We start from the raw sequence: 56,335 nt of genomic DNA on the forward strand, positions 1-56,335 counted from the left end.
CACACTACCAGCGGCATGGCGGGGGCGCCCTGGGCCTGAACCAGGGCCGGGGTCATGGGCAGAACCAGGGCGACGAGCAGAAACAGCGATTTGATCTTCATGGTTATCTCCTTGGTGATAGAAAATAGCGTGATCCTGATCACTTTCTGAGTTAAGGCGAACCGGGGAGCGGCGCAAGGTGGCGCAATAAATTCAACTAATGAAAAAACTTTAAAACCGGGATGCAATGGGCCTGGTGAGAAAAGCATCGCCAGGATGCGCTCAGAATGCATATCCATATAAAGGAGATGCGATGAGCACCCTGATACGGAGGGCTGTCCGTGCGGGTTGGCGCCTATGCCATGATCTGGGACAAGAGATGGATTATTCAGGCGAAGAGGTGAAGATGACTATTTATGTGGTGAGTGGAGGGAGTATTTATGAGGATAAATGCATGGATGAGCATATAAAATTCAAACAAAAAACAAAAGCCACTTATACTAATGATTTTATTGGTTATTTTTAATTTGTTATATCCATTTGTAGATATCTTTCATGAATGAAAACGGTATCTTGGTGAAATAAACACTGCCTTTATTGCGTCGTTATGCGGCAGGTGTTAATGAGTAAATGTCATTTATGTAAACTCCATCATAAATTAACTCCTGATTTTATTCAGTCTCGAGTGAATGTGATCAATGTCTAAGTTTGCGGTGATTGCTAGTCCTAACCTCTGTCACGAAAGGCAAGGGCAGGATAGAACACAAGCCGAGTACCCTACATAAAGAATATCCCGCCTTAGCCACGAGCCAGAATAGAAGGAATCTATTCAATCACTCGCAGGGACCACTGCTAGACGGAATATAATCATGAGCAAATTTTATGTAGGTTCTGAAGTTGGCCAATTGCGCCGTGTCATGCTGCACCGCCCCAACCTCAGTCTGAAGCGTCTGACCCCCTCTAACTGCCAGGACCTGCTGTTCGACGATGTCCTGTCCGTTGAGCGTGCCGGTCAGGAGCACGACAAATTCGCTCAGGTACTGCGCGATCAGAATGTCGAAGTCTTCCTGCTGACCAACCTGCTGGCCGAGACCCTGGATGTGCCGGAAGCCAAAACCTGGCTGCTGCAGCACCAGGTCTCCGATTATCGCCTCGGATCTTCTCTTGCCAATGACGTGCGTTGCTTCCTGGCTGACATGCCGCACCGCGAACTGGCCCGCATCCTCTCCGGCGGCCTGACCTACTCAGAGATGCCCTACAGCGGCGTCAACATGGTGGTCGGCATGCACGCGCCGACCGATTTCATCATTGAACCTCTGCCCAACCACCTCTTCACCCGTGACACCTCCTGCTGGGTCTATGGTGGCGTCTCCATCAACCCCATGGCCAAGGCCGCCCGTCGCCGTGAAACCAACCATGTGAAGGCCATCTACCGCTGGCACCCGCAGTTTGCCGGTCAGGACTTCATCAAGTACTTCGGTGACGAGGATCGTGACTACGACAACTCCACCATCGAAGGGGGCGACGTCCTGGTCATCGGCCGTGGCGCCGTGCTCATCGGCATGTCCGAGCGCACCACGCCGCAAGGGGTGGAACACCTGGCCCGCGGCCTGTTCAAGCACGGTCAGGCCAAGCAGGTCATCGCCATGCAACTGCCGAAACACCGCAGCTGCATGCACCTGGACACCGTCATGACCCACATGGACATAGACACCTTCTCCGTCTATCCGGAGGTCATCCGCAAGGATGTGAACTGCTGGAGCCTGACTCCGGGCGGCGCCACCGGCATGAACATCAAGGAAGAGGGCTACTTCGTCACCGCCATCGAGAAGGCGCTGGGGGTGGATCAGCTCAAGCTCATCACCACAGGTGGTGACAGCTTCGAGGCCGAGCGCGAGCAGTGGAATGACGCCAACAACGTGCTGACAGTGCGTCCCGGCGTGGTGGTGGGTTACGAGCGCAACACCTACACCAACGAGAAATATGACAAGGCTGGCATCACAGTGCTGCCCATCCCGGGTGAAGAGCTGGGACGTGGCCGCGGCGGCGCCCGCTGCATGAGCTGCCCGATGGAACGTGACGGCATCTGACAAGACGGCGTGGCGCCGGCAGAGGCTGGCGCCACACACACCAAGACTCGAGATCAACACTCATGAAAAAACCAACTGTCGTCGTCGCCCTGGGTGGCAATGCCCTGCTCCGTCGTGGCGAGCCGCTTGAAGCTGACATTCAGCGCAAGAACATCGCCACCGCCGCCAAGACCATCGCCCTGATAGCTCAGGAGTACAACGTGGTGCTGGTGCACGGCAACGGCCCGCAAGTCGGCCTGCTGGCCCTGCAGAACAGCGCCTACACCAAGGTCTCTCCCTATCCCCTGGATGTGCTGGGCGCCGAGTCCCAGGGCATGATCGGCTACATGCTGATCCAGGAGCTGAAAAACCTGATGCCGAGTCGCAACGTCACAGCGCTGCTGACCCAGGTGCAGGTTGACCCCAAGGATCCGGCATTTGCCAATCCGACCAAGTTTATCGGCCCCGTCTATGAGGAAGCCGAAGCCCGCGCCCTGGCCGAAGAGAAGCGCTGGGTCGTCAAGGCTGACGGCAAGTTCTTCCGCCGCGTTGTGCCGTCACCGCTGCCCCAGCGCATCGTCGAAGGCGATGCCATCGAAACCCTGATTGCCCAGGGACACCTCATCATCTGTACCGGTGGTGGCGGCATTCCGGTGACCTGGGATGGCCAGAGTCTGACCGGTATCGAAGCCGTCATCGATAAAGACATGTCTGCCGCCTATCTGGCCAAGCAGATCAAGGCCGACGCCCTGCTGATCCTGACCGATGCCGATGCCGTCTATCTGGATTGGGGCAAGCCGACCCAGCACCCGCTGCGGGTCACCAGTCCGGCCGAGCTGGCTGGCGTCAAGTTCGATGCCGGCTCCATGGGGCCCAAGGTCGAAGCCTCCTGCGAATTCGTCAAGGCAACCGGCGGCATGGTCGGGATCGGTTCCCTGGAAGATGGCCTCGCCATCCTCAAGGGGGAAGCCGGCACCAATATAGTCGCTACCCACAGCGTGAATGCTTGAGTCGTTGAATCACTGCGTAGTTAACAACACTGCCCGAATTGGTCTGACACAAATATAGAGAGAACTCATCATGGCTTTTAATCTGCGTAACCGTAACTTCCTGAAACTGCTGGACTTCACCCCGCGCGAAATCCAATACATGATCGATCTGGCCATCGACCTGAAAAAAGCCAAATACGGTGGCTATGAGCGCAAGCATCTGACCGGCAAGAACATTGCCCTCATCTTCGAGAAGACCTCCACCCGCACCCGCTGTGCGTTTGAAGTGGCGGCCTTCGACCAGGGCGCCCAGGTCTCCTACCTCGGCCCAAGCGGTTCCCAGATCGGCCACAAGGAGTCCATGAAGGACACCGCCCGGGTGCTGGGCCGCATGTATGACGGCATCGAATACCGCGGCTACGGCCAGGAGATCGTCGAAGAGCTGGGCGCCCATGCCGGTGTCCCGGTCTGGAACGGCCTGACCAACGAATTCCACCCGACCCAGATCCTGGCCGACTTCATGACCATGCTGGAGCACGGCAAGGGCAAACGCCTGGATCAGATCAAGTTCGCCTACCTGGGTGACGCCCGCAACAACATGGGCAACTCCCTGATGGTCGGCGCCGCCAAGATGGGCATGGACATCCGCCTGGTTGCGCCGAAAGCCTTCTGGCCGGAAGAGGAGCTGGTTGCCAAGTGCCGCCAGATCGCCGAAGAGACAGGTGCGCGCATCCACCTGACCGAGGACGTGAAAGAGGGCGTGCTGGGGGCTGACTTCCTCTATACCGACGTCTGGGTCTCCATGGGCGAAGCGAAAGAAGCCTGGGATCAGCGCGTCAAGCTGATGACCCCCTATCAGGTCAACATGGACGTCATCAACGCCACCAAGAACCCGGATGTGAAGTTCATGCACTGCCTGCCGGCGTTCCACAACGACGAGACCACCATGGGCAAGGAAGTGGCTGACAAATACGGCATGAAGGGTCTGGAAGTGACCGAGGACGTGTTCGAATCCGAGCACAGTATCGTCTTCGACGAGGCCGAAAACCGGATGCACACCATCAAGGCAGTGATGGTTGCTACGCTGGGCGACTAAGGTCGCAGTAGTGGTGCCGGGGGGTGACCCCCGGCTTTTCGACCATGTGACAGCGGCATAATACCTCCAACCCTACGACCCGCAGCTTGCATGGATACCACACCACAGAAGGAAGCTGGACCATGACCAAATTCAAGTTCCCGTCAGCCTACACCATATTGTTTGTGCTGATCGCCCTGGTGGCCGCCCTGAGCTGGATAGTGCCGGCCGGCAAATACGAGATGACCATGAACGAGGCCCTCGGCAAGGAAGTGCCGGTGGCCGGTACCTACAAGCTGGTGGAGGCCAATCCCCAGGGAATCGTCGACGTGCTGCTGGCACCCATCGACGGCCTCTACAACCACGACACCTATGAGGCTGGCGCCATCGACGTCTCCCTCTTCATCCTGATCATCGGCGGCTTCCTTGGCATAGTGACCAAGACAGGGGCCATCGATGCCGGTATCGAGCGCGTCACCGACCGCCTGCGCGGCCGCGAGGAGTGGATGATCCCGATCCTGATGGCGCTGTTCGCCGCAGGGGGCACCATCTACGGCATGGCCGAAGAGTCGCTGCCCTTCTACACCCTGCTGGTGCCCGTGATGATGGCCGCCCGTTTCGACCCTGTGGTCGCCGCCGCGACCGTATTGCTCGGTGCCGGTATCGGTACTCTGGGCTCCACCATCAACCCGTTCGCCACCGTCATCGCCGCCAACGCCGCCGGCATCTCCTTCACCGACGGCATCTGGCTGCGTGTCGCCATGCTGGTGGCCGGCTGGCTGCTCTGTGTCGCCTACGTCATGCGTTACGCCAAGATGGTGCGAAGCGACCCCAGCAAGTCTCTGGTGGCCGACAAGTGGGAAGAGAACCGTGCCCACTTCCTCGGCAACAAGAGTGACCAGATGCTGGAGTTCACTCTTACTCGCAAGATAGTACTGGGTATCTTCGTCGCCGCCTTCGCCGTGATGATCTACGGGGTGGCCGTGCTCGGCTGGTGGATGGCGCAGATCTCCGGTGTGTTCCTGGCCGCCGCCATCATAGTCGGTGTCATCTCCCGCATGAGCGAGGAGGAGCTGACCTCCAACTTCATCGACGGTGCCCGCGACCTGCTGGGTGTGGCGCTGATCATCGGTATCGCTCGCGGCATCGTAGTGGTGATGGACAACGGCATGATCACTCACACCATCTTGCACAGCGCAGAAGGCATAGTGACCGGTCTCTCCACAGTGGTGTTCATCAACGTCATGTTTGCGCTGGAGCTGGTGCTCTCCTTCCTGGTGCCGTCCTCCTCCGGTCTGGCCGTGCTGACCATGCCGATCATGGCGCCGCTTGCCGACTTCGCCAACGTGGGTCGCGATCTGGTGGTGACCGCTTACCAGTCTGCCTCCGGTCTGGTGAACCTGGTGACCCCGACCTCCGCCGTGGTCATGGGTGGTCTGGCCATCGCCAAGGTGCCCTATGTGCGCTGGCTGAAGTGGGTGGCTCCGCTGCTCGGCATCCTGACCGTGCTGATCGTGGCCTGCCTGAGCCTGGGGGCCCTGCTCTCATAAAGATGACAAGCAAGCAGCAACGGGAGCCTGAAGGCTCCCGTTTTTTATGGGCGCAAGTGATGGGCGCAAAATGACAGGCAATAAAAAGGCGACCAGCGGGTCGCCTCTATCTATTCGGGGGAGGGGGCTTAGCGGGCCTGCGCCAGGGTGCGCACCACGGCAGCATGGGCCTGGCGGGTGCGGCTGATGTGGCGCGGGGCTATCAGCACAACATCGTTGCCGGCGACGGCCCCCAGGATCTCGGGATCGGCGTGGCGATCCAGCAGGCGGGCCACCACGGTCGCGGCCCCCGGGGTGGTGTGGATCAGCACCATCTGCTGGTTGTGCACCACGGCGCGCACCATGTCGTGCACGGAGCGGGTGCTGCCGGCAGGTTCCAGCTGCTCGTCAACCAGCGTGTAGACCTTCTTGCCGTTGGCATTCTGGGCCTTGGCGACGCCGAGGCGGCGCAGCAGACGGGAGATGGTGGACTGGCTGATGTCGGCAAAGCCGCGCATCGACAGCTCGCGGCGGATCTCTTCCTGGGTGCTGTAGCAGTGCTGGCCGATGATCTGGCGGCAGGCATCGAGCTGGGCCAGGTCGGACTCCTGTTCCAGGGGGCGACTGAGGGTCTTGACCATGGCGACTTCCTTTGACGATGACCGATGGCTATCGTGCTCAGTCTGTCACGCCTGCTTTTCATAGTGAAAAACACTGATGACAAGCATTTCGGTAGGTGATGAGCGATGTATAGCCGTTGCGAGATGGCAAATTATAACCAAAGGGGGAATAAGTGATGTGACAGGGGTCAAAAATGGGCCCCGTAGGGCCCGACAGAGTATCAATAGCGTTCGCTGACGATGTCCTGGGTGAAGGATTTCTCGCAGTATTTGCACTTCATCCGCACCGCGCCCTTCACTTCGCGCACCCGGAAGTAGCTGTCCACCGGCTCGTTGTGGGAGATGCAGTTGGAGTTGGGGCAGTGGAACACCCCGGTGATGAACTCCGGCAGCTTCAGCTGGTGCTTCTTCACAACGGCGAAGTCTTCGATGATGTTGACGGTCGCGGTCGGGGCAAACAGCGCCAGCTGGTTGGCCTGCTGTTCGGTCAGGCGGGTGTTCTCGATCTTGATGAGATCCTTCTTGCCCAGGGCGCCTGACTTGAGGTTGAAGCCGACGGTGATCCGCTCCTGGGTCTCGATCAGCTGGAACAGCTTGAGGATCTTGATGCCCTGGCCGGCGGGGACGTGGTCGATGACGGAGCCGTGACGGATGGCTTCGACTTGCAGTTGGTTCTTCTCGGACATGATGTTCCCCTTTTCCCTTAGACGGTTTCGTTCAGTACCAGTGCCAGCAGCGCCTGGCGTGCATAGACCCCGTTTTCCGCCTGCTGGAAGTAGTAGGCGTGGGGGGTCTTGTCGACGGCGACCTCGATCTCGTCGACCCGGGGCAGGGGATGCAGGATCTTCATGGTGGGCTTGGCCCCTTCCAGGGTCGCCAGCTCCAGCACGAACTTGGCGGCCATGTGCTTGTACTCTGTCTCGTCGAAGCGCTCCTTCTGGACCCGGGTCATGTAGAGGATGTCCAGCTCCGGCATCACCTCTTCCATGGTCTCGTGGACGCTGAAGCGGATGCCCTTCTCCTCCAGCTCTTCGCAGAGGTAGTCCGGCATCGCCAGGGCTTCCGGGGAGATGAAGAAGAAGCGGCAGTTGAACAGGCTCAGGGCCTGGGCCAGGGAGTGGACGGTACGGCCGTATTTGAGGTCACCGACGAAGGCCACGTTGAGGCCGTCCAGCTTGCCTTGCGTCTCGTGGATGGAGAAGAGATCGAGCAGGGTCTGGGTCGGATGCTGGTTGGAGCCGTCACCGCCGTTGATGACAGGCACCCGGGAGAACTCGGAGGCCAGACGGGCGGCGCCCTCCTTCGGGTGGCGCATCACCACGGCATCGGCATAGGAGCCGATGATCTTGATGGAGTCGGCCAGGGTCTCGCCCTTCTTGGCGCTGGTGTTGCCGCCGTCGGCGAAGCCGATGATGTTGCCGCCGAGGCGCTGTACCGCGGTCTCGAACGAGAGACGGGTGCGGGTGGAGGCCTCGAAGAAGCAGCTGGCGACCAGCTTGTCTTTCAGCAGGCGGGTGTCGGGTTCGGCCTTCAACCGCTGCGCGGTGGCGACCACCAGTTCCATGTCGGACCGGGTCAGGTCCGAGATGGAGATGACGTGTTTGTTATAGAGTGGATTGGTCATCGTCTGCATTCCCTTTGACATCAATGAAGGTTTTTCTGGCACAAAAAAAAGCCCCTGAAACAGGGGCTCTTTTTAAAAACAACTGGGGATCTGTGGGTCGGAAACCGGAAACAACGGGGCCGCTCTGGTGCGCTCCACCCGTCTGCAAGGCTGCTTTCTTCATCAAAAACGGCATCGTCCTGTCCCGACCTTTTTCAAAACCGGACAGATTATAGGGCTGGTTTTTGAATTGTCAAAAATTTATTTCAGAGGCAGGATTTGCCGGTAAAAACGTTTGAGTGTCGCGAACGGGTCGACAAATCCAGACCTGGTGCTCAGGCTGCAGCGGCAGTCCGTCCGTGGCCATGCTGCGCAGATAGCCGAGCCTGTGGTGCCCTTCCAGCAGACAATATGGCTGCGGCAGGGGTTGGCCATCGGGGTAGCAGGCACCGGGCTCGGGGGCGAGCACTATGATGGGTTCGGACCAGGTGCCCCGGCTCAGCATGTCCTCGCCGAGCCAGGAGCGGCGCACATAGCGGTTGCTGCGCAGCATCTCCCCCCAGCGCTCGATCACCTCCATATGGCGGGAGCCTATCTGGCTTACTACCTTGGCCGTATCCCAGGCCTCGCACTCGAAGTGGTGGCGGGCGAGGTCGATAAAGCTCCAGTTGGACTCAAAACCGCGCCAATGGCGGTAAATCCACTGCATCAGCACATTTTGGGGGATGAAGGGCACCAGGGGAGAGACCCGCTCGAGATAGTCTGGCAGGGACTCGGTTTTGCGCTCATCCCGGAAGTTGAGGGGCGCAAGTTGTTGAAGTAGGCGGTAATTGAGCATGAGCGACCTCCCTGTTGCTGGTTTCACCCTACCCCCATTTATGCCCCATTCCTACCCCGACGGGACTGCAAATACAGCAAGTTACCCCGGCTGGTTGCGGGAATTGCCGCGATTTGCTCGTGAATTGTTCGATCGCATCGAAAGTGAGAAAAAAAGCCTTTACCTTTGATCCCGGCTTTGTATAATTCGCCTCGTTTGTTGCAGGGGCGTAGTTCCAATTGGTAGAACAGCGGTCTCCAAAACCGATGGTTGCGGGTTCGAGTCCTGCCGCCCCTGCCATTTTCAGAAAGGCCAGCTCATTGAGCTGGCCTTTCGCATTTCTGGCTTTCCCTTTTGCCGCTGCCATGCGGCCCCTGTTTTCCGTCGGACTCTTCCTGTCTCCCTCCCGCCATCCGGCCTTGCAAGGGCCTGGTCAGGCCCCCCTTCGCCGGTCGCTGCCGCACCATACTGCCCCGCCGTTTCTGGCAATAGTGCGCCGTATCTCCGTGCTACACCGCCTGAGCTGTGCCACGCGGTGCCGGTGGGGCTGGCCTGTGACTTCCATGGCCGGACCCCGAGCCTGAAGGCCGTCTGGTCAGGGTGAAACGAGGGATCGCCGAGCACAACAAGGTCGCATCTGAGCGGCCTTGTTATTGAGCGGTCAGGTTCGCTGCTGGATCAGCAGGTCCAGATAGGCGCCTTCGATCAGCTGGGAGGGCTCCACATCGAGACGTGCCATGATGTCATGGGCCTCCTGCATCCCCGCCTCGAGCGGTTCGCCATCCTCCAGCACCACCTCCAGCTCGAGAAAGTCGCCGAGCCCCTCGACCCTGTCGAGATGGATACGGGTTCTGCCGACCAGCAACAGGGTGCGCGTCTTCTGCACCCTGCCTATCTGGCCACAGGCCAGACTGAGGGTCTCCCGCAGGCGGTCCGGCTCGCTCGTCGGGGTCAGGTGATAGAAGCTCTCCTTGGGGCCTTGCCGATCGGCGCGGCGGTAGAAGATGAGTTCACCGGCCGAGGGGGAGAGGGTGCGCAGCTTGAGTCGACCTGACTCGCAGCGGAAGAAGGTATCATCCTGCGCTATCTCGACGGGCCCTCGGTCGGCGAGGGCGGCCGCCTTGGGGAGGAGGGCGTCGATCCGCGGGATCCTGGCCTTGATCTCGATATTTCGGGGCATGGTATGAGGGTCTCCTTGGGAACTAGGGTGCCCAACCTATCACAGATATGGCTTGCCAGCGGCGACGGGCATACCACCAGTTTCGTGAACCGCAGCACAGTCTGTCGCCGACAAGTTAGAAATCGAACAGATTCACTAAAGTCAAACCCTGATGGTGCCGATAGTGTCTACCAATATGGGGGTATTCCTGGCCTCCTGTCACCACAAGGATTTGTAGTCATGACACTCTCGTTGCGCGGCAAGCTGCTCGCGACCAGCCTGGGGGTAGTGCTGCTGATGGCTGCCCTGCTCGGTATCGTCGCCTTCCACACCCTCAAAACACGGACCCTTGACGCCATCCAGAGCGAGGCGGTGAACTATGGTCACGCCCACTCTGTGGCCATCGGCAACTGGATGGCGGATCGCAAGCACGCGGTCGATGCCCTGGCCGCCGTCATTGCCGACAATCCCCAGGCGACCCTGGTGCCGCACCTGCTGCAGACCCGCACCTCCGGCGGTTTCGGTCTCACCTATTTTGGCTCGGCGCAAGGGGCCATGACCCGTCACGATCCCTCACTCAACACCGCCAACTATGATCCCAGGGCGCGCCCCTGGTATCAGAACGCCAGCAAGGCGGGCAAGCTGATCGTCACCCCGCCCTACGTCAGCGTGACCATGCAGCAGATGGTGGTGACCCTGGCGGAGCCGGTGAGTCATCAGGGTCAGGTGATCGGGGTGGCCGGGGCGGATCTCTCCCTGGATGCCCTGATCGACGAGGTGCTGGCCATGAAGGTGCAGGGGGAGGGCTACGCCATGCTGCTGGACCGCTCCGGCCTCATCGTCGGCCACCCGCAGAAGGAGCTGGCCCTCAAGCAGGTGGCCGAGCTGGCCCCCGGCCTCACGGGGGCGACCCTGGATGGCTGGAGCCGGGACGGCGAGCTGCACGTCGCCACCATAGCGGGGCGTGAGGTGCTGCTGTCGGTGCAGGGGGTGCCAGGCACCGACTGGCTGCTCGCCATGGTGATGTACAAGGATGTGCTGGAGGCGCCCTTCGCCAGCCTGCTGTGGCAGCTGGTGGGGCTGACCCTGGTGCTGCTGCTGGTGTTCAGCGCCCTGCTCATCGCCATGTTCAACTACCTCTTTGCCGATCTCGGCCGGGTCTCCAAGGCGCTGGCCGACATCGCCCACGGCGAGGGGGATCTCACCGTGCAGATCGCGGCCCAAAGCAAGGACGAGGTGGGGCTGCTGGCCCAGAACTTCAACCTGTTCGTGGCCCGGCTGCACGGCATCGTCAGCCGATTGCGGGATGTCACCGTCGAACTGGCGGCCCAGTCGCGGACCCAGGCGGCGGGGGCAGAGGCCCGCAGCCAGCGGGTGCGCGAGCAGCAGGACGAGATCGTCATGGTGGCGACCGCGGTGACCGAGATGGCGTCCGCCACCCAGGAGATCGCCGGCAACGCCGAGTTTGCCGCCACCACCTCCGGCGAGGCGGTCAGACTGGCCGTGGCCGGTCAGTCCCAGGTCGGCCAGAGCCAGCGCAGCATCAGCGGCCTGGCGGGAGAGGTGGCCGACGCCAGCCAGACCATTCATGAGCTGGATGGCCATGCCCAGAAGATCAGCGGCATCCTGGCCACCATCAGCGGCATCGCCGAGCAGACCAACCTGCTGGCACTGAACGCCGCCATCGAGGCGGCCCGGGCCGGGGAGCAGGGCCGCGGCTTCGCCGTGGTGGCGGACGAGGTGAGGGTGCTGTCGCGCCGCACCCACGACTCCACCGCCGAGATCCAGCAGATGATCGAGGCCCTGCAGCAGACCACGCGCCGCGCCGTGGGGGGCATGGAGACCAGCCGCCAGCTGGCGGGCACCAGCGTCGAGGATGCGGAGGCGGCGAACCAGAGCCTGGCGCGGATCAACGAGGCCATAGGCGCCATCAGCGACATGGCGACCCAGATAGCGGCGGCCGCCGAGGAGCAGACCTCGGTGACTGGCGAGATCAGCCGCAACACCGAGAACATACGCCACGTCTCCCAGACGCTGGCGGAGCAGGCGAAGGAGGAGGCCGCCCAGGCCGCCGAGCTCAAGTCCCTGACCGAGCGGCTGGAGCAGGAGATAGGCCGCTTCAGGCTTTAGGGGCAGACCCCGATGTGACAAAGGCGACCCCGGGGTCGCCTTTATTCATGCGGTGTATGGATCATTTGTCACCATGCACCTGCTGAATAATGCCGTGCCCAGGTTTTGAAACCGGCCCGATCAGGGGCTCAGAGCGGCTTGATGTCGCTGTAGAACTCGATGACCCGCTGGTAGCCGTGCCCTTCGTAGAGCGCCTGGGCACCCTGATTGTCGGTGGCGGTGCTCAGGCGGCTTCGGGCTCGGCAGGAAGCCGGTAGAACGCCCGGTATTGCGCGAACAGGGGGGTGATCCTGGGAATGTCCGGGGGAGTGGCCTGGAAGATCTTCAAGGCGTCTTCCCGGCCGGCTCCTGGCTGACCCAGATCAGCTGGTCGGTGGCAAAGCCCAGCCCCCTGGCCTTGGCGATCAGCGCATCCACCTTCTCCTTCGGCGGCTTGGGGGAGCGGGAGAGGATCCACAGGTAGTCGTGGTTGTAGCTGGTCACCAGGGAGAGCTGGTAGTCGGGGTCGAGATCGATGACGTTGTAGCCGCCGTAGAAGGGGCCGAAGAAGCTCACCTTGAGCCGCGCCTCGTCCGGCTTGTCAACGAAATAGGCCTTGCCCTCGGCCTCGCGCCAGCTGCCATCGCTCTGCAGGCCGCGGTTGAGCACCTTGACGCCGCCATCGTCACGCAGGCTGTAGGTGGCGCTCACCCGCTCCAGCCCCCGCTCGAAGCTGTGGTCGAGGCGGGCGATTTCGTACCAGGTGCCGAGGTAGCGATCGAGCTGGAAGCCGGTGACGGGGCGGATGCCGTCGGCGAGGCCGGTGCAGGCCGTCAGTAGCCAAGCGGTGAGCAGACAAAACAGTGAACGCATGGGGGATCCCTCTCTTTTAGCCTTCGATGATGCGCAGCTGGCCGTCCCGGAAGCGGGAGGCCTGATCCGTCGGCGTGCTGCCGAAGAAGCGCTTGTACTCCCGGCTGAACTGGGAGTTGCTCTCGTAACCGACCCTGGCCGCCGCCGCCCCCGCCTTGATGCCGTCGTGCAGCATCATCATGCGCGCCTTGTGCAGGCGAAACGACTTGATGTACTGCAGCGGCGAGGTGGCGGTGACCGCCTTGAAGTGGTGGTGGAAGGCGGAGACGCTCATGTTCACCTCCCGGGCCAGCTCCTCCATGGTGAGGGGGTCGGCGTAGCGGGCCTCTATCATACGCAGCACCCGGGCTATCTGGCCCACATGGTTGTGGCGATTGGCCAGCGCCTGCAGCGCCGGGCCGCCCCCCTCGTGCAGGGCGTAGAACAGCATCTCCCGCACCGTTTGCGGCCCTAGCACCCGGGCGTGGTGGGGCTTGTCCATCAGATCGATCAGTCGCTCGGCGGCGCAGAACATTTCTTCTGACAGGGGGACAGAGTGGACACCGCTCTTTTGTGGTGCCGGGGCCGGCAGGGCGTCCCCCAGCTCCAGCAGCAGTTCCTGCAGGGTGGCGACGTTGATTTCGAGGGAGAAACCGATGAGGGGCTGCTCGGGGGAGGCGAAGCACTCGCACTCGCAGGGCAGCGGCAGTGTCATCAGCAGGTAGTGGCTGGGGTCATAGCGAAACACCTGATCCGCCAGATAGCCCACCTTGTGTCCCTGCAGTATGACGATCATCCGGGGCTGATAGAGCACGGGCGTGCGGCCGTGGTACTCGGTGGTGTAGATAAGGTTCACCTGCTCAACCGGAGACGCTGTGATGCCCGGGGTGGTGACGTGGCGGGCCAGCCTGGCGGCGAGATCGGCGTAACGGTTGGACATGGTCGCTCCGGATGAATTCTGATGATTTATAGAAATAGGCAAGCAATGTGCAGAATGTTGCCTTGATGGTAGGTGTTGCCTGTAGAAAAATGCAACCAACATTTTGCGGCGCCGCCGCCCCCTCATCCATGAAGGTACTATCGATGCACAATTTCACCCTGCATACCCCGACCAAGGTGCTGTTCGGCAAGGGCCAGGTAGCCCAGCTGCGTGGCCAGATCCCCGGCGACGCCCGCATCCTCATCACCTACGGTGGCGGCAGCGTGGTGCGCAGCGGCCTGCTGGCGCAGATCCGCAGCGAGCTGGCGGGCCTGACCCTGTTCGAGTTCGGCGGCATAGAGCCCAACCCGGCGTACGAGACCCTGATAGGCGCCGTCGAGCTGGCCCGCGCCGAGAAGATCGACTTCCTGCTCGCCGTCGGCGGCGGCTCCGTGCTGGACGGCACCAAGTTCATTGCCGCGGCCGCCCACTACGATCTGGCCAGGGAGCCCTGGCACATCCTCGAGACCGTGGGCGGTGAGGTGGCTTCCGCCATTCCCCTCGGCGCCGTGCTGACCCTGCCGGCCACCGGCTCCGAGATGAACATGGGGGCCGTCATCACCCGCAGAAGCACAGGGGACAAGCAGCACTTCTTCTCCCCCTTCGTGATGCCGCGCTTCGCCGTGCTGGATCCCGTGCTCACCTACACACTGCCGGCCCGCCAGGTGGCGAACGGCGTGGTGGATGCCTTCATCCACACCCTGGAGCAGTACCTCACCTACCCGGTCAACGCCAAGGTGCAGGATCGCTTCGCCGAAGGGCTGCTGCTGACCCTGATCGAGGAGGGCCCCAAGGCGCTGGTGGAGCCGGAAAACTACGACGTGCGCGCCAACATCATGTGGAGCGCCACCATGGCGTTGAACGGTCTGATCGGTGCCGGTGTGCCCCAGGACTGGGCCACCCACATGCTGGGTCACGAGCTGACCGCCCTGCACGGCCTCGATCACGCCCAGACCCTGGCGGTGGTGCTGCCCGCCCTGCTCGATGCCAAGCGTGAGCAGAAGCACGCCAAGCTGCTGCAATACGCCGAGAGGGTGTGGGATCTGCGCAGCGGCAGCGAAGAAGAACGCATCGACGGCGTGATCAAAGCCACCCGCGACTTCTTCGAGCGGATGGGGGTCAAGACCCGGCTGCGGGATTACGTGGCCGATGCCAAGGTGGATAACCTGCTGGCCAAGCTCGAAGAGCACGGCATGACGGCGCTCGGGGAGCACGGCGACATCGATCTCGCCCAGAGCCGGCATATTTATGAAGCCGCCTGGTAACAGGCGAGCGACCAGCTCCGGCCTTGTCCAGGGTTGAATCAGGGGGCCCGCTCCCGCCTTGTGGCGGCGGCGCGGCCCCCGAGTCGTTGCAAAACGGTTACTTTTTCCCCTTTCATCTCATCTGATGAGCCAACGGCATATTTCATAAGAACAAAAAACGCTAAGGTAGAGGCCCGGCAAAACATTTTTTTGACTGGTTGGATCACTTTTTTCAGCGCATTTTGCTGGTATAAGCCCCTAATTTGGTTTGTTTTTTTTAATCATGGTCCGAGATGGGCTGAATTATGTACCCGCCCGCCCGGGGCCGTGGTTGTAATAAAACTCCAAAATTTGATACTAATCACCTTCGCGCCTGAAAAGCGGGGGCCTGACCATGACAGGAGGTTGAGGTAAAGCCTGCTGATTTTCATAACAAAGGGCCCGTGACCTGCACTTTGATCATGCCTTGTCCCCTCAGACATGAGAGACTGGGCAATGATTGTTTATTAACCATCAGGGAATAGTCATGCAGATTGGAATACCGAGAGAGAGTCTCGCCGGTGAGACCCGGGTCGCAGCGACCCCGGCCACCGTCGAGCAGCTGAAAAAGCTCGGCTTCGAGGTCGCCATCGAGGCCGGTGCCGGCCAGCTGGCCAGCTTCGATGATGCCGCCTTCGAGGCTGCCGGTGCCAGCGTGGTGCCGAGCGTCTGGCAAGCCGACCTTATCTTCAAGGTCAACGCGCCGACCGAGGCCGAGATCGCACAAATTAAAGATGGTGCCACCCTGGTGAGCTTCATCTGGCCTGCCCAGAACCCCGAGCTGGTCAAGAAGCTTTCCGAGCGCAACATCAATGTGATGGCGATGGACATGGTGCCGCGGATCTCCCGTGCCCAGTCCCTCGACGCCCTCTCCTCCATGGCCAACATAGGTGGCTATCGCGCCGTGGTCGAAGCCGCCCACCAGTTCGGTCGCTTCTTCACCGGTCAGATCACCGCCGCCGGTAAAGTACCGCCCGCCAAGGTATTGGTGATCGGTGCCGGTGTGGCCGGTCTGGCTGCCATCGGGACCGCCGGTTCCCTCGGTGCCATAGTGCGTGCCTTCGACACCCGTCTGGAAGTGGCCGAGCAGATCGAATCCATGGGTGGGGAATTCCTCAAACTGGACTTCGGTGGCGAAGACGGTGCCTCCAGCGACGGTTATGCCAAGGTCATGTCCGATGAGTTCATCAAGGCCGAGATGGAGCTGTTTGCCCAGCAGGCCAAGGAAGTGGACATCATCATCACCACCGCCCTGATCCCCGGTCGTCCGGCACCCAAGCTGATCACCAAGGAGATGGTCGACAGCATGAAACCGGGTTCCGTCATCGTGGATCTGGCTGCCGCCACCGGTGGCAACTGTGAATACACTGTGCCGACCGAGCTGTTCGTCACTCCGAACGGCGTCAAGGTAATCGGTTACACCGATCTGCCGGGTCGTCTGCCCGCCCAATCCTCCCAGCTCTACGGTACCAACCTGGTCAATCTGATGAAGCTGATGTGCAAGGAGAAGGACGGCCAGGTCGCCATCGACTTCGAAGACGTGGTTCAGCGCAACATGACGGTGATCCAGGCCGGTGAAGTGACCTTCCCGCCCCCCGCCATCGCCGTCTCCGCCGCACCGCAGAAGCCAGCAGCCGCCAAACCGGCAGCCAAGAAGGAAGAGGCCAAACCCTCCAACAAGAAGTTCGTGTTCGGTGCCCTCGGCATCGCCGCCTTCGGTTGGGTGGCTGCGGTGGCACCTGCCGCCTTCCTCTCCCACTTCACCGTCTTCATCCTGGCCTGCGTGGTCGGTTACTACGTGGTGTGGAACGTCTCTCACGCCCTGCACACGCCGCTGATGTCGGTCACCAATGCCATCTCCGGCATTATCGTGGTCGGTGCCCTGCTGCAGATTGGTCAGGGTTCTACACTCGTCACCGCGCTCTCGTTTATCGCCGTGCTGATTGCCAGTATCAACATCTTCGGTGGCTTCACCGTCACTCAGCGCATGCTGAAGATGTTCCGTAAGGATTAAGGGGGTTTAACGTGTCTCAAGGACTGGTAACAGCATCCTATATCGTTGCCGCCGTGCTCTTCATCCTCAGTCTCGCGGGACTGTCGAAGCAAGAAACGGCCAAGCATGGCAACCTGTTCGGTATCGCGGGGATGGCCATCGCCCTGCTCGCGACCGTCTTCAACCCGGAAACCAGTGGCGTGCACTGGATAGTCCTGGCCATGGTCATCGGTGGCGCCATCGGCGTGCGGCTGGCGCTCAAGGTCGAGATGACCGAGATGCCCGAGCTGGTGGCCGTGCTGCACAGCTTCGTGGGCATGGCGGCGGTGCTGGTGGGCTTCAACAGCTTCATCGACTTGCACCCCTCAGCACCGGCTGAAGTCGTCGTCTCCGTCGGCTCCAACCTGGATGCGACCCTGGCTGCGGCCCGGGCGGCGTTCGAGCAGGCGGCCAGTGTCGCCCAGGTCGAGCACCTGTCCGGCGCCATGCTGAACATCCACCTGGTGGAAGTCTTCCTCGGCGTCTTCATCGGTGCCGTGACCTTCACCGGTTCAGTGGTGGCATTCGGCAAGCTGCGTGGCCTGATCTCCTCCAAGCCGCTGATGCTGCCGCACCGCCACAAGCTGAACCTGCTGGCCGTGCTGGCCTCTCTGGCGCTGATGGTTTACTTCGTCAACGCCGGTGGCTCCACCTTCGCCCTGCTGGTGATGACCCTGATCGCCTTCGCCTTCGGCTGGCACCTGGTGGCCTCCATCGGTGGCGCCGACATGCCGGTGGTGGTCTCCATGCTGAACTCCTACTCCGGTTGGGCGGCTGCGGCGGCGGGCTTCATGCTCTCCAACGACCTGCTGATCGTGGTGGGTGCCCTGGTGGGTTCCTCCGGTGCCATCCTCTCTTACATCATGTGCAAGGCGATGAACCGCTCCTTCATCTCCGTCATCGCCGGTGGCTTCGGCTCCGACGGTGTGGCCTCCACGGCTGATCAGGAGATGGGCGAATACCGCGAGACCAACGCCGAAGACGTGGCCGACATGCTGAAGAACGCCAGCTCCGTCATCATCACCCCGGGCTACGGCATGGCGGTGGCGCAGGCCCAGTACCCGGTTGCCGAGATCACCCACAAGCTGCGCGAGCGCGGCGTCAAGGTGCGCTTCGGTATCCACCCGGTTGCCGGTCGTCTGCCTGGTCACATGAACGTGCTGCTGGCGGAAGCCAAGGTCCCCTACGACATCGTGCTGGAAATGGACGAGATCAACGAGGACTTCAGTGATACCGACGTGGTGCTGGTGATCGGTGCGAACGACACCGTCAACCCGGCCGCCATGGAAGATCCGGGCAGCCCCATCGCCGGCATGCCGGTGCTGGAAGTGTGGAAGGCGCAGAACGTCATCGGCTTCAAGCGCTCCATGAACACTGGCTACGCCGGCGTCCAGAACCCGCTGTTCTTCAAGGAGAACACCCAGATGCTGTTTGGCGATGCCAAGGCCAGCGTCGAGGCCATCCTGAAGGCGCTCTAAGGCCGATGGGATGAGACAAGAGGAGGCTTCGGCCTCCTTTTTTATTGCCCGTTTTTCACGGGGCGTGCCAAAACATTGATGGCAAAGGGCCTTGGCCGGGAGAGGGGATCCGCTGCCGGTGGCAGGGCAGCAATCCGGTGACCTTGCTCCCGTGGGAAGGCATAATGGCGGCAAAAGGCGAGGGGCTTCAATTTTATTTGATACTCGCGCACTAGAATCAAATAAAGTGACATGGAAGGGATTGCCCGGCGGGCGGCCCTCCAGATAGCACCCATACCCTCATACGATGCCTGCGGCACAGTGAACCAGAGAAACCACAGATGAAAGCACAATGGACCGATTTTATTACTCTGCTCAAGCGTGAAGTGGTGCCGGCCCTGGGCTGCACCGAGCCCATGTCGGTGGCGCTGGCCGCCGCCAACTGCCGCAAGCTGCTGGGGCAGGTGCCGACCCGCATCAGCGTCTGGGTCAGCGGCAACCTGTTCAAGAACGGCATGGGGGTCGGGGTCCCCGGCACCGGCATGATAGGCCTGCCGGTCGCCGCCGCCGTCGGCATCACGGGGGGCAACCCGGATGCGGGTCTGGAGGTGCTCAAGACCCTCACCCCTGAGCAGGTGGACGCCGCCAAGGCGCTGCTGCCCATCATCAAGGTGGATGTGAAGGATGTGCCTGACGTGCTCTACGCCGAGGTGCTGGCCGAGGCCGACGGTCACAGCGCCCGGGTGGTGATCTGCACGGATCACACCCGCATAGTGCTGCTGGAGAAGGATGGCGAGGTGCTGATGGAGCAGGACAGTGCCCCCGGGGTGCAGATCCAGCCCGCGAAATCCGACAAGCCCGCCATGACACTGCGGGAGATAGTGGCGTTCGCCCTGGCGGTGCCGCTGGCCGAGATCGCGTTCATCCGCGAGGCCGCCACCATGAACCAGGCACTGGCGGATGAGGGGTTGCAGGGCTATGGCCTGCGCATCGGCAAGATCCTCACCGAGCAGGTGGAGCGCAAGCTGCTCTCTGACGATCTGATGACACTGGCCATGCGCCTCTCTTCTGCCGCGTCGGACGCGCGCATGGACGGCGCCATGCTGCCCGCCATGTCCAACTCGGGTTCGGGCAACCAGGGCATAGCCGCCACCATGCCGGTGGTCGCCGCCGCCCGCTTCCTCAAGGCCGATGACGAACAGCTGACCCGGGCCCTGGTGATGAGCCACCTGGTGGCCATCTACATCAAGGCCTACCAGAACAAGCTGTCGGCCCTGTGCGCCGCCAGCACAGCAGCCATGGGCTCGGGCGCCGCCATCACCTGGCTGCTGGGAGGGCAGTTCGAGCAGATCAGCCACTGCATCAACAACATGATTGGCGACGTCTCCGGCATCATCTGCGACGGCGCCGGCAGCGCCTGCTCCATGAAGGTCTCCACCTCCACCTCGGCGGCGGTCAAGTCGTCGCTGATGGCCATCAACAACCTGCACGTGCCCCAGAGCGAGGGCATAGTCTCCGACGACGTGGACCAGACCATAGCGAACCTGGGCCGCCTCTCGAAACAGGGGATGCTGGACACCGACATAGAGATCATCAACATCATGCGGGCCAAGCAACAAGGCAAGGCTGGCTGATGAGGGGGGCGGCACTGGCCGCCCCCGGTTTTTACAGAGATTGACGTCACCCCGAACGGGGGGCGTGCCGCCACGATGCGGCCAGTTTCGGGGCGAGGCGCAGGGTGCGCCCGTCCATCCATCTCGGGCCTCGCCCGTTTATTTTTGGGGAATATCATGACTCTTAGCGTTATCGGTAATCTGGCCATCCTGGTCATGTTGCTGCTGTTTCTCTACCGCTTGCAGCAGACCCACGTCAGCTTCACCCGCCGGGTCTTCTCGGGGCTGGGGCTCGGGGTCCTGTTCGGCTGGGCCTTGCAACTGCTGTACGGCGTCGGCTCCGAGGTGCTGGTCCAGACCGGCGACTACCTGGATCTGGTCGGCAGCGGCTATGTGAAGCTGCTGCAGATGATCATCATCCCGCTGATCATGGTCTCCATCATAGGCGCCATCCTCAAGCTGAGCGGCGGCACGGCGCTCGGCAAGATCAGCGCCCTGACCATAGGGGGGCTGATCTTCACCACCATGATCGCCGCCGGGGCGGGGATACTGATGTCCAACCTGTTCGGCCTGAGTGCCGAGGGGCTGGTTGCCGGCGCCGCCGAGACGGCCCGTGGCGCGGCCCTGCAGACCAGCCTCGGCAGCGTCGAGAGCATGTCCCTCCCCAAGATGGTGCTGGAGTTCATCCCGGCCAACCCCTTCCTCGACATGACGGGGGCACGCAAGACCTCCACCATAGCCGTGGTGATCTTCTCCATCTTCATCGGCCTGTCCGCCACCGGCATCGCCCGCAAGCAGCCCGAGATCTTCGCCAGCTTCGAGCGCTTCATGCAGGTCGCCCACGCCATCGTCATGCGGATGGTGACCCTGGTGCTGCGCCTCACCCCCTATGGCGTGCTGGCGCTGATGGCCAAGGTGGTGTCCGGCTCCAACTACGCGGACATCATCAACCTGCTGAACTTCGTGCTGGCCTCTTACGGCGCCATCGCCATCATGTTCCTGGTGCACCTGCTGCTGGTGAGCCTGGTGGGCATCAACCCGCTGCGCTTCCTCAAGAAGATCATGCCGGTGCTTGCCTTCGCCTTCACCTCGCGCACCAGTGCGGGATCCATCCCGATGAACGTGCAGACCCAGACCCGGGCCCTCGGCATCCCGGCGGGCATAGCCAACTTCGCCGCCTCCTTCGGCGCCACCATAGGCCAGAACGGCTGCGCCGGCATCTACCCGGCCATGCTGGCGGTGATGATAGCGCCGACCGTGGGGGTCAATCCCCTGGATCCCGGCTTCATCATGACACTCATCGCCATCATCACAGTCAGCTCCTTCGGGGTGGCCGGTGTGGGGGGCGGCGCCACCTTCGCGGCGCTGATCGTGCTCTCCGCCCTGGACTTCCCGGTGGCCCTGGCGGGGCTGCTCATCTCCATTGAGCCCCTCATCGACATGGGCCGCACCGCCCTCAACGTCTCAGGATCCATCACGGCCGGCACCCTCACCAGCCGGCTGATGGGGCAGACCGACATGGCGGTCTTCAACGGCGATGCCGAGGTAAGCCTGGACGGGGAAGAGTCCGCGGTCTGACCGGATCTTATCTTCCGATTTGTTTATGAAAAGGGGAGGCGAGGCCTCCCCTGTCGTGACTGGAGTCAAGCTATGCGTATTGTGATCATAGGTGGCGAAGCCGCCGGCATGAGTGCGGCGGCCAAGGCGCGCCGTCTGGCCAGGGATGCCGAGATTGTGGTCTATGAAGCCTCAGAGGTGATCTCCTTCGGCGCCTGCGGTCTGCCCTACTTCGTGGGGGACGATTTCCAGGAGCCTGGCTACATGGCCGAATTTACCCCGGAACAGTTCGCCGCCAAGGGCATAGAGGTCAAGATTGGCCATCGGGTGCTGGGCGTCGACGCGACTGCCCAGACCCTGCGGGTGGAGCACCAGGGCGACAGCTTCAGCGACAGCTACGATCGGCTGATGATCGCCACAGGTGCCCGCGAACAGATGCCCCCCATCCCCGGCTTGCAGCAAGAAGGTGTGTTCGGCCTGCGCCGCATGGGCGATGGGCTGGCGCTCAAGGGGGCTGTGCAGGATCCGCGCAACAAGAAGGCGGTGGTGATCGGCTCCGGCTTTATCGGGCTGGAGGTGGTCGAGGCCCTGGTCCATCAGGGCAAGGAGGTGCGCCTCATCGAGCTGGCGGACAGGGTCATCCCCGATGCCTTCGACAGCGAGATCACCCAACACATCGAGACCGAGCTGCGGGAGCAGGGGGTCTGCCTGCACCTCGGCGAGCGGGTCGAGGCCTTGCTCGGTGAAGGTCGGGTAACCGGCGTGCGCACCGACCAGGGTGAGTACGAGGCCGATATAGTGGTGGTCTGCACCGGGGTCAGACCCAACACCGAGTTCCTGGCCGACAGCGGCATAGTGCGGCTCGGCAACGGCGCCATCAAGGTCGACCGTCAGGGGCGCAGCTCGCTGCCCAATGTCTGGTCGGCGGGGGATTGCGCCAGCGTCTGGCACAGCGTCAAGCAGCAGCAGGTCTATGTGCCGCTCGCCACCATCGCCAACAAGCTGGGGCGCATGGTGGGGGAGAACCTGGCGGGGGCCGAGCAGGAATTTCCGGGCACGCTCGGCTCGGCGGCGCTCAAGGTGCTGGGGCTGGAGGCGGGTCGCACCGGGCTTTCTGAGAAAGAGGCCCAACAATTGGGCATCGACTACAGCACAGTGGTGATCAAGGACAAGTGCCACACCAACTACTGCCCGGGCCAGTCAGACATCCATGTCAAGCTGGTCTATGAGGCGGGCAGCAAGCGGCTGCTGGGTGGGCAGATCCTGGGGCGCAAGGGGGCGGTACACCGCATCGACGCCCTGGCGGTGGCCATCACCATGGGGGTCACCACGGATCAGCTCGGCATGCTGGACTTCGCCTACGCACCGCCCTTCTCCCGCACCTGGGATGTGCTTAACGTGGCGGGCAACGTCGCCAAGTAGTCCGATGGTCATGGCGGCACCTGCCCATGCGCTCTTTTCCCTGACGTGGGATGTGCTTAACGTAGCGGGCAACGTGGCCAAGGAGCTGGATGAAGATGACGGCGCATGCAGGGCGCCGTCATGGGAGGCGCACTCTGCGCGGAGATTGCAGCCATAAAAAAACCGATGCCTTGGCATCGGTTTTTTGTCCCCGTCATGCTCAGCCGCGGCCGAGGCGATTGTCCGGGTAGTTCTTGGCCAGCACCTCGCGGGCGTGGCGGGCCAGGGTCGGCATCTTCAGGGTATCGTAGGCGTTGACCATGATCTCCAGTGCCTTCTCTGTCTCGACGGTGTCGGGATAGGTCTCGACCACCAGCTTGGCGCGGTTGGCGGCGGCGATCAGGGCATCACGCTTCACGTAATACTCGGCCACCCCCAGATCGTAGCGGGCGAGGCGGGTCTTCAGACCGACCATGCGGGCACGGGCATCGGCCGCATACTGGCTGTTGGGGTAGTTCTGCAGCAGGGTCTTGAAGTCCTGGAAGGCCTGACGGGCGTAGGAGGGGTCCTTGTCGTCCCGATCGATGCCCAGGAAGTCCTGGAAGAAGTTGTAATCTGCCGCCATGTTGGTCAGACCGCGCATGTAGAACACGTAATCGATGTTCTTGTGCGCCGGGTTGAGGCGGATGAAGCGGTCGATATTGGCGATCGCCTGGGCGGTATCATCCTGCTTGTAGTAGGCGTAGATGAGATCGAGCTGCACCTGGTTGGAGTAGGCGCCGAACGGATAACGAGAGTCCAGGGCTTCCAGCAACTCGATGGCATTCAGGTAGTTGCCTGTGTCCAGTTTGAGACGGGCTTTCTGGTACAGAACTTCCGGCGGTTCGTCGGGAACCTTGGGTTTGGTGCTGGAACAGCCAGTGATCAGCGTAGCGACCAAGGCGAGCGACATCAGCAGGCGAGACTTCTTTCCCATCAACAACATCCGGTCCATTTCCACGAAATTGGCAAAGTATCCGTTATGCTTGGCTAAAAGAAAAGCTAGAATACCCGGATTATTTCGAATTGATACCCCCGCTCAAGAGACCATACATGAGCCAGCATATTGAACTGACAGGCGAATTTCAGGATCACCAATTCGGGCAGCGACTCGACCAGGCCCTGGCCGAATTGTTTCCAGACTACTCCCGCACCCGCATCAAGGAGTGGATTTTACAGGACAGAGTGACCCTGGACGGTCAGGTTGCCAATACCCCGCGCGAGAAAGTGGTGGCCGGGCAGCAGGTACATGTAGATGTCGAGTTGGAAGATGACACCCGCTGGGATGCCCAGAACATCGACCTCAACATCGTCTATGAAGATGAACACATTCTGGTGATCGACAAGCCGGCCGGTCTGGTGGTTCACCCGGGCGCCGGCACGCCGGACGGCACCATACTCAACGCCCTGCTGCACCGTTACCCCGGCATCGCCGAGGTCCCCCGTGCCGGCATAGTGCACCGTCTGGATAAAGACACCACTGGCCTGATGGTGGTTGCCAAGACGATCCCGGCCCAGACCCATCTGGTGGAAGCGCTGCAGGCGCGTCAGATCACCCGTGAGTATGAGGCCGTCGCCATAGGTCACATGACCGCAGGTGGTACCGTCGATGCTCCTATCGGTCGTCACCCGACCCAGCGTACCCACATGGCCGTGGTGCCCAATGGCCGTCCTTCCGTGACCCACTACCGGGTGCACGAGAAGTTCCGTGGCCACACCCGCCTGCGTCTGCGCCTGGAAACCGGTCGTACCCACCAGATCCGTGTCCACATGGCTCACATCAAGCATCCGCTGGTGGGGGATCCCGCTTACGGTGGCCGTCTGCGCCTGCTGCGCAATGCGACCCCTGAGCTGACCCTGGCCCTGCGCAACTTCAACCGCCAGGCGCTGCACGCCACCATGCTGAAGCTGGCTCACCCCATCACCGGCGAAGTCATGGAGTGGCACTCTGCCACGCCGCAAGACATGCTGGATCTGATGGAAGTGCTGCGTGCTGATACGCTCGCCAACCCGGACGACTTAGTCTGGAGTTGATGCCAGGTCGGTACCGATGAGAGTGCTGCGTACAGTTATCACCCTGGCCAACCCGGACGATTTAGTCTGGAGCTGATGCGATAGGGCCTGCGTCGGTTTCTGCCGTCGTCCGGCCCGAAGAGATACCAAACGGGGTTCCCTTTCAGGAGCCCCGTTTTTATATCCGTGAATGGAAGGAGTCACAGATGAACTGGATTGAACCCGACTGGCCCGCTCCTGGCAATGTCAGGGCCCTGTCGACCACCCGGGATGGTGGCCTGAGCGAGGGGGTCTTCGCCGGTCTCAACCTGGGGGCCCATGTGGGGGATGAGCCGGCACGGGTCGAGGCGAACCGTGCCCGCCTGCAGCAGGCGGCACAGATCCCCGGGCCCCTCAACTGGCTCAACCAGGTGCACGGCATCGCAGTCCATAGGGTCGGCAGCGACTATGAAAAGGCGCCGGATGCCGATGCGGCCTGCGCCCACGAGGCCGGGCAGGCCTGCATAGTGATGACAGCCGACTGCCTGCCGGTGCTGTTTTGCGACCGGGCCGGCACTGTGGTCGCTGCCGCTCATGCCGGCTGGCGTGGGCTGAAGGAGGGGGTGCTGGAAGCCAGCATCGCCGCCATGGGCTGCGAGCCGGGGGAGATCCTGGCCTGGCTCGGCCCGGCAATCGGCCCCACTGCGTTTGAAGTGGGTGGCGAGGTGCGTGAGGCCTTTATGGCGGAGCAGGCCGAGGCTGTCGCCGCTTTCGTACCTTCAGCCAACGACGGCAAATGGCTGGCGGATATCTACCAGCTGGCCCGATTGCGATTGGTAAGAGCGGGCGTCACCGCCATTTATGGCGGCGAGTTCTGCACCTTCAGCGACGGCGAGCGGTTCTACTCCTATCGCCGCGACGGTCAGACCGGCCGCATGGCCTCCCTGATCTGGTTGGCCCGCTAAGTAATCACCCGCCCCTCTCAAGACCAAATCCGCGCGAGAGGGGCGGGGATCCTGCCAGCGTCCCTCGCTGAAGAAAAAATAACCAGCCCCAACCCTTGAAATAACCCGTACGGGCCTCATCTACCTTGTCAGAAGATCATGTTGTTTGCCGCGCAAGCGGCGTGTCTGTTTCAAAGGGGGAGTGCAATGCGCCTCGATCGCCTGACCAGCAAATTCCAAGTCGCTATTTCCGATGCCCAGTCTCTCGCACTGGGTCGTGACCACCAATTCATCGAACCCGTCCACCTGATGACAGCCCTGCTCAATCAGGATGGCGGCTCCATCCGCCCGCTGCTGACCCTGACCGGGATGGATATCAACGCCCTGCGCTCCCGTCTCGGCGAGGAGCTCGACCGCCTGCCCAAGGTGAGCGGCGTCGAAGGGGACGTGCAACTTTCCAACGGCCTCGGCCGTCTGCTCAACGTCTGCGACAAGCTGGCCCAGCAGCGCAAGGATCAGTTCATCTCGTCCGAGCTGTTCGTGCTGGCCGCCCTCGACGAGAAGGGCAACCTGGGGGAGCTGCTGCGCGCCCAGGGCCTGACCAAGGAAAAACTCGAGCAGGCCATCGACAAGGTGCGTGGCGGCAAGAAGATCGATGATGCCAACGCAGAGGAGAACCGCCAGGCGCTGGAGAAGTACACCATAGACCTCACCGAGCGGGCCGAACTCGGCAAGCTCGACCCCGTCATCGGGCGGGATGAAGAGATCCGCCGCACCATTCAGGTGCTGCAACGCCGCACCAAGAACAACCCCGTGCTGATAGGGGCGCCGGGCGTCGGCAAGACCGCCATCGTCGAGGGGCTGGCCCAGCGCATCATCAACGGTGAGGTGCCGGAAGGGCTCAAGAACAAGCGGGTGTTGTCGCTGGACATGGGGGCCCTGGTGGCCGGTGCCAAGTATCGCGGCGAGTTCGAGGAGCGGCTCAAGGCGGTGCTGAGCGATCTCGCCAAGGAGGAGGGCAACGTCATCCTCTTCGTGGACGAGCTGCACACCATGGTCGGCGCCGGCAAGGGCGAGGGGGCCATGGACGCGGGCAACATGCTCAAACCCGCCCTGGCGCGCGGTGAGCTGCACTGCGTCGGTGCCACCACCCTCGATGAATATCGGCAGTACGTGGAAAAAGATGCCGCTCTCGAGCGCCGCTTCCAGAAGGTGCTGGTGGAGGAGCCCTCGGTGGAGGACACCATCGCCATACTGCGCGGCCTGAAGGAGCGCTATGAGCTGCACCACCATGTGCAGATCACAGACCCCGCCATAGTCGCGGCGGCCCAGCTGTCCCACCGCTACATCGCGGATCGCCAGCTGCCGGACAAGGCCATCGATCTCATCGACGAGGCGGCGGCCAGCATCCGGTTGCAGATCGACTCCAAGCCGGAATCCCTGGACCGGCTGGAGCGGCGCATCATCCAGCTGAAACTCGAGCAGCAGGCGCTGCTCAAAGAGGACGATGACGCCAGCCGCAAGCGCCTAGATCTGCTCAACCAGGAGCTGACCGAGAAGGAGCGGGAATACAACGAGCTGGAAGAGGTGTGGAAGGCCGAGAAGGCCGCCCTTGCCGGTACCCAGCACATCAAGGCCGCGCTGGAGCAGGCCCGTCAGGATCTCGAGGTGGCCCGCCGGGCCGGGGATCTCGGTCGCATGTCCGAGCTGCAATATGGCCGTATCCCCGAGCTGGAGAAACAGCTGGATCTCGCCACTCAGGCGGAGATGCAGGAGACCAGCCTGCTGCGCAACCGGGTCACCGATGTGGAGATCGCAGACGTCTTGGCGCGCTGGACCGGTATTCCGGTGGCGCGCATGCTGGAAGGGGAGCGCGACAAGCTGCTGCGGATGGAGGATCAGCTGCACAGCCGGGTGATCGGCCAGGAAGAGGCGGTGGACGCCGTCTCCAACGCCATCCGCCGCTCCCGGGCCGGGCTCTCCGATCCGAACCGCCCCATCGGCTCCTTCCTGTTCCTGGGGCCCACCGGGGTGGGCAAGACAGAGCTGTGCAAGGCGCTGGCCGAGTTCCTGTTCGATACCCAGGACGCCATGGTGCGCATCGACATGTCCGAGTTCATGGAGAAGCACAGCGTGGCGCGGCTGGTGGGGGCGCCTCCGGGATACGTGGGTTACGAGGAGGGGGGTTATCTCACCGAGGCGGTACGCCGTCGCCCCTACTCGGTGATCCTGCTCGACGAAGTGGAGAAGGCGCACCCGGATGTGTTCAACATACTGTTGCAGGTGCTGGACGATGGTCGCCTGACTGATGGCCAGGGCCGTACTGTGGACTTCCGCAATACGGTGGTGATCATGACCTCCAACCTCGGCTCGGATCTCATCCAGGAGCACTATGCCGAGAAGGACTATGAGGAGATGAAGGCCCTGCTGATGGAGCTGCTGACCCGCAGCTTCCGCCCGGAGTTTATCAACCGGATCGACGAGACAGTGGTGTTCCACCCGCTCGGCGAGGATCACATCAAGTCCATCGCCCGGATCCAGCTCAAGAGCCTGATGGGTCGTCTGGAGTCCCAGGGCTTCGAGGTGGAGGTGAGCGAGGAGCTGCTGACCAAGCTGGTCCACGCCGGTTTCGATCCCGTCTACGGGGCGCGTCCCCTCAAGCGGGCCATTCAGCAGAAGGTGGAAAACCCGCTGGCTCAGGCCCTGCTCAGCGGTCGGGTCATCCCCGGCAAGCGGCTGCTGCTGGGTGCCGACAGCAACGGGCTCACCATGACCCAGTGATGGGTTGTCGACTCAAAACGCAGGCCTTGTGCCTGCGTTTTGTTTTCAGGGGGATTGAGATGCTGAAGTTTTCCGTCTTGGTGGATGATGAGGTTCATCTGCCTGGTTGTCTGCCCGAGCGAGGGTTGGCGCTGCTGCTGGAGTGTGACGGCCTCAGGGTGTTGTTCGACAGCGGCCGAGGCCGGGCGCTGCGGCACAATGCCGAGGTGATGGGGATCGATCTCGCTTCGCTGACTCATGTGGTGCTGTCCCACGGCCATTATGACCATGTGGGCGGCATCGGCTCCCTGCCCGTCTATCCCGATCCCATCCCATTGATTGCCTGTCCGGATGTGTTTTGTGAACGGGGCTATTTTCTGCCGCTCCCCTTCTTGCGTCGCAACCTCTATCGCCTCTCGGGGGATCTGGAGCAGGAGTCGCTGGTGGCCAGGGGCTTGCTTCCCCACTGTTCGGCCGAGCCGATGTGGCTCTCGGAGCGTCTGGTATTTCTCGGGAGCATCGCGCGGCGCGACAAGGCAGCCCCTTCCCTGCTTGGCTACATATTGCGAGGCGGGCGAGTGGAGAAAGACCTTATCAGCGATGACTCGGCGCTGGCCTACAAGAGCGCACAGGGCCTGATTGTCTTTATCGGCTGCGGCCACTCCGGGGTCGAAAACATCGTCCAGTGGGCCAAGGAGGTGTGCGGCGATGAGCGAGTACATGCCGTCATCGGTGGTCTGCACCTGAAGTTCTCCGGCCCGCAACGGGCGGTGGCGCTCGGCACTTATCTGCAGGAGGAAGCGGTGGAGAAGCTGTTTGCCTGCCATTGCACCGGCAAGCGCAAGGCGGGGCTGCCGCGGCAGCGCCAGATCGGGGCTGGTTTCGAGTACCGATTTCCTGCATAAAAAAAACGGCAATCCGAAGATTGCCGGGAGGAATGTATTCAATGCGACCTTGCGTGGGTTGAGCGGGTCGCAGGGGCAAGCCCCGGTTTCGCAGCGGGTCATCCAGGATGACCCTCTCCTTACAGCCTGTCCGGACTGCGCTCTTTCAGCCCGCACCGCCACACACCTGTCGGCATCCGGCATGGGTTGCCGGATGCCAATAATCTGCTTACAGCATGCCCGGGATGGCAGCTTTCATTTCGGATGGCCAGACGCCGACATGTGTCTGTTGCCCGATGTGCCTCTTTGTGAGAAGGCTCACTGCGTTGACCGGTTTACAACATGCCCGGGATGGCGGTTTTCATCTCCGCTGGCCAGACGCCGACCTGTACCTGACCGATGTGCTCTTTTTGCAGCAACAGCATGGCCAGACGGGATTGGCCTATGCCGCCGCCTATGGTTTGCGGCATCCGCTCGGCCAGCAGATCCTGGTGCCAGTCGTATTGCAGGCGATCCTCGTCCCCTGTGATGGCGAGCTGGCGGCGCAGGGCTTCGGCGTCCACCCGGATCCCCATGGAGGAGATCTCGAAGCTGTCTTCCAGCACAGGGTTCCACACCAGGATGTCACCGTTCAGACCCGCCAGACCCAGTTCGCTCTCGCTGCTCCAGTCGTCATAGTCCGGGGCACGCACGTCGTGGCGCTCGCCGTGGGAGAGGGCGCCGCCGATGCCGATGAGGAAGACGGCTCCCAGCTCCTTGGCGATGGCGCGTTCGCGCCCCTTGGCGTCGAGGTCCGGGTAGCGGGTCAGCAGCTCTTCGCTGTGCAGGAACTGGATCTCGGCCGGCAGGAAGGGGGTCAGCTCATGCTCGGCGCATACGGCGCGCTCTGTGGCCTTGATGGCGGCCCAGATGCCGCGCACCGTCTCCTGCAGATAGGCGAGATCCCGGCGCTCGCTTGGCATTACCTTCTCCCAGTCCCACTGATCCACATAGACGGAGTGGATGGGGGTGAGTCTGTCTTCGTCCGGGCGCAGCGCCTTCATGTGGGTGTAAATGCCTTCACCCGGGCCGAAGCCGAAGCGACCCAGGGTATGGCGCTTCCACTTGGCCAGGGAGTGCACCACCTCGTAGCTGTGCTCAGGCAGCGTCTTCACCTTCACTTGCACCGCATTCTCGTGGCCGGAGAGGTTGTCCTGAGTGCCATCACCGACCCGGCTCAGAATGGGGGCTTGCACCTCCATCAGACCCAGTTGCTGGGCGAGCTGGCGGGAGAACATCTCTTTGACGAAGCTGATCTGTTGTTGGCTGCGAATGTAGTGCTGTTTCATGGGAAATACCTGTTTCAAACCCGTTGGATGTGGCGATTCTTCAACAGATTGCGCACTAAATTCAATATTCGATAATAGAAATAGGCTTTACGTATTTTTTTGTTCAAAATATCCGGGTGTTTGCTGAGATATCGTCAACAGGAGTGCAAAAAAGTGTCGGAAAATTATCGGATCGATAATCTCGATCAGGCCATCCTCACTGCCCTGATGGAGAATGCGCGTATCCCTTACGCCGAGCTGGCAAAACAACTACTGGTCAGCCCGGGCACCATTCATGTGCGGGTGGAGAAGATGAAGCAGGCGGGGATCATCGAGGGCACCAGGGTACAGGTGAACGCGAAGAAGCTGGGTTACGACGTCTGCTGCTTTATCGGGATCAATCTGAAGAGTGCCAAGGATTACCCCTCGGCCCTGGCCAAGTTGCAGGCGCTGGACGAGGTGGTGGAGGCCTACTACACCACGGGCCACTACAGCATCTTCATGAAGGTGATGACCCGCTCCATCGACGAGCTGCAGACCGTGCTGATCCACAAGATCCAGACCATAGACGAGATCCAGTCCACAGAAACCCTGATCTCGTTGCAGAATCCGATATTGAGAGACGTGAAACCTTGACGAGCCGCCTTGACCATCGGGGTCAGGGTTCGATATAGGGGATGCCGTACTTGTCGTAGAGCGCCTTGAGGCGGCCGTCATGCTTCATGTGCAGCAGTTCGGCATCGTAGGCCGCCATCAGGGCCGGGGTGTCGGCATCGGCCCGGGAGCGGGTCCAGACATTGAAGTAGGGACTGGTCTTGAGGGGTTTTGGCAGGTAGCCGAGCTTGCCCTCCAGCCCCTCTTCTTTTATCTGGGTGAAGGCGGTGACCAGGGACATGGGAACCAGATCGATGCGCCCGGCGATCAGCTTGCGCAGCTGCAGCTGGTTGATGGGGATCGCCTGGCAGCGATAGGCCGGATCGGCCATGGCCGCCGTGAGCTCGGGGGTGTAGGAGAAGTCCTTGGTGACACCGATGCGCCAGGGCTTGAGATCGACCAGGCTATCGTAGTGGATCTTCTCCATGTCGGCCTTGCGCACGAAGAAGTGCCAGCTATGGAGCATATGGGCCTGCTTGGGATAGAGCAGATAGGTCTCTCGCTCCGGCTTGTAGGAGTGGCTCAGCAGCAGGTCATAGACGCCGCCCTCGGCGTTGCGGGTGAGTCTGGCACCGGAATCGAGCAGCTCTATCCTGATGGGGACCTGGAGGACGCCAAAGATGGTGGTGACCAGATCCACATCCAGCCCCCGTGGCTGGTCTTTCTCATCCAGCCACTTCAGGGGCGGCTCAAGGAGGCCGCCAATGACCAGCTCCCGGGCCGACAGCCAGCAGGGCAGCAGCAAGCAGAACACGAGCAAGATTCGCAAATCACATCTCCTGAACACTCGGGGCTGGTTTATGCGCAACGGGGTATAGTGACCGGCAGATACCTCAATAGAGACGACCCCGGATGGCAAACCCTGAAGTAGAAAGCGAACTGGATGGCATCGACAGGCTCTCTGTCTGTCTCTATCGTCTCGGTCTGAGTCTGACAGCTTTGCTGCTGTTGTGTCGAGGGGTTGGCTTGCTGGGGGGACCGGCGCCCCTGTCACCCTCGGTCTGGCTGACCATGCTGGTGGTGGCCAGCGGCCTGTGCGGATTTTGCCTGCACATTTATGACAAGCGGGTCCGGTTTATCCTGCAGGGGCTGGCCTGGGGCGGACTGATGCTGGCCACCTGCGGCGCCCCCGCCGTCCTGGTGCTGGGGGCGGCCCTGGCCACCCTCTCTGGCTTGGCGTTCAAGGAGCAGTTCTGCTTCGCCATCCCGGGCATCAGGCTCCTGCCTCTGCTATTGCCCCTGCTGTGGCTGCTGGAGTGGACCCGCTTCGCCTGGGCCACGGCCCTGGTTGCCCTGGTGAGCGGCTTGCTGCTTGGTCTGCTCAGCCTGGCCAAGTGGCGCATGCCCCTGCATTTCGATATCGGCGATCGGGGACGCTATCAGCTCTAGGTGGCCTGGCACTGCTTCATCTGCGCATTGAGGGCCTGCATTACCTGCCTGCGGTTGATGATGCCGATCACCTTGCCCCCTTCCAGCACCGGATAGACCTTGGGTCTGGCCCCCGTCATCTGGCGGGCGAGATCCAGGATGCTGTCGTCCGGGCTGACGAACAGCGGGGTGCGGCTCATCAGATCCTCCACCCGGGTGCGGCTGTCGCAGTGATAGCTGCCGGTGAGCAGGCTGGGGATGCAGTCCTGCTCGGAGAGGAATCCGATCAGCCGTTTCTGGTCATCCAGCACCGGCAGGCCGCTGGCGTCAGCCTGATGGAGTCTGTCGAGGGCCTCGGCCAGGGCGAGTTGCGGGCTGAGGAGGTGGGTCGGGCGGCTCATGTGATCGCGGATCTGCAGCATCTGGGTGGCTCCAAAAGGGTTAAAGTGGTGTCACTATGTCCGCTGGACGGCGGACGGGGCCAATGGCTTGTGCCGTGGAGATTGATAGGCAGGGCCCCGGGTCGGCAAGCACTGACAAAAGGAGAGGTTATGCGTGCATTGGTAACGGGCTGTGGCCGTCGGCTGGGATTCTATCTGTGCGAACAGTTGGTGGCCGCGGGTTGGCGGGTGACGGGCAGCTATCGCAGTGAGCGGCCCGAGCTTGCCCGCTTGCGAGCACTGGGGGTAGAGCTGGTGCAGGCGGATTTCGCCCTGGAAGAGGATGTGGCCCGCCTGGTCACGGCATTGGGTGCCCATGACGATCTGGCGCTGATCATCCACAACGCCTCGGCCTTCGAACCCGAGGCGGCCGATCCTGCGGCGCAGCTGGCCCAGTTCGATCAGTTCTACCGGGTGCATATGGCGGCGCCATTTCAGCTGAACCGCGCGCTGGCACCCAAGCTGGCAGGCAATCCCAACGCCAGCATCATCCACATCACCGACATCTACATTCACGCCCCGGCGCCCCAGTTCGCCGCCTATGTGGCCACCAAGGCCGGGGCGCATTCGCTGGCCATGAGCTTTGCCCGGGAGCTGGCGCCCGCGGTGCGGGTCAACACCATAGAGCCCGGCCCCATCCTGTTCCTCGACGAGCATGGGGATGCCTGGCGCCAGCAGGTGCTGGCCCGGACGCCGCTGGCGAGGGAGGGGGGGCTGGAACCCATCTGGCAGGCAGTCAGGCTCTTGATGGCAAACGACTATATGACGGGGGCCAGCATCCGGGTGGATGGTGGCCGGGCCCTCGCCGTCATCTAGATGCCATCAGGGGGATATCGAATGGGAGGTGGCGGCAGCCTGATCGGGCGCCTAGTTGGGCCGAATGCTTGCCTGATGGGCAGCCAGGTCCGGGGGCATGGACATCTCCTGGCGCTGTTCGGCAGCTTGGCGCAGGGCCACGGGCTGCTGGCCGAAGCTCTGCTGCGCAAACACCTTGCTGGTCCGCAGACCCAGCGCCACCTTGTGGGCGCCGACCCGTCCTCCCTCATACATCTCGGCCAGCAGATCCCTGAGATAGGCATCCACCCCGACCCCGGCGAACTCATCCCGCGTGCTGCTGGCCAGGATGTCGATGTCGAGGGGCCTGTCCGTCACCTTGCACAGGGGATTGCCGCGATCCCGCCCATGGGCCAGCTCCATGGTGACGAATTCGGCTTTCAGCTGGGCGGCGGAGAGCTCGCTCTGGACGACGAACAGGCAGTTGAGAAAGTCATGGCGCGACTGCATCCCCACCGGTTTGGTCTGGATCACCGAGCTCAGACGCAGCTGGCCGAAGCGGGCCAGCAGCTCTTCCACGGCCTGGCTGACGTGCTGGGTGGGGTTGAGATTGGATCCAATGCTGCAGAGGTAAAACATGGTTGCCATTCCTTGGGTTGGGCTCGTCTGAAATATATACGCAGCTCACGGTTATCGGATTTACTATGAATTAACATGCCGTTATCTGTTGTGATCCAACTCTGATTGGCAGAAAGGAGGTTCATATGAGTGTTGAGATGAAGTGGGCGCTGTTGACCGCCTCAGGTGCCCTGGCAGTGATCCTGATAATCTGCCTGGCGTCCGTCGGTCTGGCGTGAATCCGGACCCCGAGTGCAATCAAACCGGCCCCCTGGCCGGTTTTGCTTTTTCATGGAGTGCGGATATGCTGGCCCACCCATGACGAATCGAGACAGCAGAAGATGACCAAGGTTCGGCCCCGTTCCCTGCTCCAGGTGGTATTGATGGGCTTCGTGCTGGTGCTGATGCCCCTGGGGGGCATGATCTGGCACGACAGCCAGGCGCTCTCCCATCTGGGTCAGCTGACCAGCGACGAGATGGAGCGGGCGGTGCGGGATACCCGCCGGGCGACCCTGCTCACCACCCAGGCCATCGATCTGGAGCGCACCTTGCGCCGCTATGCGGTGCTGGGGGACGCACGCATCCTCGGCAGCTATCAGCAGCAGCTGGCCCGCTATCGCGAGCTGCTCGCCACCCATCGGCAATCCATCCCGGATGCTGCTGTCTACTCCGATCTCGAGTCCATCCTGGTCTGGTTGGATGGCTTGCAGGATCTGCGCAAGGCCAAGATGGAGGCGACCAGCCCCAACTTCGCCCAGTTCAATGAGCTCAACCAGCAACTGGAAGTGGTCACCCGCGGCCGGGTCGATGAGCATGTGGCGGGAATGCGGGCGGCCATCGCCGAGCTGAGGGAGGAGATCTGGTGGGTCAGCGGCTTAGTGGCGGGGCTCAGCTTGTTGCTGGTGCTGCTGTTTACCTACCTCATCATCCACCCCGTGCGTCAGATTGAGTCGCGGATCCTGAGCCTGGGAGCCGGTGTCGAGCCGGACAAGCGCCCGGTGGATGGCCCCGCCGAACTGGTGCTGCTGGGAGAGCGGATCGGCTGGCTGCACGACAAGCTCAAGGAGCTGGAACAGCAGAAATACCAGTTCCTGCGCCACGTCTCCCACGAGCTGAAGACGCCCCTCGCCGTGCTGCGGGAGGGGGCGGATCTGCTCTCCGAACAGCTGGTGGGGCCGCTCAATGGGGATCAGCAGGAGATCTGCCAGATGCTGGAGGAGAACAGCCGCCGGCTGCAGACCCTGATCGAGCGGCTGCTCGACTTCAACCGCCTCAGTCAGCAGGAGGCGTTCAGCCTGACGGCAGTGCCGCTGGCTCCCTTGTTGTCAGAATTGTCTGCAGAGTACCGGCTGGCGCTGGAATCCAAACAAATCAGTGTACACTTGCCGCCCGAGCCCATCAGCCTGCAGGCCGAGCCTTATCGCCTGCGGCTCATCCTCGACAATCTGTTTTCCAACGCGGTCAGTTATGGCGCCAAGGGTGGCCAGATCTGGATCCGTGCCGGCCAGGATGCCAACGGCAGCTGGCTGGAGGTGGCCAACGAAGGGCCCGTCATCCCGCCAAACGAGCGGGAGCGGATCTTCGAGCCGTTCGAGCAGGGCAGCATAGTGCGCCAGGGGTTGTTGAAAGGATCCGGGATGGGCCTCTCCATTGCCCGCGAGTCGGCGATGAGTCTGGGGGGCGAGCTTAAATTAATTGAGGATAAACAGGCTGATGTCTGTTTCCGGTTGGATCTTAAGTGACATTCAAGATGAAACGATTCGTTGTACCCGTATTGATGATAGGCCTGCTCGCAGGCTGCTCCCTGCTGCCATCGCGCAGCCTGACAGAGCCCTCCGAGCAGGTCCTCGCCAAGCGGATGGAGTTCGCCAACAAAGAGATGCAGGTACGCCTGCAATACTCGGACTGGCTGCTGGCCAGTCATGCCCAGCAGCGGGCGCAGGAGCGCGAGCGGCTGGCCGGTGCCACCGACCTCGAGAGCCGGGTCAGCCTGGCCATGGTCAACACCCATCCGTCCGAGTCGGTGGCGAGCCGCCGGGCCGGACTGGACAAGCTCAAGGCCCTGCTGCCCGAGCTCGGCCTGGATGCCCAGGCCTTCCTGCGCAGCTGGATAGCCCTCGGCGAGGAGCTGCTGGCCCGTGACAGTCGCCGTGACGATCAGAGCCAGGAGGTGCAGCGTCTGCGCCGCCAGATAGAGCAGCTCTCCGCCATCGACGAACAGCTCAACCAGCGCAAGCTCAATGGGGGCGCCCAGCCATGACGTGCCGAGGGCGTGCAAGGCAGGGAACAACAACAGGTCTTCAGGGTAAAGGGGTGAGAGCATGAGTCGCATTCTGCTGGTGGACGACGATGCCAGCCTGCTCAAGCTGATGAGCATGCGCCTGCGCAGTCAGGGTTACGAGGTGGATACCGCCGACAGCGCCGAGGGGGCGCTGGACAGGTTGCGCCAGCAGCGGGCCGATCTGGTGCTGAGCGACCTGCGGATGGGGGGCATGGACGGACTGGCGCTGTTCGAGCGGATCCAGTCCCAGTGGCTCGGCATGCCGGTCATCATCATGACCGCCCATGGCACCATCCCCGACGCCATCCAGGCGACCCGTTCCGGGGTGTTCAGCTTTCTCACCAAGCCCATCGACAAGGACGAGCTGCTGGTCACCATAGAGCACGCCCTGAGTCTGACCCGCCCGAAACAGCAGCATGAGTGGCAGTCCCTCATCCAGACCCGCAACCCCCAGATGGAGCAGTTGCTGATCCAGGCGAGCAGCATCGCCGCCATGGAGGTGCCCGTGCTGATCCTGGGGCCTTCGGGCTCCGGCAAGGGGGTGATGACCCAGGCGCTGCACCAGGCAAGCCGTCGTCGTGACCAGCCGCTGCACACCATCAATTGTGCCGCGCTGCCCTGGCCGATGCTGGACTTGCAGCTGTTTGGCGAGGATGGACAGTCCGGCCTGTTCGAGCAGGCCAAGGGGGCGACCCTCTTCCTCGACGAGATAGGAAACCTGTCGGAGTCGTTGCAGGCCAAGTTGCTGCAGGTGCTGGCGGAATATGGTCAGGGCACCCCCGAGGTGCGGGTCATCAGCTCCAGCCATCAGGATCTGGTCACCGCCATGGAGGAGGGGCGTTTTCGCGAGGATCTCTTCTATCGCCTCAACGTGGCCAACATCACGCTGCCGCCCCTCAGCGCCCGCAGCGAGGATATTCCCCTGCTGGCGCGCCAGGCGCTGGACGACTATCGCAGTCGCCACGACAACTGCGCCGCCCTCGGCTTCTCGCCGGAGGCGCTGGCCCTGCTGGCGGCGGCGGCCTGGCCCGGCAACGTCCGTCAGCTCTGCGGGGTGGTGGAGCAGCTCGCCAGCCTATGCTGCAGCCCGGTGATAGGCGCCGCCATGGTGGAGTCGGCCCTGAGCGGTGGCGTCGGCGGCATTCCCTCGTTCAACGAGGCCCGCGCCGAGTTCGAGAAGGAGTATCTGATCCGCCTGCTGCGCACCACGGAGGGGAATGTGACCCTGGCGGCCAATATGGCGGGAAGAAATCGTACCGACTTCTACAAGTTATTGAATCGGCACGGTATCGAGGCGGCAAACTTCAAATCGAAGGGATGAGCGAGGCGGGAGCGGCTAGTCGGCGACTTGCCGCTACCCTTGTTCAGGCCGGATCGGTCACGCCGGTGCTTGCCTGGGCCTTCCGGGTTTTGCGGGAGAGCTAGAGGCCGCTCGCCTTCAGCAGGTAGCCAAAGAGCGCGCCTATGACCAGGCGCCGGGTCAGGATCAGGCCGGATCAACCGCGCGAGTCGCGGCCTGGGCCTTCCGGGTTTTGTCGGAGAGCCAGAGGCCGCTCGCCTTCATCAGGTAGCCAAAGAGCGCGCCTATCACCAGAGATGGCAGGATAAGCCGCCACTCCCCCGCCGCCCCGAAGGTGGCGCAGCAACCGGCGAAGGTGCCGGGAATGTACCCCAGCCACTGCTGCTTTGCCTGCACGCACATCAGGGTCGCCACCACACCCGTCATCAGATAGCCCGCCATGCCGGCCCCCCACCAGCCTTCGCCGTGGATCAGCAGCAGTGCCCACAGCATGCCGGTGGCGTTGCACAGCAGGGTCTGCAGCAGCGCCTTGTAACCGCCGCTCGAGGCGAAATAGCTGGTACAACCGAGGAAGCCGACCCAGGAGATGAGGCCGAGGGCGGCGGCCAGTCCGCCCCAGACGGCGGAGAGGATCCCGGTCGTGATGGCGATGGCGATCAATGGGCTCATGGCATGACTCTCAGTGGTTGAATTCGGAAAAGGAGGCAGCCTACCCTTCGGCAAGGGGGCGGCAAGCAGGGGCCGGATTGTGTGTGATCTCCGTCACTCTTTTCAACTCGGGAATACGCTTGCGCTCGCGAAAAAAATTCATTGGAGGCGTCCTTGGCCTTCGACCATAGTTAGAGGCCCTGTCCTGCTCATGGAGTGAGTCTGATGGCGCCAAACGTGATAGTCCCGCTGCTGGTATTCATTCTGCTGTTCCTGGTCGGCACCATGGCCAAGGCGCTGCCGCTTTACCAGCCCATGTAAATTTGTGTGAAATAAAACTCGGCCGGGGCGGGTCTTATGGTTGTCAGCCTCATCGCCCCGGGAGTTTTCCATGTTGATCAAGCGCCGTTCCTCTCATCACCTCGCCGAACAGGATGTCACGCCGGAAGCCGTCTATCAGGATCGCCGACTCATTCTGAAAGGGCTGGGACTGAGTGCCGCCACCCTGGCGTTTCCCACCCAGGCCAGCCTGCTGGATCTCTTCTCCACCGAGGAGTCGACCCCGGCGCCTGCCACCAAACCACTCAATTACAAGGCTGCGACCCGGCAGGACGGATTGACCCTGACGCCGCTGGAGAAGGCGACCAGCCACAACAACTTCTACGAGCTCGGCACCGACAAGGGGGATCCGGCCCGCAACGCCCACTACCTCAAACCCGAGCCCTGGACGCTCAAGGTGGAGGGGGAGGTGGCCAACCCCTTTACCCTGGATGTGTGGGATCTCATCAACAAGAGCACCCTGGAGGAGCGGATCTACCGGCTGCGCTGCGTGGAGGCCTGGTCCATGGTGCTGCCCTGGAGCGGCATCCCGCTGGCGGATCTGATCCGCCGTGCCGAGCCCAACAGTCGTGCCAAGTTCGTGGCGTTCGAGACCCTCTATGATCCCGAGCAGTTGCCGGGACAGGCCTCCCGCTCCCTCGGCGGTGGCATCGATTACCCCTATGTGGAGGGTTTGCGCCTCGACGAGGCGATGCACCCGCTCGCCTTCCTGGCGATGGGGCTCTACGGCAAGACGCTGCCCGCCCAGAACGGGGCACCCATCCGGCTGGTGGTGCCCTGGAAGTACGGCTTCAAGAGCATCAAGAGCATAGTCTCCATCCGTCTGGTGGAGGAGATGCCTCCCACCACCTGGAACCTGCTGGCACCGAACGAGTATGGTTTCTATGCCAACGTCAATCCCGACGTGGATCATCCGCGCTGGAGCCAGGCGAGCGAGCGCTTCATCGGCGAGGGGGGCATCTTCGGCGCCAAGCGCCAGCCGACCCTGATGTTCAACGGCTATGGCGACGAGGTGGCCTCCCTCTATCAGGGGATGGATCTGCGCAAATGGTATTGAAACTGACGCTCTGCCCGAACGGTGTCTTGCCCCCTTCTCCCCTTGCGGGAGAAGGGTTGGGGATGAGGGGTGGGAAAAACATAACGGGAACTGCGATATGACGCCGAGACTGAAAACAGCCCATATCAACGGCTTGCGCCTGCTGGTACACCTGGCCTCGCTCGGCTTTTTGCTCTGGCTGGGCTATGCCGTGCCGGCCGGGTTGCTGGGGGGGGATCCGGTACAGGGGCTGACCCACTACCTTGGCAAGGGGGCCCTGCACCTGCTGCTGCTCACCCTGCTGGTGTCGCCGCTGGCCAAGCGCTGGCGCCAGGGTCAGCTTATCAAGCTGCGTCGCCCCCTCGGGCTCTGGTGCGCGGCCTGGGCGTTGTTGCACTTTATGGTGTGGCTGGGGCTGGATCTGCAGTTCGACTGGGGACTGATCGGCGGCGAGCTGGTGAAGCGCAGCTACATAGTGGTGGGCATGGTGGCGCTGTTGTTGCTGCTGGCGCTCAGCATCACCTCGATCCCGGCCCTGCTGCGGGCCATGGGGCCAAGCTGGCAGAAGCTGCACAACTGGATCTATGGGGTTGCCCTGCTGGTGCCGGTGCACTACTGGTGGTCGGTCAAGAGTGGCTGGCTGGAGCCCCTCATCTACCTGTTGCTGGCGGGGGGGCTGTTGTGGCCGCGGCGAGAGAAGCTGCTGCGTCCCTGGCGCCGACGTCCGCAACCGGTCGGGAGGGCGGCGCAACAGCCGTCACGCCCATAACAGAAGAGGCCTAATCGGCCTCTTTTTTGGTGATCTCTCCGCTGTAGGCATCGACCCGCAGCTGCACCCGCCTATCGTCGGCATCCAGGGTTTCCACCTCGAATTTGTCCCCTTCCAGCTCGACTTCCCGAATGTCGTGGTACCCTTGGGCCAGCAACAGCTTGACCAGGGCCGGCATGTCGAGACGCGTCTGAGCCGCCCAGCCAAGGGTGGAAAAAAGGCAGAGGATCAGCAGGATACCGCGTGGGATCATATTCATTCCGGATTCATGGCTGGCACACTATAAACGGCATTATGTTAGGTTTTGAGAGATGAATCACCCATGAATAGCGCGCTGCCCCTGCTTGGATTGCTGCTGCCGATGCTGGTCCAGGCGGCCCAGCCGAACGAGGCCTTGCTGCAACAGGCGGTCAGCGAGGGGCGGATCCGGCCTTTTCATGAGCTGATGGAGGTGGCTTCCCGCCTGCCGGTGCGCGTACTGCGCGTCGATCTGGGGGAGGAGGACGGGGTCTGGCTCTATGAACTTCGGCTCATCGACGACGAGAACAGCGTCATCAAGGTGGGCTATCGCGCCGACAACCTGGAGATGGTGTGGCTCAAGGGCCATCATCTGGAGCGCCTGTTCGAGCCTCGCCCGCCCCCGGAAGAGGAGTGATCCGCCGCATGCTCCCCGCCCTGATGGCTCGTTCCCCAATCGCCGCCGCGACAGGCGCAACTCTGCTTTGGATACCCATTTATGCGAATTCTGATAGTTGAAGATGAAAAGATCCTGGCCGGCCAGCTGGCGGAACAGCTGCGCCTGTCCGGGTTTGTGACCGACCTCTGCCACGATGGCAACGAGGCGGGTTTTCTCGGCGAGACCGAACCCTACGACGCCATCATCCTGGATCTCGGCCTGCCGGGTCGCGATGGACTGAGCGTGCTCAAGGAGTGGCGCAGCAAGGGGATAGACACACCCGTGCTGGTGCTGACCGCCCGTGGCCAGCTGCACGAGAAGATAGAAGGGCTCAACGCCGGGGCCGATGACTACCTCACCAAGCCGTTCCAGGTCGCCGAGCTGGTGGCCCGGGTGCAGGCCCTGGTGCGCCGGGCGGCGGGCAATGCCAGCTCCATCCTGGAGATTGGCGGGGTTCGGCTCGACATGGCGGCGTCTCAGGTATGGTACGAAGGCACCCCCATCAAGCTCACCGCCCACGAGTTCCGGGTGCTGGGTTACCTGATGCAGCACAGGGGTAAGGTGGTGTCGCGCAGCGAGCTGATCGACCACATCTATGCCCAGGATTTCGATCGCGACTCCAACACGGTCGAGGTGTTCATCGGCCGGATTCGCAAGAAGACCCACGCCGATCTGATCGAGACGGTGCGCGGTCTCGGCTACCGGATCAACGAGTGAGACGGATGCTGATGCCAGCACGGCAGGGGGTCGGTGAATGAGGCTGGTGCGTACCCTGCGGGGACGGTTGGTGGCCATAGCCCTGGTCTGGTGCGGGCTCTTCCTGTTCGCCACCGGCTTCAGCCTGCAGACCATGATGCGCAACTACTGGCAGGAGGCGGAAGCCGACGGCCTGAGGTTGCAGCTCTACGATCTGCTCTCCCGCCTCGAGATCCAGCCCGACGGCCTGCCCGTGGTCACCGAGCCCATGGCGGACCCCCGTTTTCGCCAGCCCTATTCTGGCTATTACTGGCAGCTTGAGCTGGGGGATGCCGTGGTCAGCCGCTCCCGCTCCCTGTGGGATGTGCACCTGAGCGCCCACGGCCTGAAGTCGGCCTTCGGGGATCCGGATCTCTTCGTCGGCAAGGGGCCCAACAAGGAGCCCTTGCTGATCATGACCCGCACAGTGCTGCTGCCGGGCTCTGACAAGGTGTTTACCCTGGTGATGGCCAAGGACAGCAGCGCCCTGACCCAGACCCTGAAGAAGACCAGGATCAGCCTCTTCCTCGGTCTCGGCTTCGCCGCCGCCGGTCTGGTGCTGGGCTTCATGTTCCAGATCGTCTACGGCCTGCGTCCGCTCCATCTGCTGCGCCGCGAGCTGGGCCGGGTCCACCAGGGCCATCAGGAGGGGTTCCGGCTGCGCTATCCGCTGGAGATCCAGCCGCTGGTGGAAGACATCAACCGCCTGCTGCACCACTACAGCGAGCTGCTGCAGCGGGCCCGCTCCCACACCGGCAACCTGGCTCATGCCCTCAAGACGCCGCTCAGCATAATGCGCAATCAGGTGGCCCAGCTGCCCCCCGAGGATCAGGCCGCCATCGGCGAGCAGCTCGACCAGATCCAGCGCCACATCGACTATCACCTCGGCAAGGCGCGGGTCACCGGCGCCGCCAAGATCCTCGGGGTCTCGACCCCGGTGCGGGCACGGGTGGAGTACATCTGCCGCGCCTTCTCCCGTCTCTACCCGGGCAAGACGGTGGACCTGCAGGTGCCGGCCAACCTGGCGGTCGGGGTGGAGGAGCAGGACTTCGACGAGATGGTGGGCAATTTGCTGGAGAACGCCTTCAAGTGGTCCGCCAGCCAGCTGCGCATCTCCAGCGCCGAGCTGGGGGGCTGGATCACCCTGCGCATCGAGGATGACGGCCCCGGCATGAGCGAGGATCAGATAGCCAAGGCGGTGCTGCGCGGGGTGCGGCTCGACGAGAAGGTGCCTGGATCCGGGCTCGGCCTCAACATAGTGTCAGACCTGGCCGAAGCCTATCGCGGCAGCCTCATCATGGGGCGGGCCGAGCTGGGCGGGCTTGCCGCCTCGCTCTCGTTGCCCAAGGTGGCCAGGGTCGACGGTTAGCGTACCTATGAGTGAGGCGGCCCTGCATGGGCCGCTCGGGCCTGTGTCGTCCTCCGAGGTAGCATGGGGGGCGCACCAGGCATAAGATAGGGTCCTTATTTCAAGCGGTAGGAAGGGTAGCAATGACTGACGATCCATGGGCGCTGTGCCATCTCGATGATTCGTTCGATGCCTCCGTGCTGGGTACCAAGGGGGCCCAGATCCAGTGGTTTGAGGACAGGGAGTCCCTGATCCAGTTCCTGCTGGAGGACTTTGTCGATCTGCTGGCCGATGTGGGCGAGCTGGATGAGGATCAGACCGAGAGCGCCCGCGAGCGCTTCACCCTGCTGGTGGAGCAGAGTCAGGACGATCGCACCCTGATGGATGCCATCAACGATCTCGCCTCCGGCCTGCGCCGCATCGCCTGGCTGGGGCCGCTCTCGGAGCTTGCCGAGATCAGCGATGACTTCGCGAGCGGCCTGCGCGCCTTCTTCTGGACCCAGTATGATGGGGACGAGGATGACCCCGAAGCCTGGGTGCCGGAAGAGCTCTGGCCCCAGCTCGTCGAGTGTGCGGAAGAGTACATGGTTGAGGGAGACTTCTGATCCACCTTGGCTGCGCTCTGGCGGCAAGGCGGGTGGAGTGTACGGAAGAGTACATGGTTGAAGGAGACTTCTGATCCACCTTGGCTGCGCTCTGGCGGCAAATCGGGTGGAGTGTACGGAAGAGTACATGATTGAGGGAGACTTCTGAGTCACATCGGAAACCACGATAAAAAACGGCGCCTTATGGCGCCGTTTTTGTTTTCACCCGGGATCAGGCGTTGGCCGGTACCTCATGGGCTGTGTTGACGAGTTCTGGCCCGCTGTATTTCTCGATCTGCAACTGGGCCATGTGACCGCAGTTGCCTTGCGCCAGGCTGGAAGAGCCCTCGTCGAAGGTGAGGCAGTTGACGTTGCCGTTCTTGCAGATGGCGCCCACCTCGCCCGGTTTGGCCGGATCGAACCAGGCTCCTTCGCAGATCCGCACCACGCCGGGGCGAATGTCTTTCGAGAGCAGCGCCCCCACCAGGATCTGGCCGCGCTCGTTGAAGGCGCGCACCAGGTCCCCGTCCTGGATGCCGCGCGTCTTGGCGTCGTCCGGGTGGATCAGTATGGCCTCCCGATCGGCGATGGCGAACTTGTCCCGCAGGGGGGTGTTGTCCAGCTGGGAGTGCAGCCGCTGGGTCGGGTGCGAAGTGTTGAGCGACAGCGGATAGCGCGCCGCCACCTCGCTCTTCACCCACTCCTTGGGCTCATACCACCTGGGGTGACCGGCGCAGTCGGCATAGTTCATGCCCGCAATGGTATTGGAGAAGATCTCTATCTTGCCGGACGGGGTGCCGAGCGGGTTGAGCAGCGGGTTCTCGCGAAAATCGGCGTGACGGATCCACTGGCGGTTCGCCTCCGGGATCGGGAAGCGGATGTAGTTGTTGGATTCCCAGAACATGCTGAACGGCGGCAGCGCGACCCGGGCACCCCGGGCCTGGGCGGCCATGCCGTCGTACATCTGCTTGAGCCACAGCATCTCGTCCTTGCCCTCGGTATAGGCCTCCTGCAGGCCCAGCTTGGCGGCGATGGCGCTGAAGATGTCGAAGTCGTTGCGGGCCTCATGCTGGGGCGGCACGCATTGGTGCATGGGGAACACATAGCGCTGGGAGTAGTCGCCCCCCATCTCCAGATCGTTGCGTTCGTAGCTGGTGGTGACCGGCAGCACTATGTCGGCGTGCTTGGCGGTGGCGGTCCAGTAGGGCTCGTGGACTATCACTGTCTGCGGCTTGCGCCACGCCTGCAGCAGGTTGTTGGTGTCCTGGTGGTGGTGGAAGGGGTTGCCCCCCGCCACGTAGACCAGCTTGATGTCCGGATAGGTCACCTTGCGGCCGTTGAAGTCGATGGTCTTGCCGGGATTGGCGAGACAGTCGGCGATGCGCGCCACCGGAATGGGGGCCGGGCTGTTCTTGGGGGCGTTGCCGGCGGAGATGCCCGCCAGAATGCCGCCCTTGGCGGTGGGGCTGCCACCGGAGGAGTAGTGATAGCTGAAGCCGTAGCCGCCCCCCGGCAGGCCGATCTGGCCCAGCATGGCCGCCAGGGTGACCAGCATCCAGTTGGGCTGCTCCCCGTGGTGCTGCCGCTGCATGCCCCAGCCGGCCATGATCATGGTGCGCTTGGCCGCCATGTCCAGAGCCAGCTGGCGAATCACCTTGGCCTCGACACCGCAGACGGTGCTCGCCCACTCGGCGCTCTTCGGCTGGCCGTCGTCCTGGCCGAGCAGGTAGGCGAGGAACTTGTCAAAGCCGACGGCGTAGCGATCGAGGAAGGCCTGATCGTGCTTCTTCTCGCTATAGAGGGTGTGGGCCACCCCCAGCATCATGGCCACGTCTGTGTAGGCGTTGGGGGCTATCCACTCGGCGTTGGCCAGCTTGGCGGTCTCGTTGTAGACGGGGTCGATGCTGATGACCCGGGTGCCTTTCTCTTTCAGCGCCTTGAAGCCTGCCTGACCCTCGTGATCCGGCATGTTCCAGCTGTTCTTCAGGGTGACCTGGGCATTGACCCCCCAGAGCACCACCAGTTCGGCGTGCTCCACCACGTTCGGCCAGGCGGTCTGCTGCTCGTACACCTCGATGGAGCCCATCACGTGGGACATGATCACCTGGGCCGCGCCTGTGGAGTAGTCCCCGGCATAGCCGGTGAAGCCCCCGGCGAGGTTCATCAGGCGGTGCAGCAGGGTGCGGCTGTTGTGGAACATGCCCACACTCTTCCAGCCGTAGGAACCGGCGTGGATCGCCTGGGGGCCTGCGTCGCGCTGGACCCGCTGGATCTCGCCGGCCACCAGTTCGATGGCCTGCTCCCAGCTCACCCGCACCCACTCGTCGGCGCCGCGCAGCTCGGGTTTGGCGCCCGGGCCGTGCTCCAGCCAGCTCTTGCGTACCATGGGGTACTTGATGCGGTTCTTGGCATGGACCTGGAACGGCGCCATATCGATGAGGTCGTTCGGCGCCGGATCATCGGCCACCGGCTGGACCCGCACCATGCGGCCATCGGCGACTATGGCCTCGAAGGCTCCCCAGTGGGCGCCGGTCAGTATGCCCTTCTGGGCGGGGACCAGGGTGGGGAACTGCTCAAGCGCGGTGCTGATGGCCTGGGCCAGGGCGTGCTTCGGGAACAGGGCGCCGAGCAGGGGCAGGGCGGCACAGGCCCCCATGCCCTTGAGCAGGCTGCGGCGGGACAGATTGGTCTGTTGATCATTGAAAAAAGTCATATCGAATTCCTCTGTTCCAGCTTTAGTATGCCGCGCTCATGTCACTGGCGTGTTTCTGCACGTATTGGGTCAGCATGCGAGCCTGCTCCGGGGTGAGGGAGGTGCGGGATTCCATGCCCTTGATGACGCCTATCCACTGGTTGGCATTGAAGTGATCCAGCGCGGTCAGACCGTGGCAGCCGGTACAGTTGTTGGACATCAGGGTGGAGGCGTATTGCCACAGCTTGCCCTGATCGCCGATGAGCTGGGCCTGATCCACCCAGGCGGTCAGCTTGACCTGATGCCAGGTGAGGTTGGTGGTGCTGTCGGTCTCGCTCTGGCCGGTGACCAGCGCCTGCTTGGCGGCATCGCCGACCAGCACGCTCAGGATGCGTTTGCCGGGGGCGGCGTAGAACACCTCGCTCACCCCGTCCTGTTGCCAGCCCTCGATCTGCACCTGAGCGCGGCCGTTGTCGTTGGCCAGGATCTCGACCCGGGTCGACGGCATCAGGGTGCCCTCGTCCGTGGTGGCCTTGGCATCGAGGAACAGGGGCGTGGTGGCGATGGCGTAACGGGTAGTGACGCTGGCGGGGGTCTGGGCAGCGGCGGTAGCCAGTTCACTTGCGCCGGCGGCGGCCAGGCCGCTCATGTCAGGCATGATGTGGGCGACGCCGCGGTGACAGTCGATGCAGGTTTGCCCTTCCTTGATGGCGACCGGGTGCTCGGCGCGGGCGTTGGGGCGCTGGGCCAGAATGTCCATGGCGGCGTAGCTGTGGCAGCTGCGGCAGGTGGCGGAGTCGTTGGCTTTGAGCTGATCCCAGACCGTCTGGGCCATGCGCAGCTTGTGGGCTTCGTATTTCTCAGGAGTATCGAGGGTGCCGATCGCCTCGTGATAGATATCCTTCACGGCGCGGATCTTGGTCCACAGGTAGGAGGCGGGCTCATTGGGAATGTGGCAGTCGGCGCACTCGGCACGGATCCCCTTCACGTTCTGGAAGTGGACGCTGCCCTGATACTCGGCGAGCGGTGTCTGCATCGAGTGGCAGGAGACGCAGAATTCGGTGGAGCTGGTCTTGTGCAGCACTGTGACTGTCACTCCCAGTGCCGCGACGCCCAGCAGGGCTCCGAGCAGCAGGAGCCAGAACCAGGTCTTTCTCAACATTTTTCCAAGCATGGCGGCGTTTTCCTACGATCAAATATTACCAATATGGTAGTAGCTAGAGAGAGATAGGGGATTGACCTCTATCATAATTTTTATTTTGTATTGTCATATTAAATGCATTTATTATTTTGTAATTTGTCATTTAACTGAATTTAATTTAACTCTCTCCCTTTCCTTACCTGGTTCGTGTTCGTTCGAGTCAGGTTTCATCATCTGGCCCTCATGAGCATCCTGAAGGGTAGCTGCATCCTTGCCCCCGGGTCATGGCGCTGACCGATCGCGTGGTCGCGATCACCAAACCCGCTGGTGGCCAGGCTTGGGCTTTGCAAAAGGCTCGGTATATACTGTTCGCATATACAGTATTCAGGTGTGTTAACCATGCGACTCTTTATCGCCGAGAAGCCCAGTCTGGGCCGCGCCATTGCCGATGTGTTGCCCAAGCCCCACAAGAAGGGGGAGGGCTTCATCGAGACGGCGCAGGGGGACGTGGTGACCTGGTGTATCGGCCACCTGCTGGAGCAGGCCGAGCCCGATGCCTACGACGCCGCCTTCAAGCAGTGGCGCATGGAGCAGCTGCCCATCATCCCCGCCCAGTGGCAGCTGGTGGCCAAGCCCAAGACCAAATCCCAGTTGGCCGTGATCAAGCGGCTCATCAAGCAGGCCGACTGCGTGGTCAATGCCGGTGACCCGGACAGGGAAGGGCAACTGCTGGTGGACGAGGTGATCGACTTCCTCGGCTACCCCAAACTCAAGCCGGTGCAGCGCTGCCTCATCAGCGATCTCAACCCCCCTGCGGTGCGCCGCGCCCTCGACAAGCTGCGAGACAACAAGGAGTTCGTGCCGCTGGCGGTCTCGGCGCTGGCGCGCAGTCGCGCGGACTGGCTCTATGGCATCAATATGACCCGCGCCTATACCCTACTCGGGCGCAAGGCCGGCTGCAGCGAGCTGCTCTCGGTCGGCCGGGTGCAGACGCCGCTGCTGGGGCTGGTGGTGCGACGGGATCTCGAGATAGACGCCTTCGTGCCCAAGCCCTTCTACGAGGTACTGGCCCATGTGGTGACGGACAGCAACGAAGAGTTCAGCGCCAAGTGGCTGCCCTCCGAGGCCTGTGCGCCCTGGCAGGACGAGGAGGGGCGGGTGCTCAACCGGGCGCTGGCCGCCAAGGTGGTGGAGCGCATTGAGGGCCAGCCTGCCCGGGTGGAGGAGGTGGAAGAGCAGGCCCGGAAACAGGCGGCGCCACTGCCTTACAACCTCTCCAGCCTGCAGATCGATGCCGCCAAGCGGTTCGGCATGGATGCCAAGCGGGTGCTGGATGTCTGTCAGAGCCTCTACGAGCGCCACAAGCTCATCACCTACCCCAGATCCGACAGCCGTTATCTGCCGAGCGATCACTTCAATCGGGCGCCCCAGGTGAGGGAGGCCATCGCCGCCACCGCGCCAGCGCTGGCCAGGGCTGTGGCTGAGGCAGACGGCAAGATCCGCAGCAAGGCGTGGAATGACGGCAAGGTGGATGCCCATCACGCCATCATCCCCACCGAGAAGCATGGCAACCTGGCTAGCCTCTCCGCCGATGAGGGCAAGCTCTATGGCCTGATCGCCCGTCAGTACCTGCTGCAGTTCTACCCCCCGTTCGAGTACAACGACAGCCGGGTGTTGCTGCGCATCGCCGGTGGCCTGTTCCAGGCCAAGGCGCGGCGCATCCTCAAGGCGGGCTGGAAGGCGCTGCTCGGGGTTGAAGAGGACGATGAGGAGGAGGCCGGCACCCTGCCTGCGCTGCGAGAAGGGGAGCAACTGCAGTGCGAGCGGGGCGAGCTGCTGGAGAAGATGACCCAGGCGCCCAAGGCATTCACCGACGCCACCCTGCTGGCCGCCATGACAGGCATAGCCCGCCATGTGCAGGATCCCGAGATCCGCAAGATCCTGCGTGAAACGGACGGTCTGGGCACCGAGGCGACCCGGGCCGGTATCATAGATCTGCTGTTCAAGCGGCGCTTCCTGGTGCGACTGGGCAAGAGCATCAAGGCGACCCCGACCGGACGGGCCCTGATCCAGGCCTTGCCTGCCACCGCCACCACGCCGGATATGACAGCCTTGTGGGAGCAGAGCCTGGGCCAGATTGCCGAGCGGCACGCTAGTTACCAGCAATTTATGGGGCCGCTGACGGATCAGTTGAATGCCTTGATCGAGGGGGCCAGGCAGGATTCGGGGGCCAGCTTCAGCGCCCTGCCCAAGGAGGCGGCGGGGGCCAGCAAGCGGCGTTTCACCCGTCGCAAGAGCTCGGCAGCCAGTGGTGCCGGTGCACAGCCCCGCAAGGGGGCGGGCAGGCGTCCGGCCAGAAGCAAGGCGGCGTGATCGGCCCGGGGTCATGACGGCGACTTGAGGCGTAAAAGAGAGAGGGGCCCTGGGCCCCTCTCTCTTTATCTGGCGGCCGATCAGCCGGTATAGACGCCCTCTTCCGGGTAGCGGATCCGCGTCTCGCTCGGTCTGGCCAGCATCAGCGCCAGGGTCAGCGGCCCGAGACGGCCGCAGATCATCACCAGCACCAGGATGAGCTTGCCCGGCTCGCTCAGGGAGGCGGTGATGCCGGTCGAGAGGCCGACGGTGGCAAAGGCCGAGACGGTCTCGAACATGATCTTGTCGAAGGGCTGTGACTCCGTGAGCATCAACAGGAACATGGCCAGCATCAACACCATGGTACTGACGATGATGATGGCGAGCGATCGGGTCACTATCTGGGGTGACAGGGTACGGCCGAACGCGGTGACATGGGGTCGCTTGGTCAGAAAAGCCCGGGTGGCCAGCAACACCACGGCGAAGGTGGTGACCTTGATGCCGCCCCCCGTCGAGGTGGTGCCGGCACCGATGAACATCAACATCATCATGAACAGCAGGGAGGCGGGCACCATCAGGCCTATGTCCACAGTGTTGAAGCCGGCCGTGCGCGCCGTGGCCGACTGGAAAAAGGCCGCCAGCAGCTGGCCGCCAGGCCCGGCGTTGCCGAGCGTGGCGGGATTGTTGTGCTCCAGCAGCCAGAACATCAGGGTGCCCAGCAGCAGCAGCCCCGGAGTCATCAGCAGCATCAGCTTGCTGTGCAGCTTGAGCTTGCGCCAGCGACGGTTGCGCACCAGATCGACGATGACGGTAAACCCTATCCCGCCGAGGATGAGCAGGGCCGGTATGGTCAGGCTGATGATGGGGTCATCCCTGTAGTCGATGAGGTTGTTGGCAAAGAGCGAGAAGCCGGCGTTGTTGAAGGCGGAGACCGCATGGAAGAAGCTGACGTAGAGACCATGGCCCCAGCCCATCTCCGGCACCCAGCGAATGGCCATGATGGCGGTGCCGATCAGCTGGGCTATCAGGGCGAACAGCACTATGCGCTTCACCAGCTGGATGATGTTGACCGATCCCTCCTGGCCCAGCGCCTCCTTCGCCAGTATCTGCTGGCGCAGGCCGACCCGCTTGCTGAACATGGTGATCAGCAGCAGTGTCATGGTCATCTGACCGAGACCCCCTATCTCCATCAGCATCAGCAGGATGAGCTGTCCTTGCAGGGTAAAGGCGGTGCCTGTATCCACCACCCCGAGCCCGGTCACGCTGATGGCCGAGGTCGCGGTGAACAGGGCGTTGACGAAGGTGACCTCACCATTGTGGCTCGAGGGTTGTACCAGAAAGATGGTGCCGATCAGCAGGATGACCAGAAAGCTGCCGAGGATCAGCCTGGCTTCGCTCCAGCGGGACTCGTTATCCCGATAGAGGGCGAAGGCGTAGTTGCTGCGCCAGTTGATCATAGGGTGTCGAGCCAGTGATCGATGGCATGCTTGTTGCCGGCCAGGATCAGAATGTCACCGAGCTGCAACTCCATCTTGCCGGTCAGCACGTTGTGCAGCACTTCGCCGCGCTTGATGGCCAGCAACTGGAAGTCGTTCTGTTGCAGCAGATTCAGGTCGGCCAGGGTACGGCCGTTCTGTTGCAGACCGATCACGAATTCGGTCAGCACCATCTCGTGCCCCAGCTCCAGGTAGTCGAACAGGCGGTTGTCCAGCATGCTCTGGGCGACCCGGCGGCCCATGTCCCACTCCGGGTTGATCACCTTGTCGGCGCCCACCTTCTGCAGGATCTTGGCGTGGAACTTGTCGCGGGCCTTGACCCACACCTTCTTCACTCCCGCCTCTTTCAGCACCAGCGTGGTGAGAATGCTGGTCTCCAGGTTGTCGCCGATGGCCACGAAGACGATGTCGAAGTTGGCCAGTCCCAGCTCGGCGACCGTGGCCTCATCGGTGGCATCGGCGACGATGACATGATTGCACAGGGTCGCGATCTGACGGGTCTTGCTCTCGTCGATATCGATGGCCAGCACCTCGGCATTCTGCAACTGCAGCTCTTCACACAGTGCGCTGCCGAACAGACCGAGGCCGATGACGGCGAATTGATTGTTCATTCATGCTTCCTCAACGGTTTGAGGGGTTACTCTACTCCAGCGGTTTGAGTCCGAAAAGTGTCCGGGTTTTTCGTCCCGGGGGATCTGGGGTAAACTGCGCCCTTGTCCTTGTCGGAACACGCAGATGAAACTCACTCCCCATGCCCCCTTGTCGGCCCTCAATACCCTGGGTCTGGAAGCACACTGCCTCTGGCTGGCCGAAGTGGCCGAGCTGGATGATCTTTGCCAGTTGCGGGGCGATCCGGAGCTGAGTGCACTGCCGCGCCTGGTGCTGGGTGGTGGGAGCAACATCCTGTTTTGCAATGATTTTTCCGGTCTGGTCGTGCTCAATCGGATGAAGGGCATAGCGCTGCAGGATGACGGCAGCCACTGGCTGCTGCACGTGGCGGCGGGGGAGGAGTGGCATCAGCTGGTGTGCCATGCCCTGCAACAGGGCTGGCATGGACTGGAGAACCTGGCGCTGATCCCGGGCACGGTCGGTGCGGCCCCGGTGCAGAACATAGGCGCCTACGGGGTCGAACTGGCCCAATTCTGTGCCTATGTGGAGGCATTCAACTGGCAGAGCGGCGAGGTGGAGCGGATCGCGGCGGCCGACTGTCAGTTCGGTTATCGCGACAGCATCTTCAAGCACGATTATCAGGACTCCCACTTCATCACCGCCGTCGGCTTGCGTCTGCCCAAGTCCTGGACGCCAGTGCTGGGTTACGGTCCGTTGGCTGCGCTCGGAGACGCGCCCACCGCGCAGGCCATCTTCGATACCGTCTGCGCCACCCGCATGGCCAAGTTGCCGGATCCTGCCGTGCTCGGCAACGCGGGCAGCTTCTTCAAGAACCCAGTGGTGCCGACCTCGTTGGCGGATGCACTCAAGGGGCAATACCCACAGATGCCCTGCTACCCGGCCGGGGAGGGGCAGTCCAAGCTGGCGGCGGGCTGGCTCATCGATCAGTGCGGGCTCAAGGGCTTTGCCATCGGCCGCGCCGCTGTCCACCAGGAGCAGGCGCTGGTACTGGTCAACCTCGGGGGGGCCAGTGCCATGGAGCTCATCGCCCTGGCGGCCCACGTGCGTGACAGCGTGGAGCACAAGTTCGGTGTGGTGCTGGAGCACGAGGTGCGCTTCATGGGGCTCACCGGCGAGACCTGGCTGGACGAGGTGCTGGCATGACCCTCACCCCCGTCAGGCAGACCCTGATCACCCTGCTCAGCGATGGCCAGTTTCACTCCGGCGAACAGCTGGGGGAGCAGCTCGGCATCAGCCGTGCGGCGGTGAGCAAGCACATGGCCGCCCTCAAGGAGCTGGGGCTGGATCTGTTCAGCCTGACCGGCAAGGGCTACCGCCTGGCGGTCCCCATGGCACTCTATGACGAGGCGCAGTTGCAGGCCCTGGCCCCCATGGCGCCGGTACACTGCTTCTCGGTGATCGACTCCACCAACCAGTATCTGTTTGAACGGGTCAACCAGCTGAGCTCCGGTGAGAGTTGCCTGGCCGAGTGCCAGACCGCCGGTCGGGGACGTCGCGGCAAGCCCTGGGTATCTCCCTTTGGCTGCCAGCTGATCCTGAGCATGTACTGGCGACTCGAGCAGGGCATGGCAGCCGCCATGGGGCTGAGCCTGGCGGTGGGGGTGGCCGTGGTGGAGGCGCTGGAATCCCTCGGTTACCCCGGGGTAGAGCTCAAGTGGCCGAACGACCTCTATTACCAGGGTCGCAAGCTGGCGGGCATCCTGGTGGAGATGAGCGGCAGTGCCGGCGCCAGCTGCCATCTGGTGATCGGCATCGGCCTCAATCTGGCGATGCCGATCCAGCAGGGGGAGAAGATCGATCAGGCCTGGTCAGAGCTGCGCCAGGTTCAGCCCGAACTGGTGGATCGCAACCAGCTGGCGGCCTGCGTACTCCTGCATCTGCAAGCGGCCATGCAGACCTTCGAGCAGAGCGGTCTGGCGAGCTTCGTCGAGAGCTGGAACCGGCTCGACTACTTTGCCGGCCAGCCGGTGAAGCTGCTGATGGGGGAGCAGGTGATCCGCGGCATCGCCCGGGGCATCGACGATCGCGGTGCCCTGCGCCTTGAGACGGACGAGGGGATCAAGCTCTATCTGGGGGGGGAGATCTCCCTGCGCCGGGGCGACTGAGCGAGACCGGCTCATGAGAATCCAATAGAAGAGGGGGCCTGCGGGCCCCCTCTTCGTTATCCGGCGACCCGCTATGGTCACTTGCGCAGCTTGATCTGCTCGATGGCGTGCTCTTGTCCCTTGGTCAGGATCAGGTTGGCCCGCTCCCGGGTCGGCAAGATGTTCTCTTGCAGATTCAGATAGTTGATGTCTTGCCATATGTTGCTGGCAATCTCGGTCGCCTCGCTTTCCGCCAGCTTTGCATAGTTGTGGAAGTAGGAGTCCGGATCCGAGAAGGCACCGCTGCGGAACTTGAGGAAGCGGTCTATGTACCAGGCGCGCAGCAGCTCGGCGTCGGCGTCCACATAGATGGAGAAGTCGACAAAATCCGACACGAAGACTCTGTGGGGTTCCTGGGGGTAATCCATGCCGCTCTGCAGCACGTTGAGCCCCTCCAGGATCAGGATGTCCGGCTGCTCCACCACCTTCTTCTCATCGGGCAGGATGTCGTAGATGAGGTGAGAATAGACGGGAGCCTCGACCTTCTCGTGACCCGCACGTATGTTGGCGACAAACTCCACCAGATGACGGATGTCGTAGGATTCCGGAAAACCCTTGCGGCGCATCAGCCCACGCGCTTCCAGCTCCTTGTTGGGATAAAGGAAGCCATCCGTGGTGACCAGTTCCACCCGCGGATGCTCGGGCCAGCGCTCCAGCAATGCTTGCAGGATGCGGGCCGTGGTGCTCTTTCCCCCCGCCACGCTGCCGGCGATGCTGATGATGTAGGTGCCCTTGGCGCGGGACTGGCCGAGAAACTGCTCCAGTACCCGGCTGCGGCGTTGCTTGGCCTTGACGTAGAGGTTGAGCAGGCGGGAAAGGGGCAGATAGATCTCTTCCACCTCACGCAACGACACCTTTTCGTTGATGCCGCGCAGGGTGTGCAGGTCCGTCTCTGTCAGGGTCAGGGGGACCGCATCGCGCAATAACGCCCATTGTTCGCGGGTGAATTGCAAATAGGGGTTATGCTCTGTCGTCATGGTGTCATCACTGTTTCTTGGGCAGGGCGACCATACACCAAGGGATCGGGAGCGACAAGGGACGCGTCCGGTTGGGACTGAGGAGGAGCGTTTTTTTGCATAGATCCCGGCAATAATGCACATTTTGCAGGGCGCAATGGTTGCATCCCCAAAATCCTTACCATAAAATGCGCGACGCTTGGATGTCTGTCGTCTATTTGCCCAGCAAAAGCGACAAAAACAACGGGTGCAAGCAGAATTACCGTTGTGGCATTCGTGCAATCGGAGGGGTTCCCGAGCGGCCA

Annotated in this window: 52 protein-coding genes and 2 tRNA genes (2 of these 54 only partly in view); 34 read left to right on the forward strand and 20 right to left on the reverse strand. The window is 62.5% G+C overall.

Annotation, left to right across the window (positions count from 1 at the left end; genetic code table 11):
- Window positions 1–101: the 5' portion of a hypothetical protein gene (locus ACB030_RS09010; RefSeq protein ID WP_139437965.1), read on the reverse strand. Its footprint begins 76 nt before the window's first position; only the first 101 of its 177 coding nucleotides appear in the window; it begins with the start codon at window positions 99–101; its stop codon lies beyond the left edge, outside the window.
- 191 nt (window positions 102–292) lie between these two features.
- On the opposite strand from ACB030_RS09010, the gene ACB030_RS09015 reads away from it, so the two are divergent.
- The 5 genes from ACB030_RS09015 to ACB030_RS09035 all read left to right on the forward strand — a co-directional run bounded on the left by ACB030_RS09015 (window position 293) and on the right by ACB030_RS09035 (window position 5,662).
- Window positions 293–505: a hypothetical protein gene (locus ACB030_RS09015; protein WP_371159190.1), complete on the forward strand. Its 213-nt coding sequence runs from the start codon at window positions 293–295 to the stop codon at window positions 503–505.
- A gap of 343 nt (window positions 506–848) precedes the next feature.
- Window positions 849–2,069, forward strand: a complete 1,221-nt coding sequence (gene arcA, locus ACB030_RS09020) for an arginine deiminase (protein ID WP_041206570.1) — start codon at window positions 849–851, stop codon at window positions 2,067–2,069.
- A 62-nt stretch (window positions 2,070–2,131) separates the two neighbouring features.
- Entirely contained in the window at window positions 2,132–3,058 is a 927-nt protein-coding gene (arcC, locus tag ACB030_RS09025) for a carbamate kinase (protein ID WP_371159192.1), read from the forward strand.
- A gap of 70 nt (window positions 3,059–3,128) precedes the next feature.
- A complete protein-coding gene (argF, locus tag ACB030_RS09030; protein WP_205642938.1) occupies window positions 3,129–4,133 on the forward strand; it encodes an ornithine carbamoyltransferase in 1,005 nt (334 codons plus the stop codon).
- A gap of 122 nt (window positions 4,134–4,255) precedes the next feature.
- Window positions 4,256–5,662: a YfcC family protein gene (locus ACB030_RS09035; RefSeq protein ID WP_371159195.1), complete on the forward strand. Its 1,407-nt coding sequence runs from the start codon at window positions 4,256–4,258 to the stop codon at window positions 5,660–5,662.
- Window positions 5,663–5,790: 128 nt separating this feature from the next.
- On the opposite strand, the gene ACB030_RS09040 is transcribed toward ACB030_RS09035, so the two are convergent.
- The 4 genes from ACB030_RS09040 to ACB030_RS09055 all read right to left on the reverse strand — a co-directional run bounded on the left by ACB030_RS09040 (window position 5,791) and on the right by ACB030_RS09055 (window position 8,702).
- Window positions 5,791–6,282 (reverse strand): arginine repressor, encoded by a 492-nt coding sequence (locus tag ACB030_RS09040; RefSeq protein WP_371159197.1) that lies wholly within the window; start codon window positions 6,280–6,282, stop codon window positions 5,791–5,793.
- Between the two features lie 200 nt (window positions 6,283–6,482).
- On the reverse strand, window positions 6,483–6,947 hold the full coding sequence (gene pyrI, locus ACB030_RS09045; RefSeq protein WP_202047622.1) for an aspartate carbamoyltransferase regulatory subunit: 465 nt from the start codon (window positions 6,945–6,947) through the stop codon (window positions 6,483–6,485).
- Window positions 6,948–6,964: 17 nt separating this feature from the next.
- Window positions 6,965–7,885 (reverse strand): aspartate carbamoyltransferase, encoded by a 921-nt coding sequence (gene pyrB, locus ACB030_RS09050; RefSeq protein ID WP_205642941.1) that lies wholly within the window; start codon window positions 7,883–7,885, stop codon window positions 6,965–6,967.
- 232 nt (window positions 7,886–8,117) lie between these two features.
- Entirely contained in the window at window positions 8,118–8,702 is a 585-nt protein-coding gene (locus tag ACB030_RS09055; RefSeq protein WP_371159199.1) for a hypothetical protein, read from the reverse strand.
- 202 nt (window positions 8,703–8,904) lie between these two features.
- Here ACB030_RS09055 and ACB030_RS09060 point away from each other — a divergent pair.
- A tRNA-Trp gene (locus ACB030_RS09060) sits at window positions 8,905–8,981 on the forward strand.
- Window positions 8,982–9,342: 361 nt separating this feature from the next.
- On the opposite strand, the gene ACB030_RS09065 is transcribed toward ACB030_RS09060, so the two are convergent.
- On the reverse strand, window positions 9,343–9,861 hold the full coding sequence (locus ACB030_RS09065; protein WP_371159201.1) for a class IV adenylate cyclase: 519 nt from the start codon (window positions 9,859–9,861) through the stop codon (window positions 9,343–9,345).
- A gap of 219 nt (window positions 9,862–10,080) precedes the next feature.
- Between ACB030_RS09065 and ACB030_RS09070 the strand changes: the two genes are divergently transcribed.
- Window positions 10,081–11,970: a methyl-accepting chemotaxis protein gene (locus tag ACB030_RS09070; RefSeq protein WP_371159203.1), complete on the forward strand. Its 1,890-nt coding sequence runs from the start codon at window positions 10,081–10,083 to the stop codon at window positions 11,968–11,970.
- A 324-nt stretch (window positions 11,971–12,294) separates the two neighbouring features.
- Here ACB030_RS09070 and ACB030_RS09075 read toward each other — a convergent pair whose 3' ends face one another.
- Window positions 12,295–12,822 (reverse strand): lipocalin family protein, encoded by a 528-nt coding sequence (locus ACB030_RS09075; protein WP_371159205.1) that lies wholly within the window; start codon window positions 12,820–12,822, stop codon window positions 12,295–12,297.
- 16 nt (window positions 12,823–12,838) lie between these two features.
- Complete coding sequence (locus tag ACB030_RS09080; protein ID WP_371159207.1) at window positions 12,839–13,741, reverse strand: AraC family transcriptional regulator N-terminal domain-containing protein; 903 nt, start codon at window positions 13,739–13,741, stop codon at window positions 12,839–12,841.
- Window positions 13,742–13,884: 143 nt separating this feature from the next.
- On the opposite strand from ACB030_RS09080, the gene yqhD reads away from it, so the two are divergent.
- The 6 genes from yqhD to ACB030_RS09110 all read left to right on the forward strand — a co-directional run bounded on the left by yqhD (window position 13,885) and on the right by ACB030_RS09110 (window position 23,144).
- A complete protein-coding gene (gene yqhD / locus ACB030_RS09085; RefSeq protein WP_371159209.1) occupies window positions 13,885–15,045 on the forward strand; it encodes an alcohol dehydrogenase in 1,161 nt (386 codons plus the stop codon).
- Between the two features lie 505 nt (window positions 15,046–15,550).
- Window positions 15,551–17,077 carry a Re/Si-specific NAD(P)(+) transhydrogenase subunit alpha gene (pntA, locus tag ACB030_RS09090; RefSeq protein WP_371159211.1) on the forward strand — a complete coding sequence of 509 codons (1,527 nt, stop codon included), beginning with the start codon at window positions 15,551–15,553 and terminating at the stop codon, window positions 17,075–17,077.
- Window positions 17,078–17,088: 11 nt separating this feature from the next.
- Entirely contained in the window at window positions 17,089–18,573 is a 1,485-nt protein-coding gene (gene pntB, locus ACB030_RS09095; RefSeq protein ID WP_205642947.1) for a Re/Si-specific NAD(P)(+) transhydrogenase subunit beta, read from the forward strand.
- A 320-nt stretch (window positions 18,574–18,893) separates the two neighbouring features.
- Window positions 18,894–20,186, forward strand: a complete 1,293-nt coding sequence (locus ACB030_RS09100) for a serine dehydratase subunit alpha family protein (protein WP_371159214.1) — start codon at window positions 18,894–18,896, stop codon at window positions 20,184–20,186.
- A gap of 156 nt (window positions 20,187–20,342) precedes the next feature.
- A complete protein-coding gene (locus ACB030_RS09105; protein ID WP_371159216.1) occupies window positions 20,343–21,743 on the forward strand; it encodes an L-cystine transporter in 1,401 nt (466 codons plus the stop codon).
- Window positions 21,744–21,815: 72 nt separating this feature from the next.
- Entirely contained in the window at window positions 21,816–23,144 is a 1,329-nt protein-coding gene (locus ACB030_RS09110) for a CoA-disulfide reductase (protein WP_371159218.1), read from the forward strand.
- Between the two features lie 199 nt (window positions 23,145–23,343).
- On the opposite strand, the gene ACB030_RS09115 is transcribed toward ACB030_RS09110, so the two are convergent.
- Window positions 23,344–24,099 carry an outer membrane protein assembly factor BamD gene (locus ACB030_RS09115; RefSeq protein WP_162852238.1) on the reverse strand — a complete coding sequence of 252 codons (756 nt, stop codon included), beginning with the start codon at window positions 24,097–24,099 and terminating at the stop codon, window positions 23,344–23,346.
- Between the two features lie 116 nt (window positions 24,100–24,215).
- On the opposite strand from ACB030_RS09115, the gene rluD reads away from it, so the two are divergent.
- The 4 genes from rluD (at window position 24,216) to ACB030_RS09135 (ending at window position 29,763) form a co-directional block, all read left to right on the forward strand.
- Window positions 24,216–25,196 (forward strand): 23S rRNA pseudouridine(1911/1915/1917) synthase RluD, encoded by a 981-nt coding sequence (rluD, locus tag ACB030_RS09120; protein ID WP_005324417.1) that lies wholly within the window; start codon window positions 24,216–24,218, stop codon window positions 25,194–25,196.
- A gap of 185 nt (window positions 25,197–25,381) precedes the next feature.
- Window positions 25,382–26,119 carry a peptidoglycan editing factor PgeF gene (pgeF, locus tag ACB030_RS09125; protein ID WP_371159221.1) on the forward strand — a complete coding sequence of 246 codons (738 nt, stop codon included), beginning with the start codon at window positions 25,382–25,384 and terminating at the stop codon, window positions 26,117–26,119.
- A 186-nt stretch (window positions 26,120–26,305) separates the two neighbouring features.
- Entirely contained in the window at window positions 26,306–28,879 is a 2,574-nt protein-coding gene (gene clpB / locus ACB030_RS09130) for an ATP-dependent chaperone ClpB (protein ID WP_371159223.1), read from the forward strand.
- Window positions 28,880–28,938: 59 nt separating this feature from the next.
- Window positions 28,939–29,763 (forward strand): MBL fold metallo-hydrolase, encoded by an 825-nt coding sequence (locus tag ACB030_RS09135; protein ID WP_371159225.1) that lies wholly within the window; start codon window positions 28,939–28,941, stop codon window positions 29,761–29,763.
- A gap of 314 nt (window positions 29,764–30,077) precedes the next feature.
- Here ACB030_RS09135 and asnA read toward each other — a convergent pair whose 3' ends face one another.
- The gene (asnA, locus tag ACB030_RS09140) at window positions 30,078–31,070 is read right to left on the reverse strand and encodes an aspartate--ammonia ligase (protein WP_371159227.1); all 993 of its coding nucleotides are present in this window, start codon (window positions 31,068–31,070) and stop codon (window positions 30,078–30,080) included.
- Window positions 31,071–31,223: 153 nt separating this feature from the next.
- On the opposite strand from asnA, the gene asnC reads away from it, so the two are divergent.
- Entirely contained in the window at window positions 31,224–31,685 is a 462-nt protein-coding gene (gene asnC, locus ACB030_RS09145; RefSeq protein ID WP_205642953.1) for a transcriptional regulator AsnC, read from the forward strand.
- 22 nt (window positions 31,686–31,707) lie between these two features.
- Here the strand turns inward: asnC and ACB030_RS09150 are convergent, their stop codons facing one another.
- Window positions 31,708–32,463 (reverse strand): substrate-binding periplasmic protein, encoded by a 756-nt coding sequence (locus tag ACB030_RS09150; protein WP_371159269.1) that lies wholly within the window; start codon window positions 32,461–32,463, stop codon window positions 31,708–31,710.
- Between the two features lie 92 nt (window positions 32,464–32,555).
- Between ACB030_RS09150 and ACB030_RS09155 the strand changes: the two genes are divergently transcribed.
- Window positions 32,556–33,092, forward strand: a complete 537-nt coding sequence (locus ACB030_RS09155; protein WP_371159229.1) for a DUF2301 domain-containing membrane protein — start codon at window positions 32,556–32,558, stop codon at window positions 33,090–33,092.
- Here ACB030_RS09155 and ACB030_RS09160 read toward each other — a convergent pair.
- The gene (locus tag ACB030_RS09160; protein ID WP_371159231.1) at window positions 33,089–33,493 is read right to left on the reverse strand and encodes a CBS domain-containing protein; all 405 of its coding nucleotides are present in this window, start codon (window positions 33,491–33,493) and stop codon (window positions 33,089–33,091) included. The two genes, ACB030_RS09155 and ACB030_RS09160, sit on opposite strands and share 4 nt — an antisense overlap.
- Window positions 33,494–33,622: 129 nt before the next feature.
- On the opposite strand from ACB030_RS09160, the gene ACB030_RS09165 reads away from it, so the two are divergent.
- Window positions 33,623–34,327 (forward strand): SDR family oxidoreductase, encoded by a 705-nt coding sequence (locus ACB030_RS09165; RefSeq protein WP_371159233.1) that lies wholly within the window; start codon window positions 33,623–33,625, stop codon window positions 34,325–34,327.
- 51 nt (window positions 34,328–34,378) lie between these two features.
- On the opposite strand, the gene ACB030_RS09170 is transcribed toward ACB030_RS09165, so the two are convergent.
- Window positions 34,379–34,924, reverse strand: coding sequence for a 2-amino-4-hydroxy-6-hydroxymethyldihydropteridine diphosphokinase (locus ACB030_RS09170; protein WP_371159235.1), 546 nt, complete (start codon window positions 34,922–34,924; stop codon window positions 34,379–34,381).
- Between the two features lie 125 nt (window positions 34,925–35,049).
- Here ACB030_RS09170 and ACB030_RS09175 point away from each other — a divergent pair, with 125 nt between their 5' ends.
- The 4 genes from ACB030_RS09175 (at window position 35,050) to ACB030_RS09190 (ending at window position 38,505) form a co-directional block, all read left to right on the forward strand.
- Complete coding sequence (locus tag ACB030_RS09175) at window positions 35,050–35,142, forward strand: YnhF family membrane protein (protein ID WP_106885551.1); 93 nt, start codon at window positions 35,050–35,052, stop codon at window positions 35,140–35,142.
- A 102-nt stretch (window positions 35,143–35,244) separates the two neighbouring features.
- Window positions 35,245–36,645: an ATP-binding protein gene (locus ACB030_RS09180; RefSeq protein WP_371159238.1), complete on the forward strand. Its 1,401-nt coding sequence runs from the start codon at window positions 35,245–35,247 to the stop codon at window positions 36,643–36,645.
- Window positions 36,646–36,653: 8 nt separating this feature from the next.
- Window positions 36,654–37,163, forward strand: a complete 510-nt coding sequence (locus tag ACB030_RS09185) for a hypothetical protein (RefSeq protein ID WP_139437904.1) — start codon at window positions 36,654–36,656, stop codon at window positions 37,161–37,163.
- Window positions 37,164–37,224: 61 nt separating this feature from the next.
- On the forward strand, window positions 37,225–38,505 hold the full coding sequence (locus ACB030_RS09190; RefSeq protein ID WP_371159240.1) for a sigma 54-interacting transcriptional regulator: 1,281 nt from the start codon (window positions 37,225–37,227) through the stop codon (window positions 38,503–38,505).
- A 165-nt stretch (window positions 38,506–38,670) separates the two neighbouring features.
- On the opposite strand, the gene ACB030_RS09195 is transcribed toward ACB030_RS09190, so the two are convergent.
- A complete protein-coding gene (locus ACB030_RS09195) occupies window positions 38,671–39,153 on the reverse strand; it encodes a DUF1097 domain-containing protein (protein ID WP_371159242.1) in 483 nt (160 codons plus the stop codon).
- 370 nt (window positions 39,154–39,523) lie between these two features.
- Between ACB030_RS09195 and msrP the strand changes: the two genes are divergently transcribed.
- Complete coding sequence (gene msrP, locus ACB030_RS09200; RefSeq protein WP_371159244.1) at window positions 39,524–40,528, forward strand: protein-methionine-sulfoxide reductase catalytic subunit MsrP; 1,005 nt, start codon at window positions 39,524–39,526, stop codon at window positions 40,526–40,528.
- 97 nt (window positions 40,529–40,625) lie between these two features.
- Window positions 40,626–41,276: a protein-methionine-sulfoxide reductase heme-binding subunit MsrQ gene (gene msrQ / locus ACB030_RS09205; RefSeq protein WP_371159246.1), complete on the forward strand. Its 651-nt coding sequence runs from the start codon at window positions 40,626–40,628 to the stop codon at window positions 41,274–41,276.
- A gap of 10 nt (window positions 41,277–41,286) precedes the next feature.
- Here the strand turns inward: msrQ and ACB030_RS09210 are convergent, their stop codons facing one another.
- Window positions 41,287–41,535, reverse strand: coding sequence for a PepSY domain-containing protein (locus ACB030_RS09210; RefSeq protein WP_205642962.1), 249 nt, complete (start codon window positions 41,533–41,535; stop codon window positions 41,287–41,289).
- A 63-nt stretch (window positions 41,536–41,598) separates the two neighbouring features.
- On the opposite strand from ACB030_RS09210, the gene ACB030_RS09215 reads away from it, so the two are divergent.
- The 4 genes from ACB030_RS09215 to ACB030_RS09230 all read left to right on the forward strand — a co-directional run bounded on the left by ACB030_RS09215 (window position 41,599) and on the right by ACB030_RS09230 (window position 44,640).
- Window positions 41,599–41,931, forward strand: a complete 333-nt coding sequence (locus ACB030_RS09215) for a PepSY domain-containing protein (protein WP_025328631.1) — start codon at window positions 41,599–41,601, stop codon at window positions 41,929–41,931.
- A gap of 81 nt (window positions 41,932–42,012) precedes the next feature.
- Window positions 42,013–42,669 carry a response regulator transcription factor gene (locus ACB030_RS09220; RefSeq protein WP_025328630.1) on the forward strand — a complete coding sequence of 219 codons (657 nt, stop codon included), beginning with the start codon at window positions 42,013–42,015 and terminating at the stop codon, window positions 42,667–42,669.
- Between the two features lie 37 nt (window positions 42,670–42,706).
- Complete coding sequence (locus ACB030_RS09225) at window positions 42,707–44,056, forward strand: sensor histidine kinase (RefSeq protein WP_025328629.1); 1,350 nt, start codon at window positions 42,707–42,709, stop codon at window positions 44,054–44,056.
- A 122-nt stretch (window positions 44,057–44,178) separates the two neighbouring features.
- A complete protein-coding gene (locus ACB030_RS09230) occupies window positions 44,179–44,640 on the forward strand; it encodes a hypothetical protein (protein ID WP_139437891.1) in 462 nt (153 codons plus the stop codon).
- A 211-nt stretch (window positions 44,641–44,851) separates the two neighbouring features.
- On the opposite strand, the gene torA is transcribed toward ACB030_RS09230, so the two are convergent.
- Window positions 44,852–47,332 carry a trimethylamine-N-oxide reductase TorA gene (gene torA / locus ACB030_RS09235; RefSeq protein ID WP_371159250.1) on the reverse strand — a complete coding sequence of 827 codons (2,481 nt, stop codon included), beginning with the start codon at window positions 47,330–47,332 and terminating at the stop codon, window positions 44,852–44,854.
- Between the two features lie 22 nt (window positions 47,333–47,354).
- Window positions 47,355–48,485, reverse strand: coding sequence for a NapC/NirT family cytochrome c (locus ACB030_RS09240; RefSeq protein ID WP_371159252.1), 1,131 nt, complete (start codon window positions 48,483–48,485; stop codon window positions 47,355–47,357).
- Between the two features lie 366 nt (window positions 48,486–48,851).
- Here ACB030_RS09240 and ACB030_RS09245 point away from each other — a divergent pair, with 366 nt between their 5' ends.
- Window positions 48,852–50,825, forward strand: a complete 1,974-nt coding sequence (locus ACB030_RS09245; protein WP_371159254.1) for a DNA topoisomerase III — start codon at window positions 48,852–48,854, stop codon at window positions 50,823–50,825.
- Window positions 50,826–50,905: 80 nt separating this feature from the next.
- On the opposite strand, the gene ACB030_RS09250 is transcribed toward ACB030_RS09245, so the two are convergent.
- Both ACB030_RS09250 and ACB030_RS09255 read right to left on the reverse strand, forming a co-directional pair.
- A complete protein-coding gene (locus ACB030_RS09250) occupies window positions 50,906–52,261 on the reverse strand; it encodes a TrkH family potassium uptake protein (RefSeq protein WP_371159255.1) in 1,356 nt (451 codons plus the stop codon).
- Window positions 52,258–52,911, reverse strand: a complete 654-nt coding sequence (locus tag ACB030_RS09255; protein WP_042650608.1) for a TrkA family potassium uptake protein — start codon at window positions 52,909–52,911, stop codon at window positions 52,258–52,260. Before ACB030_RS09255 ends, ACB030_RS09250 begins: the two co-directional genes overlap by 4 nt.
- Window positions 52,912–53,035: 124 nt before the next feature.
- Between ACB030_RS09255 and murB the strand changes: the two genes are divergently transcribed.
- Both murB and birA read left to right on the forward strand, forming a co-directional pair.
- The gene (murB, locus tag ACB030_RS09260) at window positions 53,036–54,073 is read left to right on the forward strand and encodes a UDP-N-acetylmuramate dehydrogenase (protein ID WP_371159258.1); all 1,038 of its coding nucleotides are present in this window, start codon (window positions 53,036–53,038) and stop codon (window positions 54,071–54,073) included.
- Complete coding sequence (gene birA, locus ACB030_RS09265; protein WP_371159259.1) at window positions 54,070–55,035, forward strand: bifunctional biotin--[acetyl-CoA-carboxylase] ligase/biotin operon repressor BirA; 966 nt, start codon at window positions 54,070–54,072, stop codon at window positions 55,033–55,035. The genes murB and birA overlap by 4 nt, the downstream gene beginning before the upstream one ends.
- Window positions 55,036–55,112: 77 nt before the next feature.
- Here the strand turns inward: birA and coaA are convergent, their stop codons facing one another.
- Window positions 55,113–56,051: a type I pantothenate kinase gene (coaA, locus tag ACB030_RS09270; RefSeq protein WP_205642972.1), complete on the reverse strand. Its 939-nt coding sequence runs from the start codon at window positions 56,049–56,051 to the stop codon at window positions 55,113–55,115.
- Between the two features lie 263 nt (window positions 56,052–56,314).
- Here coaA and ACB030_RS09275 point away from each other — a divergent pair.
- Window positions 56,315–56,335, forward strand: a tRNA-Tyr gene (locus ACB030_RS09275); it runs 64 nt beyond the window's last position.

The sequence above is a fragment of the Aeromonas sp. S16(2024) genome (assembly GCF_041403065.1).
Classification (GTDB): domain Bacteria; phylum Pseudomonadota; class Gammaproteobacteria; order Enterobacterales; family Aeromonadaceae; genus Aeromonas.

Coding starts and splice junctions, on each gene's coding strand:
- ACB030_RS09015 (WP_371159190.1), top strand. CDS start 293: ATGAGCACCCTGATACGGAGGGCTGTCCGTGCGGGTTGGCGCCTATGC.
- torA (WP_371159250.1), bottom strand. CDS start 47,332: ATGACTTTTTTCAATGATCAACAGACCAATCTGTCCCGCCGCAGCCTG.
- ACB030_RS09255 (WP_042650608.1), bottom strand. CDS start 52,911: ATGAACAATCAATTCGCCGTCATCGGCCTCGGTCTGTTCGGCAGCGCA.
- pgeF (WP_371159221.1), top strand. CDS start 25,382: ATGAACTGGATTGAACCCGACTGGCCCGCTCCTGGCAATGTCAGGGCC.
- ACB030_RS09035 (WP_371159195.1), top strand. CDS start 4,256: ATGACCAAATTCAAGTTCCCGTCAGCCTACACCATATTGTTTGTGCTG.
- ACB030_RS09065 (WP_371159201.1), bottom strand. CDS start 9,861: ATGCCCCGAAATATCGAGATCAAGGCCAGGATCCCGCGGATCGACGCC.
- pyrB (WP_205642941.1), bottom strand. CDS start 7,885: ATGACCAATCCACTCTATAACAAACACGTCATCTCCATCTCGGACCTG.
- ACB030_RS09110 (WP_371159218.1), top strand. CDS start 21,816: ATGCGTATTGTGATCATAGGTGGCGAAGCCGCCGGCATGAGTGCGGCG.
- ACB030_RS09115 (WP_162852238.1), bottom strand. CDS start 24,099: ATGGGAAAGAAGTCTCGCCTGCTGATGTCGCTCGCCTTGGTCGCTACG.
- ACB030_RS09080 (WP_371159207.1), bottom strand. CDS start 13,741: ATGTCCAACCGTTACGCCGATCTCGCCGCCAGGCTGGCCCGCCACGTC.
- arcA (WP_041206570.1), top strand. CDS start 849: ATGAGCAAATTTTATGTAGGTTCTGAAGTTGGCCAATTGCGCCGTGTC.
- coaA (WP_205642972.1), bottom strand. CDS start 56,051: ATGACGACAGAGCATAACCCCTATTTGCAATTCACCCGCGAACAATGG.
- ACB030_RS09190 (WP_371159240.1), top strand. CDS start 37,225: ATGAGTCGCATTCTGCTGGTGGACGACGATGCCAGCCTGCTCAAGCTG.
- arcC (WP_371159192.1), top strand. CDS start 2,132: ATGAAAAAACCAACTGTCGTCGTCGCCCTGGGTGGCAATGCCCTGCTC.
- msrQ (WP_371159246.1), top strand. CDS start 40,626: ATGACGCCGAGACTGAAAACAGCCCATATCAACGGCTTGCGCCTGCTG.
- ACB030_RS09250 (WP_371159255.1), bottom strand. CDS start 52,261: ATGATCAACTGGCGCAGCAACTACGCCTTCGCCCTCTATCGGGATAAC.
- ACB030_RS09180 (WP_371159238.1), top strand. CDS start 35,245: ATGACCAAGGTTCGGCCCCGTTCCCTGCTCCAGGTGGTATTGATGGGC.
- ACB030_RS09185 (WP_139437904.1), top strand. CDS start 36,654: ATGAAACGATTCGTTGTACCCGTATTGATGATAGGCCTGCTCGCAGGC.
- msrP (WP_371159244.1), top strand. CDS start 39,524: ATGTTGATCAAGCGCCGTTCCTCTCATCACCTCGCCGAACAGGATGTC.
- ACB030_RS09220 (WP_025328630.1), top strand. CDS start 42,013: ATGCGAATTCTGATAGTTGAAGATGAAAAGATCCTGGCCGGCCAGCTG.
- argF (WP_205642938.1), top strand. CDS start 3,129: ATGGCTTTTAATCTGCGTAACCGTAACTTCCTGAAACTGCTGGACTTC.
- ACB030_RS09165 (WP_371159233.1), top strand. CDS start 33,623: ATGCGTGCATTGGTAACGGGCTGTGGCCGTCGGCTGGGATTCTATCTG.
- ACB030_RS09070 (WP_371159203.1), top strand. CDS start 10,081: ATGACACTCTCGTTGCGCGGCAAGCTGCTCGCGACCAGCCTGGGGGTA.
- ACB030_RS09230 (WP_139437891.1), top strand. CDS start 44,179: ATGACTGACGATCCATGGGCGCTGTGCCATCTCGATGATTCGTTCGAT.
- ACB030_RS09215 (WP_025328631.1), top strand. CDS start 41,599: ATGAATAGCGCGCTGCCCCTGCTTGGATTGCTGCTGCCGATGCTGGTC.
- ACB030_RS09105 (WP_371159216.1), top strand. CDS start 20,343: ATGACTCTTAGCGTTATCGGTAATCTGGCCATCCTGGTCATGTTGCTG.
- ACB030_RS09225 (WP_025328629.1), top strand. CDS start 42,707: ATGAGGCTGGTGCGTACCCTGCGGGGACGGTTGGTGGCCATAGCCCTG.
- ACB030_RS09210 (WP_205642962.1), bottom strand. CDS start 41,535: ATGAATATGATCCCACGCGGTATCCTGCTGATCCTCTGCCTTTTTTCC.
- asnA (WP_371159227.1), bottom strand. CDS start 31,070: ATGAAACAGCACTACATTCGCAGCCAACAACAGATCAGCTTCGTCAAA.
- ACB030_RS09175 (WP_106885551.1), top strand. CDS start 35,050: ATGAGTGTTGAGATGAAGTGGGCGCTGTTGACCGCCTCAGGTGCCCTG.
- ACB030_RS09240 (WP_371159252.1), bottom strand. CDS start 48,485: ATGCTTGGAAAAATGTTGAGAAAGACCTGGTTCTGGCTCCTGCTGCTC.
- pyrI (WP_202047622.1), bottom strand. CDS start 6,947: ATGTCCGAGAAGAACCAACTGCAAGTCGAAGCCATCCGTCACGGCTCC.
- pntA (WP_371159211.1), top strand. CDS start 15,551: ATGCAGATTGGAATACCGAGAGAGAGTCTCGCCGGTGAGACCCGGGTC.
- murB (WP_371159258.1), top strand. CDS start 53,036: ATGAAACTCACTCCCCATGCCCCCTTGTCGGCCCTCAATACCCTGGGT.
- clpB (WP_371159223.1), top strand. CDS start 26,306: ATGCGCCTCGATCGCCTGACCAGCAAATTCCAAGTCGCTATTTCCGAT.
- ACB030_RS09170 (WP_371159235.1), bottom strand. CDS start 34,924: ATGTTTTACCTCTGCAGCATTGGATCCAATCTCAACCCCACCCAGCAC.
- ACB030_RS09135 (WP_371159225.1), top strand. CDS start 28,939: ATGCTGAAGTTTTCCGTCTTGGTGGATGATGAGGTTCATCTGCCTGGT.
- ACB030_RS09155 (WP_371159229.1), top strand. CDS start 32,556: ATGGCAAACCCTGAAGTAGAAAGCGAACTGGATGGCATCGACAGGCTC.
- ACB030_RS09100 (WP_371159214.1), top strand. CDS start 18,894: ATGAAAGCACAATGGACCGATTTTATTACTCTGCTCAAGCGTGAAGTG.
- ACB030_RS09075 (WP_371159205.1), bottom strand. CDS start 12,822: ATGCGTTCACTGTTTTGTCTGCTCACCGCTTGGCTACTGACGGCCTGC.
- birA (WP_371159259.1), top strand. CDS start 54,070: ATGACCCTCACCCCCGTCAGGCAGACCCTGATCACCCTGCTCAGCGAT.
- ACB030_RS09245 (WP_371159254.1), top strand. CDS start 48,852: ATGCGACTCTTTATCGCCGAGAAGCCCAGTCTGGGCCGCGCCATTGCC.
- ACB030_RS09160 (WP_371159231.1), bottom strand. CDS start 33,493: ATGCTGCAGATCCGCGATCACATGAGCCGCCCGACCCACCTCCTCAGC.
- rluD (WP_005324417.1), top strand. CDS start 24,216: ATGAGCCAGCATATTGAACTGACAGGCGAATTTCAGGATCACCAATTC.
- ACB030_RS09055 (WP_371159199.1), bottom strand. CDS start 8,702: ATGCTCAATTACCGCCTACTTCAACAACTTGCGCCCCTCAACTTCCGG.
- ACB030_RS09195 (WP_371159242.1), bottom strand. CDS start 39,153: ATGAGCCCATTGATCGCCATCGCCATCACGACCGGGATCCTCTCCGCC.
- yqhD (WP_371159209.1), top strand. CDS start 13,885: ATGCACAATTTCACCCTGCATACCCCGACCAAGGTGCTGTTCGGCAAG.
- ACB030_RS09040 (WP_371159197.1), bottom strand. CDS start 6,282: ATGGTCAAGACCCTCAGTCGCCCCCTGGAACAGGAGTCCGACCTGGCC.